The organism is Streptomyces sp. WAC 06738 (genome assembly GCF_003945505.1).
Lineage (GTDB): Bacteria > Actinomycetota > Actinomycetes > Streptomycetales > Streptomycetaceae > Streptomyces.
This window is the reverse complement of sequence record NZ_CP029618.1, coordinates 5339778-5397448: the sequence shown is the minus strand read 5'-3', so window position 1 is coordinate 5397448 and position 57671 is coordinate 5339778. Positions and strand designations below refer to the sequence as shown.

Annotated in this window: 47 protein-coding genes and 3 pseudogenes (1 of these 50 only partly in view); 22 read left to right on the top strand and 28 right to left on the bottom strand. The window is 72.8% G+C overall.

Annotation, left to right across the window (positions count from 1 at the left end; translation table 11 throughout):
• The 5 genes from DMB38_RS23970 to DMB38_RS23950 all read left to right on the top strand — a co-directional run.
• A protein-coding gene (locus DMB38_RS23970) for an ABC transporter ATP-binding protein (protein ID WP_206337733.1) crosses the window boundary here: on the top strand, positions 1-81 show its final stretch. It extends 729 nt beyond the left edge of the window; the window shows 81 of its 810 coding nt (coding positions 730-810); the start codon falls outside the window, past its left edge; it ends in the stop codon at positions 79-81.
• A 14-nt stretch (positions 82-95) separates the two neighbouring features.
• Complete coding sequence (locus tag DMB38_RS23965; RefSeq protein ID WP_125939229.1) at positions 96-2522, top strand: ABC transporter permease; 2427 nt, start codon at positions 96-98, stop codon at positions 2520-2522.
• A gap of 263 nt (positions 2523-2785) precedes the next feature.
• Complete coding sequence (locus tag DMB38_RS23960; RefSeq protein ID WP_125936894.1) at positions 2786-4381, top strand: ABC-F family ATP-binding cassette domain-containing protein; 1596 nt, start codon at positions 2786-2788, stop codon at positions 4379-4381.
• Positions 4382-4499: 118 nt separating this feature from the next.
• Positions 4500-5363, top strand: a complete 864-nt coding sequence (locus DMB38_RS23955; RefSeq protein WP_125936893.1) for a helix-turn-helix transcriptional regulator — start codon at positions 4500-4502, stop codon at positions 5361-5363.
• Positions 5360-5611 (top strand): DUF397 domain-containing protein, encoded by a 252-nt coding sequence (locus DMB38_RS23950; protein WP_125936892.1) that lies wholly within the window; start codon positions 5360-5362, stop codon positions 5609-5611. Before DMB38_RS23955 ends, DMB38_RS23950 begins: the two co-directional genes overlap by 4 nt.
• A gap of 3 nt (positions 5612-5614) precedes the next feature.
• Here DMB38_RS23950 and DMB38_RS23945 read toward each other — a convergent pair whose 3' ends face one another.
• The 12 genes and pseudogenes from DMB38_RS23945 to DMB38_RS23890 form a co-directional block, all read right to left on the bottom strand.
• Positions 5615-5905, bottom strand: coding sequence for a muconolactone Delta-isomerase family protein (locus DMB38_RS23945; RefSeq protein ID WP_018839378.1), 291 nt, complete (start codon positions 5903-5905; stop codon positions 5615-5617).
• Between the two features lie 33 nt (positions 5906-5938).
• Positions 5939-7423: an aldehyde dehydrogenase gene (locus DMB38_RS23940; protein WP_125936891.1), complete on the bottom strand. Its 1485-nt coding sequence runs from the start codon at positions 7421-7423 to the stop codon at positions 5939-5941.
• Complete coding sequence (locus DMB38_RS23935) at positions 7420-8469, bottom strand: oligopeptide/dipeptide ABC transporter ATP-binding protein (RefSeq protein ID WP_125936890.1); 1050 nt, start codon at positions 8467-8469, stop codon at positions 7420-7422. The genes DMB38_RS23940 and DMB38_RS23935 overlap by 4 nt, the downstream gene beginning before the upstream one ends.
• Positions 8466-9470 (bottom strand): ABC transporter ATP-binding protein, encoded by a 1005-nt coding sequence (locus DMB38_RS23930; RefSeq protein ID WP_125936889.1) that lies wholly within the window; start codon positions 9468-9470, stop codon positions 8466-8468. The genes DMB38_RS23935 and DMB38_RS23930 overlap by 4 nt, the downstream gene beginning before the upstream one ends.
• A 14-nt stretch (positions 9471-9484) precedes the next feature.
• The gene (locus DMB38_RS23925) at positions 9485-10432 is read right to left on the bottom strand and encodes an ABC transporter permease (RefSeq protein ID WP_125936888.1); all 948 of its coding nucleotides are present in this window, start codon (positions 10430-10432) and stop codon (positions 9485-9487) included.
• Positions 10426-11442: an ABC transporter permease gene (locus tag DMB38_RS23920; protein WP_240662438.1), complete on the bottom strand. Its 1017-nt coding sequence runs from the start codon at positions 11440-11442 to the stop codon at positions 10426-10428. Before DMB38_RS23920 ends, DMB38_RS23925 begins: the two co-directional genes overlap by 7 nt.
• 58 nt (positions 11443-11500) lie before the next feature.
• Positions 11501-13183 (bottom strand): ABC transporter substrate-binding protein, encoded by a 1683-nt coding sequence (locus tag DMB38_RS23915; protein WP_125936887.1) that lies wholly within the window; start codon positions 13181-13183, stop codon positions 11501-11503.
• Positions 13180-14811 carry an NAD(P)/FAD-dependent oxidoreductase gene (locus DMB38_RS23910; RefSeq protein WP_125936886.1) on the bottom strand — a complete coding sequence of 544 codons (1632 nt, stop codon included), beginning with the start codon at positions 14809-14811 and terminating at the stop codon, positions 13180-13182. The genes DMB38_RS23915 and DMB38_RS23910 overlap by 4 nt, the downstream gene beginning before the upstream one ends.
• 95 nt (positions 14812-14906) lie before the next feature.
• Complete coding sequence (locus tag DMB38_RS23905) at positions 14907-15890, bottom strand: membrane dipeptidase (RefSeq protein ID WP_125936885.1); 984 nt, start codon at positions 15888-15890, stop codon at positions 14907-14909.
• A 64-nt stretch (positions 15891-15954) separates the two neighbouring features.
• Positions 15955-16698, bottom strand: a complete 744-nt coding sequence (locus DMB38_RS23900; RefSeq protein ID WP_125936884.1) for an aspartate/glutamate racemase family protein — start codon at positions 16696-16698, stop codon at positions 15955-15957.
• A 117-nt stretch (positions 16699-16815) separates the two neighbouring features.
• Positions 16816-18225, bottom strand: coding sequence for an ISL3 family transposase (locus tag DMB38_RS23895; protein ID WP_206337732.1), 1410 nt, complete (start codon positions 18223-18225; stop codon positions 16816-16818).
• 61 nt (positions 18226-18286) lie between these two features.
• Positions 18287-19236, bottom strand: a pseudogene (locus DMB38_RS23890) (NmrA/HSCARG family protein).
• 288 nt (positions 19237-19524) lie between these two features.
• Between DMB38_RS23890 and DMB38_RS23885 the strand changes: the two are divergent.
• Entirely contained in the window at positions 19525-19773 is a 249-nt protein-coding gene (locus DMB38_RS23885) for a helix-turn-helix domain-containing protein (protein WP_125939228.1), read from the top strand.
• 302 nt (positions 19774-20075) lie between these two features.
• Here DMB38_RS23885 and DMB38_RS23880 read toward each other — a convergent pair whose 3' ends face one another.
• Positions 20076-20921, bottom strand: coding sequence for an IclR family transcriptional regulator (locus DMB38_RS23880; protein ID WP_125936883.1), 846 nt, complete (start codon positions 20919-20921; stop codon positions 20076-20078).
• Positions 20922-21193: 272 nt separating this feature from the next.
• Here DMB38_RS23880 and DMB38_RS37105 point away from each other — a divergent pair.
• A pseudogene (locus tag DMB38_RS37105) lies at positions 21194-21286 on the top strand (IS5/IS1182 family transposase); the annotation flags it as partial.
• 49 nt (positions 21287-21335) lie between these two features.
• Here the strand turns inward: DMB38_RS37105 and DMB38_RS23870 are convergent.
• Positions 21336-21776 carry a VOC family protein gene (locus DMB38_RS23870; RefSeq protein WP_125936882.1) on the bottom strand — a complete coding sequence of 147 codons (441 nt, stop codon included), beginning with the start codon at positions 21774-21776 and terminating at the stop codon, positions 21336-21338.
• A gap of 64 nt (positions 21777-21840) precedes the next feature.
• Positions 21841-22947 carry a hypothetical protein gene (locus DMB38_RS23865; protein ID WP_125936881.1) on the bottom strand — a complete coding sequence of 369 codons (1107 nt, stop codon included), beginning with the start codon at positions 22945-22947 and terminating at the stop codon, positions 21841-21843.
• 309 nt (positions 22948-23256) lie between these two features.
• On the opposite strand from DMB38_RS23865, the gene DMB38_RS23860 reads away from it, so the two are divergent.
• Positions 23257-23997, top strand: coding sequence for a hypothetical protein (locus DMB38_RS23860; RefSeq protein WP_125936880.1), 741 nt, complete (start codon positions 23257-23259; stop codon positions 23995-23997).
• Positions 23998-24351: 354 nt separating this feature from the next.
• On the opposite strand, the gene DMB38_RS23855 is transcribed toward DMB38_RS23860, so the two are convergent.
• Positions 24352-25014 carry a TetR/AcrR family transcriptional regulator gene (locus tag DMB38_RS23855; protein ID WP_125936879.1) on the bottom strand — a complete coding sequence of 221 codons (663 nt, stop codon included), beginning with the start codon at positions 25012-25014 and terminating at the stop codon, positions 24352-24354.
• A gap of 168 nt (positions 25015-25182) precedes the next feature.
• Here DMB38_RS23855 and DMB38_RS23850 point away from each other — a divergent pair, with 168 nt between their 5' ends.
• The 4 genes from DMB38_RS23850 to DMB38_RS23835 all read left to right on the top strand — a co-directional run bounded on the left by DMB38_RS23850 (position 25183) and on the right by DMB38_RS23835 (position 32442).
• On the top strand, positions 25183-27456 hold the full coding sequence (locus DMB38_RS23850) for an MMPL family transporter (protein WP_125936878.1): 2274 nt from the start codon (positions 25183-25185) through the stop codon (positions 27454-27456).
• Between the two features lie 131 nt (positions 27457-27587).
• On the top strand, positions 27588-29771 hold the full coding sequence (locus DMB38_RS23845) for a molybdopterin oxidoreductase family protein (protein ID WP_125936877.1): 2184 nt from the start codon (positions 27588-27590) through the stop codon (positions 29769-29771).
• A 14-nt stretch (positions 29772-29785) separates the two neighbouring features.
• Positions 29786-31237 carry an FAD-dependent oxidoreductase gene (locus tag DMB38_RS37535; protein WP_276314969.1) on the top strand — a complete coding sequence of 484 codons (1452 nt, stop codon included), beginning with the start codon at positions 29786-29788 and terminating at the stop codon, positions 31235-31237.
• The gene (locus DMB38_RS23835; protein ID WP_125936876.1) at positions 31234-32442 is read left to right on the top strand and encodes an FAD-dependent oxidoreductase; all 1209 of its coding nucleotides are present in this window, start codon (positions 31234-31236) and stop codon (positions 32440-32442) included. Before DMB38_RS37535 ends, DMB38_RS23835 begins: the two co-directional genes overlap by 4 nt.
• Here DMB38_RS23835 and DMB38_RS37090 read toward each other — a convergent pair.
• The 3 genes and pseudogenes from DMB38_RS37090 to DMB38_RS37085 all read right to left on the bottom strand — a co-directional run.
• Complete coding sequence (locus DMB38_RS37090) at positions 32435-33142, bottom strand: hypothetical protein (protein ID WP_240662437.1); 708 nt, start codon at positions 33140-33142, stop codon at positions 32435-32437. The genes DMB38_RS23835 and DMB38_RS37090 overlap by 8 nt on opposite strands.
• Positions 33143-33338: 196 nt before the next feature.
• Entirely contained in the window at positions 33339-35579 is a 2241-nt protein-coding gene (locus tag DMB38_RS23825; RefSeq protein ID WP_240662736.1) for a glycosyl hydrolase, read from the bottom strand.
• A gap of 590 nt (positions 35580-36169) precedes the next feature.
• Positions 36170-36737, bottom strand: a pseudogene (locus DMB38_RS37085) (helix-turn-helix domain-containing protein); the annotation flags it as partial.
• 88 nt (positions 36738-36825) lie between these two features.
• Here DMB38_RS37085 and DMB38_RS23815 point away from each other — a divergent pair.
• Together DMB38_RS23815 and DMB38_RS23810 are read left to right on the top strand one after the other, a co-directional pair.
• The gene (locus tag DMB38_RS23815; protein WP_125936874.1) at positions 36826-39936 is read left to right on the top strand and encodes a BTAD domain-containing putative transcriptional regulator; all 3111 of its coding nucleotides are present in this window, start codon (positions 36826-36828) and stop codon (positions 39934-39936) included.
• Between the two features lie 217 nt (positions 39937-40153).
• The gene (locus DMB38_RS23810; protein WP_125936873.1) at positions 40154-41161 is read left to right on the top strand and encodes a hypothetical protein; all 1008 of its coding nucleotides are present in this window, start codon (positions 40154-40156) and stop codon (positions 41159-41161) included.
• Positions 41162-41216: 55 nt separating this feature from the next.
• Here the strand turns inward: DMB38_RS23810 and DMB38_RS37530 are convergent, their stop codons facing one another.
• Entirely contained in the window at positions 41217-41345 is a 129-nt protein-coding gene (locus tag DMB38_RS37530) for a hypothetical protein (RefSeq protein ID WP_276314968.1), read from the bottom strand.
• A 240-nt stretch (positions 41346-41585) separates the two neighbouring features.
• Here DMB38_RS37530 and DMB38_RS23805 point away from each other — a divergent pair, with 240 nt between their 5' ends.
• The 3 genes from DMB38_RS23805 (at position 41586) to DMB38_RS23795 (ending at position 44493) form a co-directional block, all read left to right on the top strand.
• Positions 41586-42533 carry an alpha/beta hydrolase gene (locus DMB38_RS23805; protein WP_125936872.1) on the top strand — a complete coding sequence of 316 codons (948 nt, stop codon included), beginning with the start codon at positions 41586-41588 and terminating at the stop codon, positions 42531-42533.
• 146 nt (positions 42534-42679) lie between these two features.
• On the top strand, positions 42680-43834 hold the full coding sequence (locus tag DMB38_RS23800) for a histidine kinase (protein WP_125936871.1): 1155 nt from the start codon (positions 42680-42682) through the stop codon (positions 43832-43834).
• On the top strand, positions 43831-44493 hold the full coding sequence (locus DMB38_RS23795) for a response regulator transcription factor (protein WP_125936870.1): 663 nt from the start codon (positions 43831-43833) through the stop codon (positions 44491-44493). The genes DMB38_RS23800 and DMB38_RS23795 overlap by 4 nt, the downstream gene beginning before the upstream one ends.
• 36 nt (positions 44494-44529) lie before the next feature.
• Here DMB38_RS23795 and DMB38_RS23790 read toward each other — a convergent pair whose 3' ends face one another.
• The gene (locus tag DMB38_RS23790) at positions 44530-45111 is read right to left on the bottom strand and encodes a rhodanese-like domain-containing protein (protein ID WP_125936869.1); all 582 of its coding nucleotides are present in this window, start codon (positions 45109-45111) and stop codon (positions 44530-44532) included.
• A gap of 84 nt (positions 45112-45195) precedes the next feature.
• On the opposite strand from DMB38_RS23790, the gene DMB38_RS23785 reads away from it, so the two are divergent.
• Positions 45196-45483: a metal-sensitive transcriptional regulator gene (locus DMB38_RS23785; RefSeq protein ID WP_047017838.1), complete on the top strand. Its 288-nt coding sequence runs from the start codon at positions 45196-45198 to the stop codon at positions 45481-45483.
• Between the two features lie 18 nt (positions 45484-45501).
• On the opposite strand, the gene DMB38_RS23780 is transcribed toward DMB38_RS23785, so the two are convergent.
• Both DMB38_RS23780 and DMB38_RS23775 read right to left on the bottom strand, forming a co-directional pair.
• Positions 45502-46248 carry a sulfite exporter TauE/SafE family protein gene (locus DMB38_RS23780; RefSeq protein ID WP_125936868.1) on the bottom strand — a complete coding sequence of 249 codons (747 nt, stop codon included), beginning with the start codon at positions 46246-46248 and terminating at the stop codon, positions 45502-45504.
• Between the two features lie 70 nt (positions 46249-46318).
• Positions 46319-47680: an MBL fold metallo-hydrolase gene (locus DMB38_RS23775; protein WP_125939225.1), complete on the bottom strand. Its 1362-nt coding sequence runs from the start codon at positions 47678-47680 to the stop codon at positions 46319-46321.
• A gap of 150 nt (positions 47681-47830) precedes the next feature.
• On the opposite strand from DMB38_RS23775, the gene DMB38_RS23770 reads away from it, so the two are divergent.
• On the top strand, positions 47831-48235 hold the full coding sequence (locus DMB38_RS23770) for a DUF302 domain-containing protein (protein WP_125936867.1): 405 nt from the start codon (positions 47831-47833) through the stop codon (positions 48233-48235).
• Here DMB38_RS23770 and DMB38_RS23765 read toward each other — a convergent pair.
• On the bottom strand, positions 48210-49739 hold the full coding sequence (locus tag DMB38_RS23765; protein ID WP_125936866.1) for an SDR family oxidoreductase: 1530 nt from the start codon (positions 49737-49739) through the stop codon (positions 48210-48212). The two genes, DMB38_RS23770 and DMB38_RS23765, sit on opposite strands and share 26 nt — an antisense overlap.
• Positions 49740-50268: 529 nt before the next feature.
• Between DMB38_RS23765 and DMB38_RS23760 the strand changes: the two genes are divergently transcribed.
• Positions 50269-51033, top strand: coding sequence for a M23 family metallopeptidase (locus DMB38_RS23760; protein WP_125936865.1), 765 nt, complete (start codon positions 50269-50271; stop codon positions 51031-51033).
• A gap of 133 nt (positions 51034-51166) precedes the next feature.
• Entirely contained in the window at positions 51167-51547 is a 381-nt protein-coding gene (locus tag DMB38_RS23755; RefSeq protein ID WP_125936864.1) for a nuclear transport factor 2 family protein, read from the top strand.
• 15 nt (positions 51548-51562) lie between these two features.
• Here DMB38_RS23755 and DMB38_RS23750 read toward each other — a convergent pair whose 3' ends face one another.
• The 3 genes from DMB38_RS23750 to DMB38_RS23740 all read right to left on the bottom strand — a co-directional run bounded on the left by DMB38_RS23750 (position 51563) and on the right by DMB38_RS23740 (position 53378).
• A complete protein-coding gene (locus DMB38_RS23750) occupies positions 51563-51994 on the bottom strand; it encodes a DUF5959 family protein (RefSeq protein WP_125936863.1) in 432 nt (143 codons plus the stop codon).
• A gap of 140 nt (positions 51995-52134) precedes the next feature.
• On the bottom strand, positions 52135-52830 hold the full coding sequence (locus DMB38_RS23745; RefSeq protein WP_047017830.1) for a hypothetical protein: 696 nt from the start codon (positions 52828-52830) through the stop codon (positions 52135-52137).
• Complete coding sequence (locus DMB38_RS23740) at positions 52827-53378, bottom strand: sigma-70 family RNA polymerase sigma factor (RefSeq protein WP_125936862.1); 552 nt, start codon at positions 53376-53378, stop codon at positions 52827-52829. The genes DMB38_RS23745 and DMB38_RS23740 overlap by 4 nt, the downstream gene beginning before the upstream one ends.
• A 482-nt stretch (positions 53379-53860) precedes the next feature.
• On the opposite strand from DMB38_RS23740, the gene DMB38_RS23735 reads away from it, so the two are divergent.
• The gene (locus DMB38_RS23735) at positions 53861-54256 is read left to right on the top strand and encodes a hypothetical protein (RefSeq protein ID WP_125936861.1); all 396 of its coding nucleotides are present in this window, start codon (positions 53861-53863) and stop codon (positions 54254-54256) included.
• 10 nt (positions 54257-54266) lie between these two features.
• On the opposite strand, the gene DMB38_RS23730 is transcribed toward DMB38_RS23735, so the two are convergent.
• Positions 54267-57545, bottom strand: a complete 3279-nt coding sequence (locus DMB38_RS23730; RefSeq protein WP_240662436.1) for a type ISP restriction/modification enzyme — start codon at positions 57543-57545, stop codon at positions 54267-54269.
• Between the last annotated feature and the right edge of the window lie 126 nt (positions 57546-57671).

Below are 57671 nucleotides of genomic sequence, written 5' to 3'. Positions count from 1 at the left end.
GACGACGGCACAGGCAGCGGTACGGGGGCTCCGTACGGCACCTCCGCCGCGCACCGCGACTCCCCCCGGGCCGCCCGGTGAGCGCCCTGGGCCGGGTGGTGCGCGCCGGGGTGGGCCGGCGGCGCGTGCAGACCACCGTGATGGTGCTGACCACGGTGCTCACCGTCGCCGCGGCCGTGCTGGCGACCGGGCTGCTCGTCGGCTCCCGGGCGCCGTTCGACAACGCCTTCGCCCGGCAGCAGGGCGCCCACCTCACCGGGCAGTTCGACGCCGCGCAGGCCACCGCCGCGCAGGTGCGCGCCACCGCCGGGGCCGACGGCGTCACCGCGGCGGCCGGCCCGTACGGGATCACCTCGCTGCGCCTGCGCGTCACCACCGCGCCCGAGGGGGCCAAGTCGCCGCCGCTGACGGTGGCGGGGCGGAAGTCGGCGGGCGGGGAGGTGGACGACCTGGACGTCACCGAGGGCCGCTGGGTGCGGGCGCCCGGCGAGATCGTGATCGAGTCGGGCGCGCGGTCGATGGACATGGCGCTGGGTGCGCGGGTGGAGGTCGACGGGGTGCCGGACGGGCCGGTGCTCACGGTCGTCGGGATCGCCGAGTCGGTGGGCGAGAGCGCGGACGGCTGGGTCGTACCGGCGCAGCTCGGCGAACTCACCGCCGAGGGCGCCCGTCCCGACCGCCAGATGCTCTACCGGTTCACCGACGCCGACACGCGCGGCGAGGTCGCGTCGGCGCGCAAGGCGGTGGCGGCGGCCGTCCCCGCGGGGGCGCTGACGGGGTCTCAGTCGTACCTCGACGTCAAGCAGGCCGCGAACGAGGACACCGCCGCCTTCATCCCCTTCGTCACCGCCTTCGCGCTGCTGGGCCTGGCGATGTCGGTGCTGATCGTGAGCATCGTCGTCAGCGGCGCGGTGGGCGCGGCGACCCGGCGGATCGGGGTGCTGAAGTCGCTGGGCTTCACGCCGTCGCAGGTCGCGCGGGCGTACGTCGCGCAGGCGGCGATCCCGGCGGCGGCGGGGGCGGCGCTGGGCGCGGCGGCGGGCAACGCGCTGTCCGTGCCGCTGATGAACGAGGTCGCGAGTGCGTACGGCACGGGGCGGATCCTCATCCCGCTGTGGGTCTCGCTCGCGGTGCCGGCGGCGGTCCTCGCCCTGGTCGCGGCGACGGCCCTGGGCCCGGCGCTGCGCGCGGCCCGGCTGCGTACGACGGCGGCGCTCAGCGTCGGCCGCACGCCGCGGGCGGCGCGGGGGCGCCGGGTGCGGCACGCGCTGGGCCGGCTGCCGCTGCCGCGGGCGGTGGTGCTGGGCCTGGCGGGCCCGTTCGCCCGGCCGGCGCGGTCGGCGACGATGGCGGCTGCGGTGACGTTCGGGGCGCTGGCGGTGACGTTCGCGGTGGGGCTGGGGACGTCGCTGCTGGCGCTGGAGCGGGAGGGGACGCCGGACGACGCGGGGGACGTGACGGTGCACCGGATGATGCCGCCGCCGGAGGCGGGCGCGCCGCCGCCGGAGGCGGGTGCCCCGGGGGCCCCTGGCGGCACGGAAGCGGACCCGGGCTCGCCGCCCCCACCCCCGGCTCCGGCCGCCGGTCCCGCCTCCGGCGCCTCCCCCGCGGAGATCACCGCGGCGATCGACGCCCGCCCGGAGACGGCACACCACTTCGCCACCGCGCAGACCGAGGTCACCGTCTCCGGCCGCAAGGGCGCCGTACCGCTGGTCACGTACCGCGGCAAGGCCCCCGCCGACGGCTACCGCATGGCTGCGGGCCGCTGGTTCTCGGCTCCCGGGGAGGCGGTGGCCCCGGCGCGCTTCCTTGAGGCCACGAACACCGCCCTCGGCGACACCGTCATCCTCCGGGACGGCGACCGCACGGCCGAACTCCGCATCGTCGGCGAGGTCTTCGACCTGAACGACGAGGGCCTGGCCGTACGCACCGCGCACGCCTCCGTCTCCGGTCTGGTCCCCGAGTGGGAGCCGGACGAGTACGTGGTGGACCTGGCCCCGGGCACCGACCGCGGCACGTACCTCACGGCACTCAACGCGGCCCTGGAGCCGCTGGGCGCGGAGGCGATGGCCGTGGCGGAGGACGGGGACTCCCCCGTGCTCGTCGCCATGCAGGCCCTCATCGCGATGCTGACGGCGATGCTGGTGGCGGTGGCCTGCCTGGGCGTCCTCAACACCGTCGTCCTCGACACCCGCGAACGGGTCCACGACCTGGGCGTGTTCAAGGCCCTGGGCATGAGCCCGCGGCAGACGGTCGCGATGGTCCTCACCTCGGTCGCGGGCATCGGCCTGGCGGCGGGCGCGGCGGGCGTCCCGCTGGGCGTGGCACTGCACCACTACGTGGTCCCGGAGATGGGCCGCTCGGTGGGCACGAACATCCCGGACGCCCTGGTCGCCGTCTACACGCCCGCGCACCTGGTCCTGCTCGCCCTGGCGGGCATCGGGATCGCCACCGCGGGCGCCCTGCTCCCGGCCACCTGGGCCGCCGCCACCCGCACGGCAACGGCGCTGCGCTCGGAGTGAGGGGGTAATCGATTCGCCCCTGCTCGGGCCCGCCCGTACGCTGGGGGCATGTCTTTCTGTATGAAGCCCTGGTTCCGCCGCTGACGGCGGCGGAATCCGGCTGATCTCTCGCCCGCCGTCCTGGCGTTCTGCCGGGCGGCCCCCGCGTGGTGCCCGGCTCCATGACGAGCTGAGAGAACACGCATGCTTCGTACAGATTCCTCTTCTTCCTCTTCCCCTTCTCCGCCCTGTCCCGGGACCTTCCCGCCGGCGCCGCCGCACACGTGCGCGCCGAGGGGATCGCGGTCCGGCTGGGCGAGCGCACGGTCCTGTCCGGCGCCGACGTGACGGTCTCGGCCGGTTCCCGGCTGGCCGTCGTCGGCGAGAACGGACGGGGCAAGACGACCCTGCTGCACGTGCTGGCCGGCACGCTCACGCCCGACGCAGGCACGGTCTCGCGCACGGGAACCCTGGCGCTCGTCGAGCAGACGCTGCACGTCGAGGACGAGCGCACGGTGGGCGACCTGGTGAGAGAAGCGGTCGGGGACTCCCTGACCGCCCTCGACCTGCTGGACAACGCGACCGAGGCACTTGCCCAGGGCGAGCCCGGCGCGGACGACGCCTACGCCCAGGCCCTGGAAATCGCCACCGCGCTCGACGCCTGGGACGCCGAGCGGCGCGTCGACGTCGCCCTGGAGGGTCTGGGCGCCTGCACCGACCGCGACCGGCGCCTGGCGACCCTCTCGGTCGGGCAGCGCTACCGGGTGCGGCTGGCGGTCGTGCTCGGCTCGGCCACCGATCTGCTGCTGCTGGACGAGCCCACCAACCACCTGGACGCGGCAGCCCTGGGCTTCCTGGAGCGCAGCCTGCGCGAGCGCGCCGGGGGCGTGGCCGTGGTCAGCCACGACCGGGCGCTGCTCCGCGCGGTCGCCACGACGTTCCTGGACCTGGACCCGAGCCGGGACGGTCTGCCGCGCCTGTACGCGGGCGGGTACGACGGGTGGGTCGAGGGCCGCCGTCGCGAACGGGAGCGGTGGGAGCAGGAGCACGCCGCCCAACAGGCCGAACACGCCCAGCTCACCCGGGCCGCCGAGGAGGCCCGCGGGCGCCTCCAGACCGGCTGGCGCCCGGACAAGGGAACCGGAAAACACCAGCGCGCAACCCGCGCCGCCGGGGTCGTGCAGACCTTCAACCGGCGCGTGGATGACCTCGAACGGCACCGCATCACCGTCCCCGACCCGCCCCGGAGCCTGTCCTTCCCCGACCTGCGCACCCGGGCCGGACGCCCGGTCCTGCACGGGCAGGACCTCACGGTCACCGGACGGCTGCACCAGCCGGTCGAGGTGACCATCAGCGGCGGCGACCGGCTGCTGCTGACCGGCCCCAACGGGGCGGGCAAGTCCACCCTCCTGGGCGTGCTGGCCGGGCAACTACGCCCCACCGGGGGCAGCCTGCACGTCCACCACGACGCGCGGGTGGTCCTGCTCTCCCAGGAGGTCCCGGCCTGGAACCCGGAGCACACCGCGTACCGGGCGTACGAGGCACACGTGGACCGGCTCCGGTCCCGGGGGCTGAAAGGAAGTGCGCCCTCGCTGAGCGGGCCGGGCCTGCTGGACGCGACAGCACTTCGCACGCCGGTGGGCCGCATGTCCCAGGGCCAGCAGCGGCGCCTGCACCTGGCGATGTGCCTGGCCGAGCAGCCCGACCTGCTCATGCTGGACGAGTTGACCAACCACCTGTCGGCCTCGCTGGTAGACGAGCTGACCCGGGCCCTGACGACCACGCCCTGCGCGGTCGTGGTCGCCACCCACGACCGGCAGTTGCTCGCCGACCTGGCGGACTGGCCCCGCCTGGAGCTGGCCTCCGCGCCTCGGGAGTGAGGCTCCGTGCGCGTACGCTGCGCGAGCGTACGCGCACGGAGGGTGGACAGTACTCATAACTGTCCGTGAGCATAGGTGCGTTGTGAGGTACGGGGCAGGTGCGCGAGAGGTGGCCAGGATGGCCGGTGGCACGAAGGAGACGGGTGGTGGCGATGGCTGCGGGAGCGAGCCGGAGCCCTCGGACAGCATGCGGACGTTCGGCGCGGTGGTCCAAGCGCTGCGAGAACACGCGGGGTTGAACCGGGAGCAGCTCGGGGAGCGCGTGCGGTACTCGAAGCACACGGTGGCGTCGATCGAGGGCGGTCGCCGGATGCCGCCGCCGGACTTCGTGGAACGGGCGGAGCCGGTGCTGGGGAACACGGGGGCGCTGCGGAGGTCGGCACCGCACCTGGTGCGGCGACCTGGGCTGGCGCGGTGGTTCCGGGAGTGGGCGAGGCTGGAGAAGGAGGCGATCAGCCTCTATACGTACGAGTGTCGGCTGATCCCGGGCCTGTTGCAGACGGAGGCGTACGCCAGGGCGGTGTCCCTGAGCGTGCCGCCCCTGGTCGACGAGGCGAAGTTCGAAGAGCGAATTGCGGCACGGCTCGCACGCCAGGAGTTGCTGTCGACGAGCCGCCAGCCGCCGTGTGCTTTCAGCTTCATCATCGACCAGGCCGTTCTGGAGCGGGACACCGGCGGTGAGGCGGTCACGCGAGAACTGTTCGACCACCTGCTGACGGTGATCGAGCGGCACTGGAACGTGGAGGTGCAGATCATCCCGCTGCGGCAGCCGTCCCATGCGGGCCTGGACGGGCCGTTGCAACTGCTGGAGACTGCGGACAACCAGTGGTTCGGCTACTCGGAGGGGCAGAAGAACGGACGGCTCATCGTCGACCGTCAAGAGATCAGCGTGCTGCAGCAGCGGTATGCAAAACTGCGCTCGCAGGCTCTCACCCCCGAGGACTCCAAGAGCCTGCTCCGGCAGATGCGAGGAGACCTATGAACAGCATCGACCTGGCCTGGCACAAGAGCAGCCACAGCGGCTCCCAGGGCGACGACTGCGTGGAAGTCGCCGTCTCCTGGCGCAAGTCCAGCTACAGCAGCGGCAGCGAGGGCGACTGCGTCGAGGTCGCCGCCTGCCCGTCCGCCGTCCACGTCCGTGACTCCAAGGACAAGACCGGCCCCCAGCTCACCTTCTCCCCCGACGCCTGGGCCGACTTCGTCGCCTTCGCCCGCCGCCACCAGCCCTGACCCCTACACCTCCGCCGCCTTCGGGTCCACCGGGTGGACCGCCAGGGCGTGGACCGTCACGTCCATCCAGGGCCAGACCGGCAGCGACGAGATGATCGCGTGCATCTCCGTCGGGTCCGCCGCCCGCCACAGGCCCCAGTTGTCCGTGCGGCCCGGGACCCGCCACATGCGGACCAGATGGCCCGCTTCGGCGAGTTCCGCCGCGCGGCGGCGTTCGGCCTGGGAGACGGAGTCCTTGTATTCGGGGTCCATGCCCTCGGGCCAGGTGATGCGTATGTTGATGAGGAATTCCATGGGGGTTTCCTGTCGTCTCGTACGGGAATGGCCTCAGGCGCCGAACGGGTCTGCGGGCGTGCCGTATTCGGTGACCACGGACTTCGTCTGGAGGAATTCGGCGACTGCCTCCACTCCGTTCTCGCGGCCGATGCCGGACTGCTTGTAGCCGCCGAAGGGGACGCTCCAGTGCAGCAGGCGGTACGTGTTCACCCACACCACTCCTGCCTGGAGCCGGCGGGACATCCTGTGGGCGCGGGCGGCGTCCCGGGTCCAGAGGCCGGCGGCCAGGCCGTATTCGACGGAGTTGGCGATCTCGACGGCCTCGTCGTCGGTGTCGAAGGGGTGGACGGTGACGACCGGGCCGAAGACCTCCTCGCGGCAGACCGCCGCGTCGGGGGCGGTGTCGGCGAGGACGGTCGGCTCGTACCAGTAGCCCTCCTTGAACTCTGGTGACACCGGCGCCTGCCGCCCGCCCGTCACCGCGCGGGCGCCGCCGGCCAGCGCCTCGTCCACGTACCCCTCGATCCGCTCCAGTTGCGCCGCCGACGCGACCGGGCCCACGTGGGTCGCCGGGTCCGCCGGGTCGCCGACCCGCAGGCGCCGCACCGCCTCCGCATACCGGCTCAGGAACTCCTCGTACACCTCGCGCTGTACGAGGACCCGCGAGCCCGCGACGCACGTCTGGCCCGCCGCCGAGAACGCGCCCTGGCGGGCGGCGGTGACGGCGGCGTCGAGGTCGGCGTCGGCGAAGACGATGTGGGCGGACTTGCCGCCTGCCTCGCAGACGTAGCGCTTCATCCGGCTCGCCGCGCGGGCGCCGAGGGTACGGGCGACCGCGGTGCTGCCGGTGAACGTGACCATCGCGACGTCCGGGTGCTCCACCAGGCGGCCGCCCTCCTCCGCGCCGCCGATGACGACGCTGACGACGCCCGGCGGCAGCCCGGCGTCGAGGGCGAGTTCCGCCAGCCGTACGGAGGACGCGGGGGCCTGGGGCGGCGGCTTGAGGATGACGGTGTTGCCCGCGGCGAGCGCCGGGGCCAGCTTCCACGAGCCCAGCGACAGCGCGCCGTTGAACGGCGTGAAGGCCGCGACGACGCCCAGCGGCTCGTGCCGGATCAGCGCGTCGGTGGTGGCGCCGAGCGTGCGGTGGCGGTCGTCGAGGGTCTCGGCCGCGGCGGCGAAGTAGCGGTACCAGCGTGCCAGCGCCCGCACCTCGCCGCGGGTGGCCGCCAGCGGCTTGCCGTTCGCCAGGGTCTCCAGCCGGGCCAGTTCGTCGGCGTGGTCCACGATCACGTCGCCGAGCCGGTGGAGGAGGTCGGCGCGGGCGTGCGCGGGCAGCGTGCCCCACGGGCCCTCGCGGAACGCCGCGGCGGCGCCGCGCACCGCGTCGTCCACGGCGTCCGGGTCGAGCCGGGCCAGCGCCCAGACGCGGCCGTTCGCCGGGTCGGTCAGCGGTACGGACGTGCCCGCGGGCGCGCGCCGGGCGCCCTCCGTGTGGGAGGTGTACTCGGCGGCGGCCGGGGTGGCGGGGGTCATGGTGCGGGGGTCCTTTCGGCGAGGGCGGCGCGCACGGCCGGGGTGTCGTGGTGGTGGCAGGCCACAAGGTGGCCGGTGTCCGAGACGGCGGCGGGCGGCGGGGAGTCGCCTTCCCGGCACTCGGCGGTGGCGAAGGGGCAGGACGCCTGGAAGCGGCAGCCGGGCGGTGGGGCCGACGGGTCCGGCGGTTCGGCCCGCGGGGCGTCGGCGGGTGCGCCGCCGTCGTCCCGTACGCCCGCCGCCCGCGGGTCCGGCACCGGCACCGCCCGCAGCAGCGCCCGGGTGTACGGATGCCGCGGCGCCGCGAAGAGTTCGTCGCACGGCGCGCTCTCCATCACCTTCCCGCCGTACATCACGACGACGTGGTCGGAGAGGTGCCGGACCACCCCCATGTCGTGCGAGATGAAGAGGAAGCTCACGTCCCGCTCCCGGCGCAGGTCCTGGATGAGGTTGAGGATCTGACCCTGGATGCTCACGTCGAGCGCCGAGACGATCTCGTCGCACACGATGAACCGCGGCTCCACCGCCAGCGCCCGCGCGATCGCCGCCCGCTGCCGCTGCCCGCCGGACAGCTCGTGCGGGTAACGGCCGGCCAACTGCTTGCGGAGGCCCACCTGGTCGAGGAGTTCGGCGACCCGGGCGGAGACGCCGTCCGGGTCCACCGTGCGGTGCACGGTGAGGACTTCGCGGAGCATGGTGCGCAGCGTCATCCGCGGGTTGAGGCTCGCGTACGGGTCCTGGTAGACGATCTGCGCCACCCGCGGCAGCGTCCGGTCGCGGCGCAGCTCGCCCAGCTCCCGGCCGTGCAGCCGCACGCTGCCGGAGGTGACGGGCGACAGGCCGAGCAGCGCGCGGCCCGTGGTCGTCTTGCCGCTGCCGGACTCGCCGACAAGGCTGACGATGCTGCGCGCCGGGACGGTGAAGGAGACGCCGGCGACGGCGTGGGTCGTGCCGGTGACGCGCCGCAGCAGCCCGGTGCGTACGGGGAAGTCCACCCGCAGGTCCGTCACGACGGCGGCGGGCGGCGCGGTGTCCGAGGCGGTCATGTGCCGGCTCCTCCGGTCGGTACGGGGACGTTGACGGGGCAGCGCACGAGGTGCCCGGCGTGTGCCGGCTCCGGCTGCGCCAGTACTGGGACACCGTCCCCGCACTCCGCCCGCGCCAGCGTGCAGCGCGGCTGGAAGGCGCATCCCGGCGGCGGCGCCGACGGATGAGGCGGCAGTCCGGGGATGGCGGGGAGCCGGTCGCCGGGCTTCCGGTCCATCCGCGGTACGGACTGCATCAGGGCCCGCGTGTACGGGTGTCCCGGCGCGTCGAACAGCTCGGCGGTCGACGCCGTTTCGACGATCATCCCCCCGTACATCACGGCGATCCGGTCCGTGACCCCGGCGACGACGCCCAGGTCGTGGGTGATGAGCACCAGCGCCATGTCCAGCTCCCGGCGCAGCCGGTCGATGAGCCGCAGCACCTGGGACTGGATGGACACGTCGAGCGCGGTGGTCGGCTCGTCGGCGATGAGCAGCTTCGGTTCACGGCTGATCGCCATGGCGATCAGCACGCGCTGCCGCATGCCGCCGGAGAGCTGGTGCGGGTACGCGCGCAGCCGTTCGCGGGCCGCGGGGATGCCGACGAGCTGGAGCAGTTCGGTGCACCGGTCGGCGGCGGACCTGCGGTTGTGGCCGTCGTAGCGGATCAGCGGCTCGGCCATCTGCTTGCCGATGGTCATGGCGGGGTTGAGCGCGGACAGGGCGTCCTGCGAGACGAGCCCGATGCCGGAGCCGCGGACCGCGCGCAACTGCTTCTGGCTGAGCGCGGTGAGGTCCGTGCCGTCGAACTCCACCCGGCCCGAGACCCGGGCGCCGCCCCGCCCCAGCATGCCCAGGACCGCAAGCATCGTCTGGCTCTTGCCGCTCCCGGACTCGCCGACGACGCCCAGCGACTCGCCGGCGGCGACACGGAAGGAGACGTCGCGGACGGTGGTGAGGGACGAGTCGTGGTCGTGGCCCGGGTGGGTGACTTCGAGATGCGCTACGTCCAGCACGTTCACGGTGGTGCCTCCCGCTACGCGAGCTTGATCTTGGGGTTGAAGTACGCCTGTACCACGTCGACCAGCAGGTTGATGAGCACGAAGGCGACGGCGATGACGAGGATTCCGCCCTGGACCAGGGGGATGTCGCGGGACGAGATGGCCTGCTGGAGCGCGAGGCCGACGCCCGGCCAGGAGAACACCGTCTCGGTGAGCACCGCCCCGCTGAGCAGGAACCCGGCCTGGAGCCCGATCACGGTGACCACCGACGGCATGGCGTTCGGCAGCACGTGCCGGACGATGACGTGGAACTCGCCGATGCCGCGCGAACGGGCCGTCTGCACGTAGTCGTTGTCGATGACCTCCAGTACCGCGGAGCGCGTCATGCGGGCGATGACCGCGAGCGACCAGGCGGCCAGGGTGATGACGGGCAGCACCATGTGCGCGGCCGTGTCGACGGCGCCGCCGCCGGCGATGGAGGTCATGCCGGTGGCCGGGAGGATCCGCAGTTGCAGCGAGAAGACGACGATCAGGACCAGGCCGAGCCAGAACGACGGCACCGAGTTGAGGAACAGCACGCCGACGGTGAGCCCCCGGTCGCGTACGGAACCGGGCTTCTGCGCGGCCCACGTGCCGATCGCCACGCCCAGCACCGCGGCGACGACGATGGCCGTGCCGGAGAGCAGCAGGGTGTTGAGCAGCCGCTCGGAGAGCACCTCGGAGACCGGGCGGCCGAAGGAGAGCGAGCGGCCGAGGTCGCCGCTGAAGAGGTTGCCGAGGTAGGTGAAGTAGCGGGAGATCGCGGGCTCGTCGAGGCCGAGGTCGGCGCGGAGCGCCGCGCGGTCCTCCTCGGAGGAGGTCGGGCCGAGGAGCGCGGTGGCCTGGTCGCCGGGGATGATCTGGCCGAGGCCGAAGGTGGCGACGGTCACCCCGAGGAGTACGGGGATCATCTGCAGCCCGCGGCGCAGGATGAAGGTCAGCATGGAGCGTCTCCCGTCTTGCCGGACCGGGCGGCCTGACCGGCCGCCACCGCGCCGTCCGCCCCCTCGTCCGCCCCGGCGTCGTCGTCCGCCTTCGCCGCCCGCGACCGCCGCGAGCGCGGGTCGAGCCGGTCCCGTACGCCGTCGCCGAGGAGGTTGAAGCCCACCGCGAGGACGACCACCGCCAGCCCCGGGAGGGTGGCGACGTGCGGCGAGGTCACCAGCAGCGCCCGGCCGCCGCTGAGCATCTGGCCCCAGTCGGGCGTGGGCGGCTGGGCGCCGAGGCCGAGGAAGGCGAGGCTGGCGCTGAGGATGACGTTGCGGCCGGTCTGCAGGGTGGCGAAGACGACCACGCCGCCCAGCAGGTTCGGGGCGATGTGGCGGAACGCGATCCGCCGGTGCCCGTAGCCGAGGGCCGAGGCCGCCTCCACGTACTGCTCCTGCCGCAGCGAGACGACGTTGCCGCGGACGATCCGGCCGAACTCGGGGATCGTCACGACCACCACCGCCACGATCAGCGACGTGGTGCTGGGCCCCAGCGCGACGCCGATGCCCAGCGCGAGCAGGATGCCGGGGAAGGAGAACATCACGTCGAAGACGCGCATCAGCACGCTGTCGACCCAGCCGCCGACGTAGCCGGAGAAGAGGCCGATGCAGCCGCCGACCGCCAGCGCCAGGACCGTCGGCAGGATCGCGACGAGCAGCGCCATCCGGGCCCCGTACATGAGCCTGCTGAGGATGTCGCGGCCCACCTCGTCGGTGCCCAGCAGGTGCCCGTCGCTGAAGAGGCCGAGGCCGATGGCCGCGGGATCGGTGTCCAGCGGGTCGTACGGGGCGAGGAGGGGCGCCAGGAGCGCGACGAGGACGGTGGCGGCGACGATGCCGCCGCCGAGGTACGCGGTGGCGTTGCCGGCGGAGAGCCGGGCGAGCCGGCCGCGCGTGCGCGTCCGTGCCGGCGGGCGGGCGGCGGGCGCGCCCGCGGCACCCGGGGGTGCTGCCGCGGTGGCCTTCATGGCTGTTCTCCCCTCACTTCTCTCGGCACCTGTCTCACTTCTCTCGTTCTCGCCGGCCTCACCGGCGGCGGATGGTGGTGTAGTCGACGTAGACGGAGGCGGCGGGGGCGACGCCGCGGACCTTGTCACCGAGGAGGCGGGGCAGCCGGTCCTGGTAGAGGAAGACCCAGGGGGCGTCGGCGGCGATCTCGTCGGCGGCCTGCCGGTAGAGCCCCATGCGGCTCGCGGTGTCCGGCTCGCCCCTGGCCCGGTCGAAGAGGGCGTCGACGTCGTCGTTCGCGTACCAGCCGCGGTTGACGCCCTCGGGCGGGTGCGCCTGGCCGCTGAACATCCGCTCCAGGAAGTCCGCGGCGTCGGCGCCGGTGGTCCAGCCGTTGAACGAGCCGTGGGTGCGGTCGTCGTAGCCGCCCCCCTCCTCGGCGACCAGCGACGCGAACTCCATGTAACGCACCTTCAGCGACACCCCGACCGCCTTCAGGTCCTGCTCCAGCAGCGCCATGATCTCGGTCGCCTGGGAGAAGCCGGGGCCGCTGTCGGGGGCGAGGAGCGTGATGCGCACGGGCGTCTCGACGCCGCTCTCGCGGATGAGCTGCCGGGCGCGCTCCGGGTCGTACGTGTAGGGGGAACTGCCCGCGCCGTCCGTCTCGGCGGCCGCGCCATCCGTCTCGGCTGCCGCCTCGTCATACGCCTCGTTGCCGCGCGGCAGCGGGCCGGTGGAGGGCGCGACCTGGCCCTGGGTGAGGGTCGCGATCGCCTTCCGGTCGACGGCGTAGTTGAGCGCCTGCCGGAACGCCGGGTCGTCGGTGGGGGCGATGCGGGCGTTGAGCCGCAGGAAGTACTGGTTCGCCGCGTCCGGGTACTGCACGCTCATCGCGTCGTCGTGGGTGAGCTGGTGCACCTGCTGGGCGCCCGCGCTCAGGATGGCGTCCACCTCGCCGGTCTCGGCGGCGATGGCGAGCGTGGTCGGGTCGGTGACGGACTCGACGACGATGGTCGGCGTCCGCGGCTTGCCGCCCCAGTAGCCGGTGTTGCGCTCCAGGGTGATGCGCCGGCCGTGGTCGGCGGCGCCCTGCGTGAAAGGCCCGGTGCCGACCGGGTGCAGGCCGATGTCGTCGGGCTTGCCCGCGGTCAGCGACTCGGGGCTGATGATCGACATGCGCCGGTCGGTGAGCAGCCGCGGGAGTCCCGCGTACGGCTCGGAGAGGCGCAGCGTCAGCTCGTACGCTCCCGTGACCTCGACGCGCTCGATCCAGCGGGTGAGGAACGTCATGTTCCCGGCGGCGGTGGCGTCGTGGACCGGCGAGTCCTCGTCCATGATCCGGTCGAAGTTGAGCTTGACGGCCTCGGCGTCGAGGCGCGCGCCGTCGGCGAAGGTGACGCCCTCGCGCAGCTCCAGGGTGTAACTGCGGGCGTCGGGCGCGGACTTCCAGGACTCGGCGAGCCCGGGGCGCAGCGCGGGGGCGCGGTCCGTACGGGCGCTCAGGTCCTCGCGGATGAGGGGGTCGTAGAGGGCGTCGACGATGCGCAGGCCGACCGTGCCGGACATGCGGTGCGGGTCGAGGGGCGGGATCTCGCCCTCGGCGCCGATGACCAGGGTGCCGGAGTCGCGGCCGAAGGACGGGTTGGCGCTGCACCCGGCGAGCAGGAGGGCGGCGGCCAGGGCGCAGCCGGCGGCGGCGCGGAGCCCCCTGCGGCGCGCGGGGCGCGGACGGGGCGGACGGGGACGGTGCGTGAACCTCATGCCGGTCGCCTTCGGTCGTCGTCGGTCGGATGGAGGGCCGGGTCGCGCAGGTCGCTGAGGACGGCGCGGGCCGCGTTGCGGCCGGGGGTGCCGGTGACGTAGCCGCCGGGCCAGACGCCGGCGCCGGAGAGGTAGAAGCCGCGCAGCGGGGTGCGGTAGCCGGCGACGGCGGGGTGCGGGCGGGCGCCGAAGAGTCCGGCGGGGAGCATGTCGCCGTGGGTGATGTTGCTCTCCACCAGGCCGAGTTCGCGTTCGATCTCGACGGGGCCCATGAAGCGGTGGTCGGTGATCCGGTCCGCGAGGCCGGGCATCAGCTCCTCCAGCACCGCGACGCAGCGCCGCCCGAACGCCTCGGTGCGCGCCCCGTCCCAGCCGCCTTCCTCCGGTGCGTACGGCGCGTGCCAGGCGTTGACGCTGATGAGGTGGGTGTCCCCGGGGGTGAGGCCCGGGGAGGTGAGGGTGGGGATGAGGCCCCACATCAGCGGGCGTTGCGAGGTCCGGCCGGCGAGGGCGGCGGTGACGGACTCCTCGATGTGGCCGAGCGAGTCGCCGAAGCGGAACTGGCAGGCGCGCGCGGAGTCCGGGTCCGTGTCCCCGGGCAGACCGGCGTACGCGGGCAGCGAGTCGACCTCCAGCACCAGCTTGAACGCCGAGCCGCGCATCCGCTGCCCCGTCACGTCCGCGCGGACGTCCGCGCCCAGCGCGCCGTCGTCGAGGAGGTCGCGGAAGAGGTGGACGGGGTTGACCGCGGCGACGACGCGGTCGGCGGTCAGCTCCTCGCCGGCCGCCGTGACCACGCCGCGGGCCCCCTGCTCGTCGTAGAGGATGCGGGAGACGGGTGTACCGGTGCGGAACTCGACGCCGTGGGCGCGGCCGTCCGCTTCGAGGGCGGCGACGATGGCGCTCATCGAGCCGACCGGCAGGCCGGTGGAGCCGCGCAGCGCGACGCGCTCGGCGTCGCCGGGGCCGCGGAGTCCCGCCGCCGACGCCCGGGCGAAGGGGCGCATCATCAGCCCGATCGCCGTGCCCGGCGCCGACGGCGGGACGAGCTGGGCGTTGAGCGCCAGCATTCCGAGCAGTCCCCCGACCTGCTCGGAGTGGAGCCGCTCTGCCAGCAGTCCGCGGAGGCTGCCGTCGAAGACGGCGGTGAAGAGCTTCAGGTCGTCCGGGTCCGTCAGCCGGCCGCGCAACTCGTCCAGCTCCGGTGGCGGTTCGTCCAGCGAGACGCCGAGGGCGGCGCCGAGGCGGTCGAGTCCCGCGATCAGCTCGCGGTAGCGGGCGGACTCGCCGGCGGCGAGGGCGTCGAGCTGCCGGTCGACGCGGGCCTGGTCGCGCCAGCCGACGAAGCTGCGGTCGGCGAAGCGGTGCACGACGGTGGGATCGGCCCGTACGAACCGCAGGCCGTGGTCCGCGAGGCGCAGCTCGCGGACCACCGCGGGGTTGAGCGAGCCGGGCGAGTTGGTGAACGACAGGGTGCGTCCCGGCAGGAACTCGTATGGGCCGCACGGCCCGCCGAGGCGGTCGCGCGCCTCGACCACCACGACGCGCAGCCCCGCCCGGCCCAGGTAGGCCGCGGCCACCAGGCCGTTGTGGCCGCCGCCCACGACGACCGCGTCAAAGCGCCTCATTGCGCACCACGTCCCCTCGCCGTCCCGTCGTCCTGCTGTCGCCTGCTGTCGTGCTGCTCACGTGCCGCTGTCGAGCCGCCGCCCGCGCGGCCGGGTCAGCCCTGCGGTCCCGGCCGGAAGCCCTCGTCGAAGACCCGGACCCAGTTGCCGCCCGAGATCAGCTCGATCTCCCGCTCGCCGAACCCGCGGCGGCGCAGTTCCGCGAGCACGTCGGCGTAGCCGCTGCCCGCGGCGAACCACTCGGGGAAGTCGACCTGGCCGGAGATCGGCACCATGGGCTTGCGGCTCCACCGGCCCTGGCGCCACCAGTGCAGCTCCTCGTCGCCCTGGCCCGCGTAATAGTCGGAGGCGAGGCCGACGTGCTCGACGCCGATCAGCTCCGCGGTGTACGCGACCATGTCGCAGAAGTCGGCGACGGTGCACGCCTGCCCGTTCGGCGCCAGCCGCGGGTACATGCTCAGCCCGACGACGCCGCCCTGCTGCGCCGACTCCTTCAGCACGGTGTCGGACTTGTTGCGGAAGGCGAGTTCGACGTCCTCGCCGACGAACGCGCGCGGGTTGGCGTGCGTGATCATGACGGGCCGCTCGGAGGTCTCGATCGCCTCCAGGGAGGTCCGCTCGTTGCAGTGCGAGATGTCGACGAGCATCCCGACCCGGTTCATCTCCCGGATGAGGTTCACGCCGTACGTGCGCGAGAGCCCGGCGTTGTCCGCCTCCCAGCAGCCGGCCCCGGCGGAGTTCTGGGTGTTGTACGTGAGCTGGGCGATCCGCACGCCGGCCTGGTGGAACGCGCCGACGAGGTCGAGGTCGTCCTCGAACGGGCTGCTGTTCTGGAAGCCGAGCACGACCGCCGTGCGGCCGTCGCGGTCCGCGGCGCGGATGTCGTCGGCGGTGCGGCCCTCGCAGAGCAGGTCGGCGTGCTCGGCGAGATGGCGCTGCCAGCGGCCGACCTCCCGCATGGTCTCGGTGGAGTCCTCCCAGATCGCCACGGTGACGTGCACGGCGGTGAGCCCGGCGGCGCGCCACTCCTCGAAGCGTTCACGGGCGGGCTTGTTGAACTGCAGTGCGTCTACGAGCACGGTCCTGTTCCTCTGCGGTGCGGTGGGGTGTGGTTCGACGGGCCGGCAGGCCCGCGGGGTGCGCTCAGCCGGGGAGGCCGGAGAGGTCCGGGATGCCGCCGAGCCGGCCGAGGGCCGGCAGCTCGTCCCGTAGCCCCAGGTGGCGCAGGGCCCGCCAGAGGGAGGACTGATTGCTCGTCACGACCGGGATCCCGGTGTCGAGTTCGAGGTACGGCAGCACCTCGAAGGTCCGGAACGTGCCGCAGGAGATGAGGAGCGCGTCCGCGTCGGGCGCCGCCTTGTGCAGTCGGCGGCCGAGCCGGTAGGCGCTGTCGGCGTCGTGCACGCTGGCCTCGTACGGGTCGGTGAGCTGGAGGCCCTCCATCGCCGCCACCTCGAAGCCGAGGGCGGTGAGGTAGGTGCGCAGGGACTCGTTGACCTCGTCGGTGTAGATGGTGCCGACGGCGACCTTGGTCGCGCCGAGGGCGCGGAGGGCATCGTTGGCCGCCTGCTGCATGGTGATCGCCGGTACGCCGGTGGCGGCGGTGATCTCGCCGGTGACCTTCTCGTCGGTGCCCGGGCCGGGGATGAAGGTGCCGGGGGCGCCGCACTGCACGATCAGGTCCACCTTGGCGGTGGCCAACTGCCGCGACGCCTCGACGACCTGGCTCATCATCTCCCGCAGCCCGGCGGCATCGACGCGCGGGACGATGGTCCGGGCGTCGGCGAACGCCACGCCCGTAGGCGCTACTTCACGCCACTCCTCCGCTCCCTCGATCGCCGTCGCGGGCCGTATCTGCCCGATTCGTGCGCGCCAGCCGAGCAACATCAGGGGCTCACCTCAAGTTCTGGGACACTGTACCAAGACCGATTGGGACACCGTACCTTCAGCTTTTGGGCAGGTCAATGGGGTGGAAGCAGAAGGATGCGGGCGCAAAAAAGCCGGTCAGACGCCTGCTGGGCGCCGGACCGGCCGGAAATCGCGGTTGGTACGGGGGTACTGGGCTCTTCCTACTTCAGGTGAGGGCTGGTGAGTCCGCCTCCGATGAGCAGCATGCGTAGTCGGTAGTGATCGCGGTTGCGGAAGCCTCGTGCGATGCGGCGTTGGAGTTCGATGAGTCCGTTGATGGCCTCTGTGCCGCCGTTGTTTGGCGCGGCCGGTGTCGAAGTGGGCGAGGAAGGCTTCGCGCCATTGCTGCAGCGTCTTGCCGAGTCGCTTGATCTCCTTGATCGGGCACGTCGGGAAGGTAGCGAGGACCTTCTCGGCGATCTTGCGTCCCTCGGCGGGACTGTCGGCCTGGTAGGCGGCTCGCAGTTGCTGGGCGCAGAGCCAGGCGACGAGAACCTCGTCGTCGCGTTCGTCAACGGCGATCGCGATGTCGAGTCGCGCTCGTTGTCGGTCGGTGAGTTTCTCGACCCCGCAGCGCAAGATGGTGCGGATGCCGTAGAGCAGGTCGCCCTTCCTGCCCCGGTGGCCATGGATCTGTTGCTGGACGCGACGACGGACCTCGTCGACGGCCGCGGAACCGAGCTTGACGACGTGGAACGCATCCAGGACCGCAGTCGCATCCTCGAGCTTGTCATCGATGGCGTTCTTGTAGCCGCGGAACGGGTCCAAGGTCGCTTCCTTGATCCCGTCACGGAAGCCGGGTCCGCGTTCTTCGAGCCAGTCGGCGTAGGCCTGCCCGGACCGGCCCGCGACGAGGTCGAGCAGCCGGGCTCGTGTCCTTCCCTTCGCGTCGGTGGTCAGGTTGACCATCCCGGTCAGCATCTTCGGCCCGCGACCCCCTTGGTCGATGGGTCGTTCGCTGACATGGTGCCGGACATGCTCATCGACCCCGAGCCGGGTGACCCCGTCGAACCGCGTGTCGTCATCGGCCATCGCCTTGAGCAGGGGACGGATCGAGGTCCACACCGTGTTCCATGTCGTGCCGAGCTGGCGGGCGATCCCGCGCACGGAGGCGTGCTCACGCCGCAATTGTCGGATCGCCCACCAGCACGCCCGCACGGTGAGCAGCGCCCGCGGCTCGGCCACCGTATGGTTCTGCTCGGTGAACGTGCCGACCGGGCAGGCCGGTTCGACACAGCGCCAGGTCCGCTTGCGCCACACGATCTTCACGGGCCGGTCGAAGCAAGGTGCGTCGATTAGGACCGCCTCGCGTCGACCGTGGGAGTGAGCGATCGCGCCGCAGGTCCGGCAGCCCATCACCATCCGCGCCGACTCGACCCGAACAGTCAATCGGTCGCCATCACCCCGGTCGACGTCAATCACGTGGAGATCGTCGAGACCGACGAGCAGGTCGCAGTTCACGCAGTAGGTGTTGGCGTGATGGCAGCGCGCAGCGGCACGCGCCACGGGCTCAGACAACGTCGAGGCCTTCCCGAATGGCGCGTGTCTGATCTCGTCGGCGATGGGTCTAGTGACCAAAGGTGACCGGCTGGCCATGCCAGTCGGTCTTGCGGAGGAACTGTTCCCAGCTCAGCGTGTGGGGATCGATGCGCCGGCTCCACGTCGTGTCGCGGTCGTCTCGGAAGTATCCGAGGTCGACCGCGTACTGGGCCATGCCGAGGGTCTCGTCGACCACCAGAGGGTTCTCTCCCAGCGCGGGGAAGTAGGTCAGCAGGTCTTCGCGAGAGTAGGCGCTGCGGTATTCGGCTTTGAGTCCGGTGACGCGGGAGAACTCCTCGACCATCTCGGCTGGGGAGATGACGTCCCCCACGACCGGCAGACAGGCGCCGCGGTAGGTGTCGGGGTTGGAGAACACCTCGAGGGCGGCCGGCCCGGTCGCGGTGAGTGGGTCCACGAACGGGGCACGGAAGTCTTCGGGGAGGTAGAAAGGCATGAGCACCGTGTCACCATCGATGCGCGGGGGGTAGTACTCCAGCGCGTTGGTGTAGAAGAACGAGAGCATGATGAAGGTGTGCGCGATCGGCAGAGTCCGGATGTACTCGGCGATGAGCGCCTTGTCGGTGAAGTGCGGGGCGTACTTGGTGCCCGAGGACCGCTCGTCGACGTTCTCGAGAGCACTGAAGACGACGTGTATCACTCCGGCCTCGACCGCTGCATCGGCAAGTTGGCGCCCGAGAAGGAACTCCTCGGTGGAGGGAGGCATGGGCGGGGTCATCAGGAAGGCCCCTCGGCCGATCTGAACGCGTCGACGAGCTCGCGCTGGTGACCCAGCGCGAGAGGAACCTCGGCGATCTCCGCTCCCAGTCCTGCCAGGCTCCGGGCCTGGGCAGAGCCGGCGTCTCGGGTCAGGGCTCGCACTCGGAACCTGCCGCTCTCAAGCAAGGAGGTGGCGACGCTCCTTCCCTGCTTGCTAGTGGCACCCGCGACGACGATCAACGGCTTGCTGCTCTCAGACATCGTGTACTTCCTCTTGTGTGTCCCCGGTGTTCGCGGCGGACGGCAGTTGCGCGGCAGATACCGGAGGGGCGTGAACGCAACTACCATATCGTGATATCGCGATGTGTCAATGTGTGGCTGGGGGCGAACTCGGTTCGTCACATCGAGATACGATGGTGTGTGAGAGGCGAGGAGGCGACCGTGGCGACGTCACAGGCAGCGAACTCAGGAGGCGACGCGGAGAACGAGCCCCCTCTGGCTGCGGTCGAGGCCTTGAAGGCGCTGGCGAACCCTGCACGGCTGCAAATCATGGACTGGCTGCGGGACCCTCACCGCGAGTTCGCTCAGTGGGAGCCAATAGCCGACCGGGACGAGGTCGGAGTCTGCGTCAGCCATCTGCAGGCCAAGTCGGGGCTGGCGCAATCGACAGTCTCCTCATACATGGCAACCCTCGAGCGGGCAGGCCTGGTACAGGCCACACGGGTCGGCAAGTGGATCCACTACAAACGCAACGAGGCCACGCTGTCGCGACTCGCGGAGATGCTCCGCGGCACATAGCGACGATCACGAAAGGGCGCCACGAGGCGACCAACGGCGCACGGCACACCAGACTCCTCGCGACATCGCGGGCGTGACTGAGGCAGGAACCAATCCCTGCCTCCGCGATCCTCGAAGCCTCGCTTTCCACGCAAGCCGCGATCATTCCCCCAGGCATCGACCAGGGCGGCCTGTTCCACCAGATCGATCAAGCACTTGGCGACCGTTGCCCCCACCTGAAGTAGGAAGAGCCGGGTAGTGGGACGGGGTGGCCCGGGGCCGGGGGGTGCGCCGGGGCGGGGGGTGCGCCGGGGCGGGTGCCGCTACGCGGGCTGGCGCCAGCGGAGGGCGATCTCCGCCGCCGCCTTCTGCAGCGCCGGCACCAGCTCCGCCATGCGCTCGTCGGTGAGCCGGGCCTCGGGCCCGTAGATGCTGAGGGCGGCGACGAGGCTGCCCTGCACGCCGATGGGCACGGCCACCCCGCAGCCGCCGGCGATCCACTCGCTGCGGCTCAGCGCGTAGCCGTTCCGGCGGACCTCGGCGACCTGTCCCAGAATCCGGTCCGCGGCCGTCTCATCAGGACCGTCGGCCACGTGCCCGTCCACCAGCCGGCGGAGCTCGTCCGCGGGCAGCAGGGACATGAGGACCCGGCCGGTGGCGCCGGAGAAGAGCGAGTAGGGCCGGCCCACGCCGGTGATGAGCCGCAGGGGCTGGGAGCTCTCGGCCTCGTGCACGGTGACGCGGCGGCCGTCGACGATGGTGGAGATGCAGGCGGTCTCGCCGGTCACCGCGGCGATCCGCGCGGTGGTGCCGGTGGCGGCGCTGACCAGGTCGCTGTTGTCCGCGTGCTTCCAGGCGAGGGTGAGCGCGGCGGGCCCGACGACGTACTTCCGGGTCGCCTCGTCCGCGACGGCCAGGCCGACCCGCTCCAGGGAGGCGAGGATGCGCTGCGTGGAACTCTTGCTGATCGCGAGGTCGCGGCTCAGCTCCCGCACGCCGCGCGGGCGGTCGGCTTCCGCGATGGCCTTGAGCACCATGAGCGCGTGGTCCACGATCTGCACGGTCCCGGACCCCTGCGCGCCCTGCGCACTCCGTCCCGCACCGGCGGCGGCCTCCGCGCCGCCCTGCCCGGCCGGGGCCGCCGGCTCCGACGCCTCTCCGGTCGCCATCGAGCCCGGTCCTCTCCCTCGCGGGCGCTCTCTGCACCGCCAGGAAGTATCACACAGGGCCCCATGAGCAGTCACTTCACGGTCCCGGCGGCCCCGGTGAGGCAGGCTGAGACTCGGAATGCGCGCCGACCAGCGGCAGCACGGTGCTACGGCTGACGGACACCCCGAAGACCCGGGCCATCCGTATGCCGGCCCGGCCGCACCGGCTGTACGGGCTCTTCCGCCGGTGGCAGCGAAACGGCACCTGGGCCGGGTTACTGACCGGGCCGCAGAGCCGGGCCGATGCGGCCGGGCTGATCACGTGGGAGGTGAACGTCGACTCCACGATCTGCCGGGCCCATGCCGCGGGTGCCCGTCGCAAAGGACGGGCCCAGAAGGAGCCCCTGGGTGAATGGCTGTAACGCATGCAGACACTCAGCCGCCCAAAGCGATCAGCGCGCCGCGGGCGTCAAACTGCACACCCGGCGCCCATGCGATCTCCCAGCGATTGCCTTCCGGGTCAGCGATGTACGCCGACCGGCCGCCCCACGAACGGTCTGCCGGCTCCCCCACCGCGGTGGCGTCAGCCGCCACCGCGGACGCGAAAGCCGAATCCACCTGCTCACGATGGTCCACGTTGCAGATGAGTGTGATCCCCGACCACCCGGTACGGCTTGGAGCACCATCCGCCGCCTCCGCCGCCAGCTCATCGACCGGATACAGAGCGAGCAAAACCCCGCCGAGCAGGAAGCCTGCCCAGTTGTCGTCACTGGATGGGAGTTCCTCCCATCCCAGACCGCGGTAGAAGCGGCGCAACCCCGACATATTCCGGACCCCGAGCGTCACGGCAGACAAACGAGAGGGCAATTCAGACATGTCGAGATCATGCAGTCAAAGTGGGCACCCATCAAGCAAGCTGGTATCACTTTCGGTACGCGCTCTAGAAGAGGTCGGCCCGCGTACCCCGGGTGACGTTCTCAAGGATCGTGCGCAGCCACGGGCTGCGCACGGCCGGCAGCCGGACCAGGGCATGCTGGAACGTTCCCCGGTCGACCCGGAAGCGGTAGTTGGGGAGCAGCGGGAGCGGATCGTCGCGGAGGACGTCCTGGGGTATGCGGCCTGACGCGGGGACCGGCACGTACGGCTGGGGCGAGACCAGCCACAGCCACACCCCCAGCGGCAGGGGTACCCGGTATACCGGCCTGGCCCGCCTGGCGGGGGTCCAGGTCTGGCCTGTCTGGGGATGGACCGGTACGAGGAGGATGTCGACGTCCGCGTCCGGGGAAGGCTGTCGCGGTCCGGCCAGGACGGCGCGCCGCTTCGGGGGGCCCGCAGGCAGCAGGGCGTCGAGAGCGCGCTGGAACACGTCCGCGGTCAGACCACCCGGGACCGTCACGGGCTGCCCTCGGGAGGCAACGAGCAGGTGGGCGAGTGCCAGGCCGGCTGCCGCCTCCCACCGCGGGCTCCACGACCAGTGGTGGTGCGACCCCGACCGTCCTCCCCACGTGGCAATCGGCTCGAACGGGGGCGTTTTCTCCCCCTTCTCCGCCAGCTCCGCCCAGGACAGGGGCGCAGCGTGGACACCGTCAACGGGAACGCGGCGCACGGTGTCCGAACTGAGCCGCACTGCCTGCCAGAGCGAGCAGTCGTCGACCCGGGTCGCCACGGGGAGGTCGCATGCCTCGCAGGCCATGTTGGGCCCGTCGGCTCCGTCGAGGCCGCAGCAGGCACCGCCGCGCTTCTCCGGAATCAGCCGGGTTCCACGGATATCACCGGGCGCGATGACACTCGCCCCGGGCGTGCTGTCGGACAGGGCGCAGACCGGCGCGTAGACGCCGCGTGCCTCCGCCTCGCCCGGATCGATCTCGTCCCACATCCGCCACGGCCCTCCCCAGGGGTCCGGGTCCACGGCGAACGTCCCGGACTCCATCAGCACCGGAAGCTGGGCCCCGTTCCCGTACTTCTGACGGGCGTGGACCGGCAGTGAGACCTGGGACAGCGGCGTGGTCAACTCGGCGCCGCATCCCGCACAGAAGAAAACGAACAAATGTCCTCCGTCTGGGAAACACACGCATCGTCGCAACTCGCCGGCAGCCGGCCGACTTATTTGCTCACCCGTTGCGGTAACGACACCTGTCCCCGGTGCGCTGGGGCACCTCCCGAAGCGGTGAACACCTGCTGCCCGGTTCGGCATGCGGGCGATCAAGGAGAGCCGAGTACACACCCGGTGATTGCCTGCATCCGGCAGGGATGCGCCGCGCTGACCTGCCAGCACCCCTCATGACGTTGCAGGTTCCCGACAGGGGAGGATAAGCCGACAGGCCGGGGCGCCGACCTGCGAGGGGTGGAGTGCGCGATGACCGGTCTGCGAGAAGTGACGGCCTTCCGGGCCGGAGTGACCCGGGCCCTGGGGCTGCTGATGATCGTGGTGTCCGTGGCCCTGGCGGCGGGCTGCGTCCTCGCGTTCACCAACTGGCTGCCCGCCAACGTCGCGCGATACGAGGAATACCGCGCAGCCGAACACTGCCCGGCCTCCCCCACGCCAGATGCGTGGCGGGAGGACTGCCTGCGGGAGATCGACCTCACCATCGTGGACACGGTGGTCCGCGGAGGCAAGGGCAGCGAGTACCGGGCGACCGTGGACAGCAAGCGGTTCCACGGCAAGCTGGACTTCGGCGACCCCGGACCCCTGCTGGACACGCTCCAGGAGGGCGACAAAGCCGTCGGCACCCTCTGGCGCGGCGACATCGTCGCACTCACCAAGGGCAGGATCCGGCAGAAGACCTCCGACGAGCCGCGCGACGAGCCCCAGATGATCGCCGCCGCAGGCGCGGGCCTCGGCCTGCTCGCGGTGCCCGGCCTCGCCTTCGGCGCGGCACGCCTCGTCGCGCCGCGCCGCCCCGGCCCCTTCACCTGGAGCAGGTCCGGCAAGAGGCTGTTCTTCACCAACCTGGCAGCCACCTTCGGCGTGGGGCTACCCGCAGTGTGGCTCGGCGTTCCCTGGCAGCTCGTGACGCCGGCGATCGTGGCGGTCGTACTGGGGGTGGGCTTCTTCCTCCGGGGCATCCGGAGATCCGCCGAGGCAGGCGCGCACTGAACGACCGGTGGACTACGGCCGATGGACTACGGCCGACACGTCCTCCCCGAGCCCACGCTCTCTCCTCACCTGGCTGCCCTGCCCCCTGGCACTCATGCCAGGGGGCGTGGGACTGGCCCGGCACCCGGCGCTTCAAGCACGACGACGGACCAGATCACCTGAAACCACAAGGTAATCGGACCAGAGTGCCTGAGACGTGGACCAGATCCCCGGAGACGGGACACGGCACTCAGACCGTTTGGCCCTGACCCCCGAGATCTGTCTCAACGAATCAAGTCCTCGCGTCTCACCCACTGCAGTCCACACAGGTCAGCGCAAGGGTGGACGACCAACTTCGTTGAGACAGGACAGGGGCTACGGCTCCGTGAGCGCGGCGACCTCCGCCGCGTACAGCTCCGCGGGGTCGAAGCCCATGTTCCTGAAGTGCCCCGCCAGTTCCAGCGACAGCACGCCGTGCAGCCGGGTCCAGGCGGTCAGCGCCCGGTGCAGGACGGCGGGCGGTGCGGGGTGGCCGCGGGCCCAGTCGCCGTGGGTCGCCAGGTGCCCGGCGAAGGGCGTCTCCGCGGGCTCGTACGGCATCGCGGCACAGGCGTCGAGGACCGTGCCCATGATCTCGGCGGAGATGGCGGTGATGTCGTCGGGGGCGTGGTAGCCGGGGATGGGCGTGCCGTAGATGAGCAGGTAGCGCTGCGGGTCGGTCAGCGCCCACGTGCGCAGGGAGGCCGCCAGCGCGGGGAGGTCAGGGGTGCCGTCAGGGGCGCGAGCCGCGGTGGTGCGCATCGTCTCGGCGAGGCTCTGGTACGCGTCCCTGATCAGCTCGGTGATCAGCTCGTCGCGGTTGGCGAAGTAGCGGTAGAGCGCGGGGCCGCTCATCCCCATCAGCTTGGCGATCGCGTTGAGCGAGAGCGCGGAGGCGCCCGCCGTGCCGATCTGGTCCCACGCGTGCTCCTTGATCTCCGCGCGCACCTGGGCGCGATAGCGCTCGCGGGGAGTCGTCGAGTCCGTCTTCCCGGCCATGGCCTGCGCTCACCCCTTACAGCTTCGAGGTCTTGTGAGAAGGTATCACTCATCCCGTTGACTCCACCCTTTCGCGAGCGTTATAACTTCTCACCAAAGGAACGGCCTATACGAATCGGGAGATCGCCATGTCAGTCCTCACCCACCTCACCGAGGGGCGGTAGCCCGATGCTGTCGCGCATTGCCGAGCTGGCCATCCGCCGCGCCCGCCCCCTGCTCCTCCTCGCCGCGCTCGCGGTCGCCGTCATGGCCGTCGCCGGCTTCGGCGCCTTCGGCAAGCTCAGCGGCGGCGGGTTCAGCGACCCGAACGCCCCCTCCAGCCGCGCCGAGCGGGTCATCGACCAGGAGTTCGGCGGGGACACGAACCTCGTCCTGCTCGTCGACGCCGAACGCGGCGGCCCCGGCTCCCCCGCCGCCGCGGAGCGCGGCCGGCAGCTCGCCGACGGGCTGCGCGCCGAGGAGACCGTCTCCCACGTCGTGTCGTACTGGGACCGCGACGACGCCGCCCTGAAGTCCCGCGACGGCGACCAGGCCCTCGTCCTCGCCCACGTCGAGGGCGGCGACCGGCACGAGGGCGAGAACGCCGAAGCGCTGATGGCGAAGTACACCGGCGAGCGCGACGGCGTCTCCGTTCGCGCCGGCGGCTCCGCCGCCGTGAACAGCGACATGGCGACGCAGGTCGCGGAAGACCTCGCCCTCGCCGAGGCCGTCGCCATCCCGGTCACCCTCGTCCTGCTGCTGCTCGCCTTCGGCAGCCTGGTCGCGGCCCTGCTGCCGCTCGTCATCGGCCTGATCGCGATCCTCGGCACCCTCGCCGAGCTGTACGTGCTCGGCAGCGTCACCGACGTCTCCGTCCTCTCCGTCAACCTCACCACCGCGCTCGGCCTCGGCCTCAGCATCGACTACGGCCTGCTCCTCGTCTCGCGCTTCCGCGAGCAGTTGGCGGCCGGCGACTCCGTACCCGACGCCGTCCGCCGCACCGTCACCACCGCGGGACGCACCATCGCCTTCTCCTCCGCGGCCGTGATCGCCGCGCTGGCCGCGATGCTGGTGTTCCCGCTGGTCTCGCTCCGCTCGTTCGCGTACGCCGGGATCGGCGTGGTGGCGATCGCCGCGGTCAGCTCGCTGCTCGTCATCCCCGCGCTGCTCGCCGTGCTGGGCCACCGGGTCAACAAGGGCCGCATCCCCGGCACCCTCGCCGCCCACCGCGCCGACTCCCCGCTGTGGGGCCGTATCGCGGGCGCCGTGATGCGCCGGCCGGTGCTGGCCTCCCTGCCGGTGCTCGCCGTGCTGCTGCTCGCCGCGAGCCCGCTGCTGGGCGTCGGCTTCGGCACCCCCGACGAGCGGGTGCTGCCCGAGAGCGCGCAGAGCCGCCAGGTCACCGCGGAGCTGCGGGCCGGGTTCGCGGCCGGCGACGAGGACGCGGTGCAGATCGTCACCACCGGACCGGTCGGGGACGGCGCGCTCGGTGCGTACGCGAGCGACCTCTCCCGGCTCGAAGGCGTGCGCCAGGTCGACGCCGCCACCGGCAGCTACACCGACGGCCGGCACGCCGCACCGGGACCGGCCGCCGGAGCCCTCGCCGCCCCGGACGCCCGGCGGCTCACCCTCGTACACGACCTCGCCCCGGCCTCGGGCGCCGCGCAGGACCTCGTGCGCGACATCCGCGCCGTCGATCCGCCCGCGGGCGCGGAGGCGCTCGTCGGCGGCAGCGACGCCCGGCTGGTGGACTCCAAGGACGCCATCGCCGACGCGCTGCCCGTGGCCCTCGCCTGGGTCCTCGGCACCACGTTCGTGCTGCTCTTCCTCTTCACCGGCAGCGTGATCCAGCCGCTCCGCGCCCTCGTCCTCAACGCGGTCAGCCTCATGGCCACCATGGGCGCGCTGGTCTGGATCTTCCAGGACGGCCACCTCAGCGGCCTGCTGGACTTCACCGCCCAGCCGATGGAGACGGGCACGGTGGTGCTGATGTTCTGCGTCGTCTTCGGCCTCTCCATGGACTACGAGGTCTTCCTCACCAGCCGCATCAAGGAACTGCACGACGCCGGGGCGGCCCCCGCCGAGGCGGTCGCGAAGGGGCTCGCGGGCACCGGCCGGATCGTCACGATGGCCGCGGGGCTGCTGGCCGTCAGCTTCTTCGCCTTCGTCATCAGCGGCGTCAGCTTCATCCAGATGTTCGGTCTCGGCAGCGGGCTGGCGATCCTCGTCGACGCGGTGGTGGTGCGGGGCGTGCTCGTACCGGCGGCGATGCGGCTGCTCGGCCGGTCCGCCTGGTACGCGCCGGCGGCGCTGCGCAGGCTGCACGCGAAGGTCGGGCTGAGCGAGGGCCCGCGAGCCGCGGCGGCGGGGGGCACGGAGTCCACCGGGGCTCCGGCGTCCGTCGAGGTTCCCGGATCCCCGCAGGTCCACGACGTGGAGAAGCGGGAACCGGCGGGCGCGTAGCGCCCGGAATGCCCGACCTCACGCGGCGGGTGCGGGAGTTGACAGCAATCTGCCAATTCCCGCCCCGCCCCCGGCGGGCGATGATGCCCGTACGGCTCCGAAGTCGGTGACGCCTGAAGTGGGGTATCCGGATGAGCAGTGGCTCCTCGCGCGCACCGTACTCGCCGACCCCGCTCCCGCCGCCCCGATCCGCGGTGCACACGCACTGCCCGTACTGCGCCCTCCAGTGCGGCACCCGCCTGCGGCCCGGCGCCACCCCCGCGGAACCGCTGAGCGTGGAGCCCGACGCCGACTTCCCCGTCAACCAGGGCGGCCTGTGCCAGAAGGGCTGGACCGCCCCCGCCGTCCTCCGGGCCCAGGACCGGCTGCGCACCCCGCTCGTCCGCGACCGCACCGGCCGCCTCGCTCCCGCAGGCTGGGGCGCCGCCCTGGACACGGTCGCCGCCCGGCTGGCGGAGATACGCGCCGCGCACGGCCCCGACTCCGTCGCCGTCTTCGGCGGCGGCGGGCTGACGAACGAGAAGGCGTACCTGCTCGGCAAGTTCGCCCGCGTGGCCCTCGGCACCCGGATGATCGACTACAACGGCCGGTTCTGCATGTCGTCCGCCGCGGCGGCGGGCATCGCCGCCTTCGGCCTGGACCGCGGGCTGCCGTTCCCCGTCACCGACCTCGGCGAGGCCGACACCGTGCTCCTCGCCGGCGCCAACCCCGCCGAGACGATGCCCCCGTTGATGCGCCACCTCAACAAGGCCGGGGCCCTCATCGTCATCGACCCGCGCCGCACCGCCACCGCCGAGCGCGCCGCGCTCCACCTGGCCCCCGCCCCCGGCACCGACCTCGCGCTCGCGCTCGGGCTGCTGCACATCGCGGTCACCGAGGGGCGGCACGACGAGGAGTACGTCCGGGCCCGTACCGTCGGCTTCCGCGCCGCGTGGCGGCGGGCGGCGGGCTGGTGGCCGGAGCGCGTGGAGCTGGTGACCGGCGTGCCGGCCGACGCGCAGCGGGAGGCGGTGCGGCTGCTGAGCGAGGCGCGGCGCGCGTACGTCCTCAGCGGGCGCGGCGCCGAGCAGCACAGCAAGGGCACGGACACGGTGGCGGCGTTCGTCAACTTCGCGCTGGCGCTGGGGCTGCCGGGGCGGCCGGGCTCCGGGTACGGGTGCCTGACCGGGCAGGGCAACGGGCAGGGGGGCCGCGAACACGGTCAGAAGGCCGACCAGTTGCCCGGCTACCGGCACATCACGGACCCCGGGGCGCGGGCGCACGTCGCCGGGGTGTGGGGCGTGCCGCCGGAGAGCCTGCCGGGTCCCGGGCTGAGCGCGGCGGAGCTGCTGAACGCCCTGGGCACGGCGGACGGGCCGCGGGCGCTGCTGGTCTTCGGCTCGAACCCGGTGGTCTCGGCGCCGGACGCCGACCGGGTCCAGCGCCGGCTGGCGGAGCTGGACCTGCTGGTCGTCGCGGACTTCGTACCGTCGGAGACCGCGGCGATGGCGGACGTCGTCCTGCCGGTGACCCAGTGGGCCGAGGAGGAGGGCACGCTCACCAGCCTGGAGGGCCGCGTCCTGCGGCGCCACCGCGCCCTGACGCCGCCGCCGGGCGTACGCACCGACCTGGCCGTGCTCCACGAACTCGCCGTCCGCCTCGGCGAACCGCCCGACCGCTTCCCGGCGGAACCGCGCCGCGTCTTCGACGAGCTGCGCCGCGCGTCCAGCGGCGGCACGGCCGACTACGGCGGCGTCAGCTACGACCGCCTCGACGCGGGCGAAGCGCTGCACTGGCCCTGCCCCGCCACCCCCGAGGGCTCCCCGCCGCACCCCGGCACCCCGCGGCTCTTCCTCGACCGCTTCGCCCACCCGGACGGCAAGGCGCGCTTCCAGGACGTCGACCACCGCGAGCCGGCCGACGCGCGCGACGACCGGTTCCCGCTGTGGGCGACGACGGGGCGGCAGCTCGCGCACTACCAGTCGGGCGCGCAGACCCGCCGGGTGCCCGAGCTGGTACGGGCCGCGCCGGAGGCGATCGTGGAGATCCACCCGGACACGGCGGCGCGGGCCGGTCTCGCGGAGGGCGAGCTGGCGCGGGTGCGCTCGCCGCGCGGCGCGGTGCTGGCGCGGGTGCGGCTGGTGGCGACGCTGCGGACGGACACGGTGTTCCTGCCGTTCCACTTCCCGGGCCACGGGCGGGCGAACCTGCTGACGGGGACGGCGCTCGACCCGCGCAGCCGGATGCCGGAGTTCAAGGTGAGCGCGGTGAGCGTGGAGCCGGTGGGGCTGCCGGAGCGGGTGCGGGAGCCGGCGGTGCGGGGCGCGACGGGATGAGGCGTACGGGCACGGTGCGGCAAAGGCGCCGGGCGCGGGCCGGGCAACCCGCTGCCGCGGCGGGCGGGTTCGGGCCCCGCGAGACCCCACCGGCCTCCCGCATCGTGATCGTCGGCGGCGGCCCCGTGGGCCACCGTGTCGCCGAACGCCTGCGCCACCACGGCCACGACGGACCCGTCACCCTCCTCGACGCCGAACCCGGCCCGGCGTACCACCGCGTCCTCCTCCCCGCCGTCCTCGACGGCAGCCTCACCCCCGCCGACCTCCGGCTGCCCGACCTCCCGGACGTCACCCTCCGCCACGGCGTCTCCGCGGCCGGCATCGACCGCCGGCTGCGGCAGGTGCGTACGACGGAACACGACCGGATTCCGTACGACACCCTCGTGCTGGCCACCGGCGCCCGCCCGCACCTCCCGCCCGTCCCGGGCCTGCGGCACGCCTCGGGCTGGCTGATCGACGGCGTCACCGGGCTGCGTTCGCGCACCGACTGCGCCCGCGTGCGCGGCGACGAGATCGTCGTCCTCGGCGGCGGCCCGCTCGGCGTGGAGACCGCGGCGGCGCTGCGCCGCGCGGGCCGCCGGGTCACGCTGGTGCACCCGGGCCCGTACCCGCTGGACGCCCGCCTCGACGCCGAGGCGGGCGAGGTGCTGACCCGGCATCTGGACGGGCTGGGCGTCGGGTTGGAACTGGGCCGGGTGGCCGCGGAGGTGCAGCCGGGGAAGGTCGTGCTCGCCGACGAGTCGCCGCTGGCCTGGGACACCCTCCTGTGCTGCACGGGCGTCCGCCCCCGCACGAGGCTGGCGGAGGCGGCGGGCCTGGCGGTACGGACCGGGGTGCTGGTCGACGCCGCGGGCCGCACGAGCGACCCGGCGATCCGCGCGGTCGGCGACTGCACGGAGCCCGGGGGTTCGCTGCACACGGGCTGGGAGCAGGCGGAGGCGGTGGCGCGGTCGCTGACGGGCAAGGGCGCGCCGCGGGGACTCGCCGCCGGGCGGCGCCCGGTGTTCCGGCTGCGGGTGCCGGGGCTGACGCTGGGGGTGCTGGGCGACGGGCGGGGCGACGCGGGGGACGAGATCGTCACGTACCGCGACCCGGCCCGCGGCCGCTACGCCCGGCTCTCGCTCGACGCCGCGGGCCGCCTGCGAGCGGCCGTCCTGACCGGCCTCCCCCAGGCTCTGGCCACCCTCACCCAGCTCTACACCACGGACACCCCCCTCCCGGAAAGCCGCCTGGCGCTCCTCCTCGGCCGCCCCGCCCCGCGCACGGGCCCCCTGCCGGAACTGCCGCCGGAGGCGGTGGTGTGCCGGTGCAACAACGTGACGAAGGGGGCGCTGGCCCAGGCGTGGGAAGGGGGCGCGCAGACGGCGGAGGCGCTGGCGAAGGCGACGAGGGCGACGACGGGGTGTGGTTCGTGCGTGGAGGAAGTCCGGGAGATGTGCGCGGAGTTCGCGGGCAGCACGTCATGAAGCGCCTGCTGGTGATCGGCTACGGAATGACGGCGCACCGCCTGGTGGCGGAGGTGCGCGCCCGGGACGGCGGGGACCGGTGGCAGATCACGGTGCTGGGCGAGGAGAGGCACGGGGCGTACAACCGCATAGGGCTGACGGACAGATTGCGGGGCGTAGAGGATGCGGACCTGAAGCTGGAAACCCAGGAGGACCAGGGACTGCGCATCCTCACCCGTACAAGAGCGGCGGAAATAGACAGGCCGGCACGCCAAGTGGTGACGGCAGAGGGGGAACGCCTGCCGTACGACGCGCTGGTGCTGGCGACGGGGGCTGTCCCCGCCCGACCGCCGCTGCCGGGGGCGGAGCTGCGGGGGTGTTACGTCTACCGGACGCTGGACGACGTCAACGCGATCCGCAGGGCGGCGGAGACCGCACCGGGGAAGAGGGCGGTCATCGTGGGCGGGGGCTTGCTGGGCCTGGAAACGGCGGAGGCACTCGGCCGCCACCTGGGCGTACGCCCGCACGTGGTGGAGGCGGCCCCGCACCTGATGCCGGCGCAACTGGACCCGACGGCGGCGGAGTTACTGGCGGCGGGCCTGAGCAGAAGAGGCATCGATCTCCACCCAGGACGGGCACTCCAGTCCATCGACGCGGGACGGGACGGGACCGTGTCAGGGGTGACCCTGACGGACGAAACCCGCGTCAGGGCAGACCTGGTGATCTTCACCGCGGGCACCCGCCCCCGCGACGACCTGGCGGCGACGGCGGACCTGCCCAGGGGCGAGAGGGGCGGCTACCTGGTGGACGAGGACTGCCGCACCCCGGACCCGGCGATCTGGGCGATAGGGGACTGCGCGGCGATCAACGGCCGCCGCACGGGAACGGTGGCCCCCGGCTACCACATGGCAACCACAGTCGCCGGCCACCTCACCGACAACCCCACCCCGCCACCTCCGCTCTCCCCGGCGGAACCGTCAACGGTGCTGAAACTCCCGGGCGTAGACGTCGCCAGCATGGGCAACCCCCACGCCACGGGGGAGGCCACGGTAGAACTCACCTACACCCACACCGCCCCGGCTCCCCGCTACGCCAAACTCATCCTGGACCCGGAAGCGAACACCCTCCAGGCAGCCATCCTCCTGGGCCACCCGACGGCCTACCCCCGCCTCCACGCCCTGATAGGCCAGGAACTCCCAGCCCCCGCAGAACAACTCCTCACCTGACCCGCTGCTCCTGCGCCTCGGCCAGCCGCTCGACCTGCTTTTTGATCAAGTCCACCGGAAAGGGCGTGGTGCGCCCCAGGTCGTACCTGCTGAAGGTCGCGATGACGTCACCGACCCGCACCACGGTGAAGTGCTCCACCCGCTCTCGCGGATCATCAGGATGATCCGACGGAATGATCTCCAGAAAGGTCAGGGACTCGTCACCGAACTCGGCGGTCGATCTTTCTTCGATCCTTGCCCGGAAATCTCCGGCGTAGCTCTCACCCTCGTATGGTTCGCAACGGTCAAGCGCCTCCCGGAGGCTATCGAACTCGCTCTCCGCCCGCCCCGCTGGGTAAGCGGCGATAATCGAATCACCGGGGAAGATGCTGTCCTTCCAGTTGAATATCTGAGACACTCCGGCAGATGAATTATTGCCGCCGCGGACGTCAACAACGAATTGACAGTAAGGATCCGATACGGGCGGAAATTTACGCTCCCATTCCTCCGCCGCAAACTCCGTTACCTCCATACCCCCCTCGCGCGCCTGCAGCACCTCGCCATCCTTGAAGGTAAGCGCTTTGAGCTCCGCCCCCGTCAGAGGTTCCGGCGCGGACTCCACCACCTTGCTCGCCCGCGGTTTCTTTTCCTCCGATTCGGCATCCTGCTGGGCCGAACAGCCGGACAGAAAAGCGAGGCCGGCGATCAGCGCGCCGGCCACGGGTACCAGGTACCGCATACAGAAGCCCCACCCCTGTGACAACGAACGTAACGTTGCATCAACCTAGCGTTACCGACACCTCTGGACTAGACCTTCCCGGACAGATAATCCCGATAGTTACGGACAAGGTGCGCCCCGCGCCGCCCCGCGGGGTCGGGGTTCAGGGCGGCGCGGGGCACGGGTGGGGGCCGGTGGGTCAGCCGGTTTCGGTGGTGGAGGAACGGGGCGGGACCCTCAGGGTTTTGCCGTCGGAGAAGGTCACCGTCTGGTCCGTCGCGCCGTAGTTGTGTGCCGCGTACGTCCTCGTGCCGCCCGTCGCGAAGACCGCCGCCGTCGGGCTGTCCGCCGTCACCGTGGGGTCCGGGGCGCCCGTCGCCGCCAGGGTGTGGATCCAGTGGTAGACGTGCGCCCACGACTCGCCGGCTTCCGGCGCGTACGTGCCGCCGCCGCCCGCCGCGTACGCCGCGCGCGCCGCGGCCGGGTCGCTCAGGGCCTGGAACTCCCAGAGGAGTTCGCGCCATTCGACCGCCGGGCCGCCGTTCTCGCGCTCCATCTCCGCGAGGTTCCGGTCGATCGCCGCCTTGTCGCGGGCCAGGTGCAGCGAGGCGCCGGTGACCGGGAGGACGTTGATGCCGTGGATCTCCTCCGGGTTGCCCGTCCACCACGTGGCGTGCGCGCCGCCCGCGCTCCACACCATCCCCAGCGTGTTGTGCTGGAAGTCCGCCGGGAAGGCGTCCTCGTCGGCGTCGAACCAGTAGTTGCGTACGGCCTCCGACTCCGTCGTCAGCAGGTACACGCCGAGGTCGCGCAGTTCGGTGTCGCCCGTTGCGGCGCCGAACATGATGAGGCCGGCGCTGAGGTTGACCGACTCCGACGACGCCTCCTGGTTGTTGCCCGCCGCGAAACCCGCGTGGCCCGCGGCCCAACTGTGGCCGGCGTAGACGTCGAAGCCGCGCAGGAACGGGTAGCGGTCGCCGTCGCGGGCCGGGTTGGCGGCGTCGGCGATCAGTTCGCGGACCATGCCGCCCCAGGCGGAGTCCGCGGCCCAGGCGGGGTCGTACTGGGCGACGACGGCGGCGGCCATGACGTAGTAGCCGTAGTGGAAGTGGTGGTCGTTCAGCTCCGTGTCGCTGCCGTACGAGGCCGGGTAGCCGGTGAGCGTCTTCCACACCGTGTCGTACGAGAACTCCGTCTCGCCGCCCGCCGTGAACCACTCCTCCAGCCGCGCCTTCATCACCCCGAGGATCTTGTCCCGCGCCTGGGCCGCGCCCACCTGGTCGGCGAGCGGCACGACCTGCGCGAGGCGGCCGAGGGCCTTGCCCGTCCAGTACGTGTCGGCGCGGCCGACGGCGGCGGTGTCGGCGACCTCGTTGACGAAGGCGGTCAGCCGCCCCTGGTCCACCCCGCCCGACTTCGGCAGCGCCGGCAGGACGCCGGTGACGTCCTGGGAGGTGGTGAAGGAGGCGCCCTCGCGGACCTTCATCGTGCCGCGCGGCGAGACGTACTCGTACGCCGTGAGCTGGTCGGAGGTGTGCTTCCACTGGTGCGGGTAGAGCGCCTGGAGGGTGCCGGTCTCGGTGCCTTCGCGGGCTTCCGTCTGCAGGGTGTACGTGGCGTTCATGCGGCCCTGGTCCTGCGCGTAGTCCCAGTCGACGCGGGAGCCGGTGACGAAGCTGAAGGCGTAGCGGCTGAAGGTCTCGAAGGCGCCGGGGTCCGGCAGCACGGCGACGGAGTAGTAGTCCTTGCCGCCGAGGTCGGCGCTGAGGGTGCTGCCGGAGACGGTCCAGTCGCTGCCGGTGGGGGCGAAGAGCGCGTAGTGCTTGCCGCCGACGGTGATGCCGAGGGCGTTGCCGTCGTCGGCGAAGACCTGGGGCGCGGCGGCGGCGGTGATCTGCGCGGCGCCGCCGGTGGCCTCGGCGTAGACGTACGGGCTGCCGTGGCCGATGGTGGCGCGCAGGGTGCGGCCGCCGCCGGACCAGTACGGGCTGACGGTCCAGTCGGACCAGCCGTCCGCCCGGGCGTCGGGCGCGTTGAGGCCGGCGACGCCGAGGGTGAGGTCGGCCTTGTGCTGGAACTCGTACTGCACGCCGCCCCCGACGACGACGTGCTCGGTGGCGTACCCGACCTCGAGGCCGCCGGCCACGGCGCGGTAGCTGAGGGGGTGGCCGAACATGGGCAGGGAGTACGGGTTGTCGGCGGCCCGCTGGAAGGCGAGCGACGACCACCAGTCGTTGGTCGGTACGGGCCGGTCCGCGACCCGCTCGGTCACCTTCGGCGTCACCGGCTGCCCGGCGTTGTCGACGGGCCCCGAGGTGCCGGGCGGCCGGGTGTCGGAGTAACTCCCCCGCCCCACCGGTATCTCGGCGGCGGCCGCCGGCCCGGCGGGCAGCGCGGCCCCGGCGGCGACGGTGGCGGCGGCGGTGAGGGCCAGGAGGATGCGTCTGTGCTTCGGATGTGGTCCCACGAGCTGCGTACCTCGCAATGAGTGGGGGACAAAGGAGGGTGAGAGCGCTCTCAGAGGGGCGTGGCAGAAACTAGAGCCGCCCGAAACCGCTGTCAACACCTCTCGTCAGGACTCAACCCGACGTCCACTCATCCGCGTTCAGTTTCTGAACGCACCCGGGGCCCCCGCTACGGGACGAAGCCGGCCCCGGCCGTACGGGACCGGACGACCCCGCACGGCGGACCCGGCGGTGGCCGCCGGGTCGGGGTCGGTGTCGGGGCGCTGACCGGGGGGTTTGCGGTGGAGGTCAAAGGGGTCGTCCGCGGAGGGCCCGGCGGGTGATCGTGGTGTCCGCAACGCGGAGGGCCGGGTGGACACGGCCCGGCCCTTCCGTTGCACCCCGTGCAGGCACGCACGGGGAGTGCAAGAGGGGGGATTCGTGCTGACCACTCCGGCTCCGCCCGCAGCCGCACCGGATCCGCACCGCGTCCGGCCGCCGGGCCGGGCCCCGGGCCGTACCCCGGCCCGCGGTCCGGTCGGAGGCCCGGCCACGCGGTCCGGTCGGAGGCCCGGTCCGCGGTCCGGTCCCCGGCCCGCCGGGCCGCCGCCGCGCCCGCCCCGCCCGCCCCGCCTGCCTCGCCGGACGCGCGCAGCACCGCCGCGCCCGCCGGGGTGAGGGTGTGCAGCACCGAGCCGCCGTCGCGGACCGTGGTGATCAGGCCCGCGCCGCGCAGCGTGCCCGCGTGGCGGCTGGCCGCGGAGGCGGAGACACCGGTGGCGCGGGCGAGTTCACCCGTCGTCGCGCCGTGCGCGGTGGCGTGCGGGACGGCCGCCCGGGCCCGGCCGAGGAGCGCGGCGAGCCGCTGCTCCGGGGGACGGCCGGGACCGGGGGGTACGGGGGCCCGCCGGTGGTCGACCGGGTACCAGAGGACGGGCGGGAGTCCGGGGTCCGCGAGGCTCACGGGGGCGTCGGCTGCGAAGTACGACGGCACGAGCGTCAGGCCCCGCCCGTCCAGCCGGAGGTCCCGGTCCACCCCGGCGGGGCAGCGCACCTCCAGCACCGGCCTCGCGCCAGCGCATCGCCGGCGCGAGGCCGGCGAGCATCCCCTCCGAGCCACCGTGCGGCAACTCGCGGACCCGGGCGGCCCGCTCGCGGAACGCACCCGGCACGGACCTTGCAGGAACCTGGCATCCGCAGGCAGAGCCGCCCGGCGGGCGGCCAGGCAGACGAAGGACGCGCATGGAGTTTCACCTGCTCGGCCCGATCGACGCCGTGGCAGCCGATGGCCGTCCCGTCGATCTCGGGCCCGCGCGGCAGCGGAGCGTCCTCGCCACGCTGCTGCTCGACGCGGGCCGCGCGGTGCCCACGGCGCAGCTCGTCCACCGGGTGTGGGGGCACGCGGCGCCGCAACGGGCCACGGAGACGCTGTACAGCTACCTGTCCCGCCTGCGCCGCACCCTGGCCGGCTCGCAGGCAAGCCTCAACCGCAGCCCCGACGGCTACGAACTGGCCGTAGGACCCGCCGGCTCGGTGGACGTCCACCGCTTCCGCCTGCTCCTCACCCGCGCCCGCGCCGCGACGACGACCGCCGACGCCGCGGCCGCCGGGCTCTTCCGCGAGGCACTCGCGCTCTGGCGCGGCCTGCCGTTCCCCGGCGTCGACACGCCGTGGTTCAACGGCGTACGCGAAGCCCTCGCCAAGGAGTTGTTCGCCGCGGAGCTGGACAGCGCCGACGTGCGGCTGCGCCTCGGCGACCACGCCGCGCTGCTGACCGGACTCGCCGCCCGCAGCGCCGCCCACCCGCTCGACGAGCGGCTGGCCGCCCAGTACATGACCGCCCTCTACCGCTGCGGCCGCCCGGCCGACGCGCTCGACCACTACCGGCGCATCCGCCGCCTGCTCGCCGAGGAACTGGGCATCGACCCGGGCCGGCCGCTCCAGCAGGTGCACCAGGCCGTCCTGGGCGGCGACCCGGAGCTGAGCGTGCCGGAGCCCGCCGGGGCCACCCCGGTGCGGCGGCCGGAGTCCGCCCCGCCCGCGTGGCTGGCGCAGTGCCAACTGCCGCCCGCCGTACGCGGCTTCGCCGGCCGCACCGATCTCGTCGCCCGCCTCGCGGAACTGCTGGAGTCACCCGACGCCGCGCCCGTCGTCGTCTCCGGCTCGCCGGGGGTCGGCAAGTCGGCGCTGGCCGTCCACCTCGGCCACCGGCTGCGGCGGGCGTTCCCCGACGGCCAGTGGTACGTACGGCTCCAGGGCACCCGCGAACGCCCCCGGGACCCCGCCGACGTCCTCGCCGCCCTGCTCCGCGCCTCCGGCGAGGACGCCGCCGCCGTCCCCGAGTCGCTGGAGGACCGTGCCGGGGCGTTCCGCGGCCGGGTCGCCGACCGCCGCGTGCTGCTGGTGCTCGACGACGCCGCGGACGCCGAGCAGGTACGCCCCCTGCTGCCCGGCACGGCGGGCGTCGCTGTGCTCGTCACCAGCCGCTCCGACCTGCGGGGCCTGACGGCCAGCCACGCGGCGCACCCCGTACCGCTGGACGTGCTGCGCCCCGGCGAGGCCGGCGACCTGCTCGCCGGCATCCTCGGCGAGCGGCGCGTCGCCGCCGAGCCCGCGGCGACGGCGCGGCTGGCGGAGCTGTGCGCCCGGCTGCCGCTGGCGCTGCGGATCGCCGCGGCCAACCTGGCGGCGCGGCCGGGGCGTTCCCTGGAGGCGTACGCGGACGAGCTGGCCGGCGACGGGCGGCTGGCGAAGCTCTCCATCGCAGGCGACCGCGAGGCCGCGGTCCGTACCGCCTTCGACCACTCCTACGCCGCCCTGGAGCCGGCCGCCGCCCGGCTCTTCGGCCTGCTCGGGCTCCACCCGGGGCCCGACTTCACGGCGGCGTCGGCCGCCGCGCTGCTCGGCTGCCCGCCCGCGGCGGCCGAGGAACCGCTGGACCGGCTGGCGACGGCGGGGCTGGTGCAGCACACGGGCGCCGACCGGTTCCAGTTCCACGACCTGCTGCGGCTCTACGCCGCCGAGCGGGCGGCGGCGGACCCGGGGCACGAGGCCGCGTGGCGGCGGCTCTGCGACTGGTACCTGACCTCCACGGACGCCGCCACGGCCGTCGACTTCCCGGGCCTGGCCCAGCTTCCCCGCCCCCGTCAGCCCTCCGGCCGGTTCCGCGCCGGACCGCAGGCGCTCACCTGGCTCGACGCGGAACGGGCCAACCTCGTCGCCGTCGTCAGCCGCGCCGCCACGGCAGGGCCGTACGCGATCGCCTGGCAACTGGCCGACCAGTTGCGGATGTTCTTCTTCTACCGCCGTCACCAGCCCGAGTGGCGGGCGACGGTCACGGCCGCGCTGCGCGCGGCGGAAGAGCACGGCGACGTGCTGGCGCGCGGGGCGATGTACCACAGCCTGGGGCTGCTGCGGCAGAGCACCGGCGACTCCGGCGCCGCGCTCGCAGCCCTGCACCGCGCGCTGGACGACTACCGTGCCACCGGCCACAAGCACGGCGAGGCGGCGATCCTCAGCAACCTGGCCGTCCACGCGGGCCAGCACGGCGAGATGCGCCGGGCGCTGCACTGGCAGGAGCAGAGCATGGAGGTGCTGCGCTCCCTGGACATGCCGGTGCAACTGGCCAACTCGCTCAACACCCTGGGGCTGATCCACGTCTACCTCGGGCAGCTCGACAGCGGACTCGCGTGCACCACCGAGTCGATCAAGGTCTGCCTGCACCACCGGCAGCCCTCGCGGGCCATCAGCCCGCTGATCAACCGTTCCCTCGTCCACCACCACCTGGGACGGTACGAGGAGGCCCTGGCGGACGCCACCGAGGCCCTGCGGCTCTGCCGGGAGCACCGCGAACGCCACAACAAGGCCGACGCCTACGAGGCCGTCGCCCGCGCCCACCTCGGCAGGCGCCGCCCCGACCTCGCCGGGCCCCACGCGGAACGGGCCCTCAGGACCGCCCGCGAGGGCGGCGACCCCACGGAGGAGGCGGACGCCCTGATCACCCTCGCACGCCTGCACCGCATGCGCGGCGACCTCACCCGTGCCGCGGACCACCTCACGGCGGCCCTGGCCCTCACCCGCCGCTGCGCCTTCCGCCACCAGGAGGCCGAGGCCCACGCCGCCCTGGCCCTCCTCCGTCTCGACACCGGCGACCCGGCCACGGCCACGGACCACGCCGAACTCGCCCTGGCCACGGCCCGCGAACTCGGCCTCCCCCTCACCGCCCACCACGCCCTGACGGCCCTCGCGGCGATCGCCCACGCGACGCACACCCCCGGCAAGGCCGCCCGCCACACGGCAGAGGCCCACCGCATCGAAAAGAGAACGGGCTACCACCCACCCCCGAACCCCTGACCCGGGACGGGCGGTTCAGCGGTCCCCGTACGGGGCGGGGGTGATTACCCGTGATTAGCTTGCGGGTTGCCTTGACGGCCTTCGGAGGGTGGCGGCACAGTCCCGGTAATACGCATTAGCCGCCGCCCCTTCCGGGTCCCGCTCCCCCGCTCATGCGTATGAGCACGTCGCGTCGCGCGCAGCCGCCCCACCCCCCGCAGCCGACAGAGGAGCCCCCATGACACTCGACCGCCGCCGCTTCCTGCGCACCGCCTCCGCCGCGTCCGCCGTCACCGCCGGCGGTGGCCTGATCGCCCTCGGCGGGGCCGGTGCCGCCCCGGCGGCCGCCGCGCCCGGGGGGTTTCCCGACTACCGGTACGTGCGCACGCTGCTGGTCCCCGGGCAGCTCTCGTACAACCCCAGCGGCGAGATCATCTTCCCCTGCGTCCGCGGCGTCTACGACCGCCTCTCCGCCCCGCTCGGCCGCTACTACCTCTACTACGCCCCCCACGAGAACCCCGGCGGCATCTGCCTCGCCCACGGCGACTCCCTGGAGGGGCCGTTCACCGAGTACCCGCGCAACCCGGTCGTCAAGAACGTCTGGTCCCCGCACTACAGCGTCAGCCACGTCTCCTCCCCCCACGTCATGTGGCACGCCGGGAGCCGCGAGCTGTGGCTCTACTTCCACGGCGAGAACAACACCACCCGCCTCGCCCGCTCCAAGGACGGCATCGCCTTCACGTACGACAAGACCGTCCTCACCACCGCGATGCTCCCCGCCGGCACCACCGAGACGTCGTACGCCCGCGTCTTCCCGTACGAACTCCCGGGCCGCGGCGCCCACTACGTCATGCTCTTCATGCGCAACGACCGCACCAACCACCGCGACATCGGCTGGGGCTGGTCGGCCGACGCCCGCACCTGGACGTTCGACCCCGCGCCGCTCATCGACCACGCCGCCGTCGGCGCCTCGGACGTCTCCGGCGCGCACCTGCTGGAGCGGGGCGGCAGCGCGTACGTCGTCTACCACACCGACAAGGGCAGCGGCGGGAACATCCTCATCACCGAGGTCGGCGCCGACTTCTCCCGCCGCAACCACCTCGGCGTCTTCTACGACTCCCGCACCACGGGCCCCGAGAACGGCCGCGCCGCGGCCCCGGCGTTCGGCACCGACCGCGGCGTGCCGTACATGATCTACGAGGCCGGCGAGCGCCTCTCCGGCGTCATCGCCATGGCCCGCGGCTGACGCGCCGCGTGCGCCGTCCCCGCGTGCGGGGACGGCGCACCGCGACGGCGGCCGGCTACCGCAGCACCCGCACCGGGTCCCCGTCGCCGTCCACCGCCGTCGCCTCGTACGCGGTCGACCCGCTGTCGATCCCGTACTCCTCCAGGTCGACGGTGAGATACGCGAGCGCAGCCGTACGCGCCATCCGCCCGCGGGCGATGGGCCGTACCCGCCCGCCGCCACCCGAAACCGGCGGCGCACCGGCCGCTGTCCCCCGCGCGAGCTACGCGCAGGTGTCCTCCCTGCGGTGACGATTCCGGGGCCGCCGGGTCCCTAGCGTTCTGGGCAACCGGAGTGCGGCCGGCCGACCACCGGCCGCCCCGGCCGAACCGGCCGACCGGGCCGACCCGGCCGGCACCGCCGACTCCGCCCGGATTCCCGCTCATTGGAGGACATCGTGTTCCGCAGCATCCGCAGCAACGGCACCGCGACGGCACTGGTCTGGCTGTGCTGTACGGCGGCCGGCGCAGGGCTCGTCGGCTGCTCGGACTCCTCGGACGACGACGGCACCGACGCGGCCGGCGGCGGCGCGTCCGCCGCCGCCCAGGAGCGTACGGCCGACGAGAACCTGCTCACCGGCATCGAGAAGATCGACGTCGGCGGGCAGTCTGTCAACGTCTCCTGCTCCGGCAGCCCCGCCGAGGGCCGGCCGGTGATCGTCCTGCTCTCCGGGGGCGGCGACGACCTGACGAAGCTGGCCGGCATCCAGAAGACGCTGAGCGCCGGGGACCGCGTCTGCTCGTACGACCGGCTGGGCCAGGGCGCCAGCGACAAGCCCGAGGGGCCGCAGACGATCGAGAGCACGGGGAAGGTGCTGACCGGGGTGATCGAGCAGGTCGCGGGCGACCGGCCGGTGGTGCTGGCGGGGCACTCGCTGGGCGGGCTGATCTCCGCGCGGTACGCGCCCGACCACACCGACCGGGTCAAGGGGCTGGTCCTCATGGACGCCACCTCGCCGACCCAGAACGCCGACCTGGCCCGCGAGATCCCCGACTCCGCCACCGGCCCGGCGGTCGAACTCCGCGACGAGACCCTCGCGATCCTCGGCGGGAAGGGGCCGGAGAAGCTGACGGTGACGGACGGGGAGGTGCGGTCCGCGGGGGACATCCCGGTCGAGGTGATCCGGCACGGGAAGGAGTACCTGGCGACGGTGCCGGAGTACGGGCCGGGGCTGGAGCGGGCGTGGCTCGGGGGGCAGCGCAAGTGGCTGGCGCTGTCGGAGCGGAGCGAGCTGAGCACGGCGGAGAACAGCGAGCACTACATCTACGCGGACGAGCCGGAGGTGGCCGTACGGGCGATCCGGAAGGTCGCGGACCAGGCCGCCCGGGGCTAGACGCGGGTACGGGGCGGCGCGGGCACGGGCAGGGGGGGCGGACGGTGCGGGTCATGCCGGGAACACGGGGCGGCGGCTCCCCCACCGGCCCGCCCCCCACCGGCCCGTCCCCCGGCGGCCCCTCCCGCCGCCGCTACACTCCACCGGTGACGCGTCTTCGGCAACTCCCGGAGCGGTGGCGCCGGTTCGACGTCACGGTACGGGACCTCCCCCTCGGGCTCCTCATCCTCTTCGCCGCCCTCCTCCCGGCGTCCCACACCCACGGCACCCAGCTCGGCGGCCTCCCCGGACGCGACTTCGACGCCCTCGCCGTCGCCGCGGTCGCGTTCCAGTGCCTGCCCCTCGCCCTCCGCCGCCGGTGGCCGCTGCTCTGCCTCACCCTGGTCACGGCCGGCTTCGCCGTCGACCAGCTCCGCGGCTACCACTCCCTCGCCGGCACCGCCCAGGCCATCGCCCTGATGAGCGCGGGCGCCCACCTGGAGCGCCACCGCCGCCCCCTCGCCCTGCTCTTCTCCGCCGTGTACGTCGCGCTGGCGATCGCGCTCGTCGGGGTGGGCGGAACCGAGGGCCCGAGCGAGTTCGTCATGTACTACCTGGCGATGGCCCTGGTGTGGGGCACGGGGTCGTGGCTGCGCTCGACCCGGGCGGCGGAGGCCGCGCACCGGCGCCGGGTCGCCGAGGACACCCGTACCGCGGAACGTACGCGCATCGCCAGGGAGTTGCACGACGTCGTGACCCACCACGTGACGGCGATGGTCGTGCAGGCCGAGGCCGCCCGCTATCTGACCGCCGCGCCCGACCGACTCGACGTGACCCTGGCCGCCGTGACCGACACCGGCCGGCGCGCCCTCACGGACCTGCGGCACCTGCTCGACGTGCTCGACCCCGGCTACGACGGCGAGGCCGGCATCCCGGCGGCGGGCAGGCTGCTGACGCTGGTGGAGCAGACGCGGCAGGCGGGGCAGCCGGTGGAGTTCACGGAGAAGGGCACGCCGCCGGAGTCGACGGGCAGCGCCGACCTCGTGGCGTACCGCGTCGTGCAGGAGGCGCTGACGAACGCGCTGAAGCACGCGCGCGGCAGCGCCACGTCCGTCGAAGTGCACCACGGGGCGGGCGAGATCACGGTGGAGGTGAGCACGGCGGGCGCCGCCTCGCCGGCCGCCTCGCCCGGCGGCAGCGGCCGGGGGCTCGCGGGGCTGCGGGAGCGGGTGGACGTGCTGGGCGGCGAGTTCAGCGCGGGCGGGGAGACGGGCGGCGGCTTCGTCGTACGGGCCCGGATCCCGGCGGGCAGTGCCTCGTGACCGCGCCGATCCGCGTCCTGATCTGCGACGACCAGGTCCTGGTCCGTACCGGCCTGGTGACCATCATCGGCGCCCAGGAGGACCTGGAGGTGGCGGGCGAGTGCGGCGACGGCGAGGCCGCCGTCGAACTCGCGGGCCGGCTGCGCCCGGACGTCGTGCTGATGGACGTGCGCATGCCGGTGCTCGACGGCATCGAGGCCACCCGCCGGCTGGCCGGCGCCCGGGTGCCGCGCCCCGCGAAGGTGCTCGTGCTGACGACGTTCAACCTGGACAAGTACGTGTACGAGGCCCTGCGCGCCGGGGCCGCGGGCTTCCTCCTCAAGGACGCGCCGCCGGCCCAGCTCCTGCACGGCATCCGCACCGTGGCCACCGGCGCGGCCCTGCTGGACCCCGAGGTGACGCGCAAGCTCGTCGGCCGCTACGCCGCCCGCATCCGCCCCGCCGACGGCGGCACCCCGCCCGGCATCCCGCTGACGCCGCGCGAACTCGAAGTCCTCCGCCTCATCGCCGACGGCCTGTCCAACGGCGAGATCGCCGCTGCGCTGCAGCTCAGCCACGAGACGGTCAAGACGTTCGTGTCCCGCATCCTCACCAAGCTCGATCTACGGGACCGGGTGCAGGCCGTCGTCTACGCGTACCGGCAGGGCCTGGTGACCTGACGCCCCGGCGGGCGCGCTGGTCGACGCGCGCGGTGCTCAGTGGCCGCGGAGTTCGGCGCGGGCGGCGTCGAGGTCGGCGGTGCGCGGGCGGTTGTGCGGGAGCTTGCCGAGGACGACCGCCATGCCGCAGGTGTTCGTCAGCGCGGAGAACACCAGGCCACCGGCGATGCCGGCCGAGATGAGCAGCAGCGCCGGGTGGACGAGGACGCCCAGGAGGAGGCCGAGGAGCACCAGGCTGCCCGCGGTGAAGCGCACCTGGCGCTCCATGCTCCAGCCGGCCCGGGTGTCGCAGGCCGCCGGGGTGTGCAGGTCGTGCCCGGCGGCGGCCCAGGCGCCGGTGCCGCCGGCGAGGGTGGCGGCCTCGATGCCCTGCTCGGCGAGGAGCTTGCAGGCGCTCTCGGAGCGGGCTCCGGAGGCGCAGACGACGAGGAGGTCGCGGCGCCCGGCGGCGTGGCGTATGTCGTCCAGCGCGGTGCGCAGGTGGTCGAGCGGGATGTTCACGGCGCCGGGCAGGTGGCCGGAGGCGTACTCGGCGGGGGTGCGCACGTCGACGACGGCGAGTTCGCCGAGGCGGGTGCGGGCCTGGTCCGTGGCGAGGGTGGTGGGCATGCGGGTCATGGCAGGTGGTGTCCTTACTGTTCGACGTCGTCCCGGGCCGGGACGTACGATACCCATAGGGGTATTTTTTTCCGAGGAGTGAGCGTGGAACTGGAGCTGGAGGGCGCGGACCTCAAGGCCGTGCTGAACCGTCTGCGCCGGGCCCAGGGCCAGATCTCCGGGGTGATCCGGATGATCGAGGAGGGGCGCGACTGCGAGGACGTCGTCACGCAACTCGCCGCGGCCTCCCGGGCGCTGGACCGGGCCGGGTTCGCGATCATCGCGACCGGACTGCAGCAGTGCGTGACCGACATGGAGTCCGGCCGCAAGAACGGGGAGGACCCCGAGGCGATGCGCGCCCGCCTGGAGAAGCTCTTCCTGTCGCTGGCATGATCACTCCGCACGGCCGGCTCACGCCACCGCGTCGATGAGCATGAACGCGGCCACCGCGAGCAGCGCGACGGCGAAGACCCCCCGCAGGGTGTCCCCGGAGACCCGGGCGGCGAGCCGCTTGCCGCCGGCCGCGGCGAGGACCGCGCCGCCGGTGAAGGGGCCGACGACCGCCCAGTCGAGGTCCGCGACGGTGCCCGCGCGGGTGGCGAGCGCGGCGAGCGCGTTGACGGTGATGACGAGCAGGCTGGTGCCGACCGCCGCCTTCATCCGCATGCCGAGCACCCCGATGAGCGCCGGTACGGCGAGGAAGCCGCCGCCGACGCCGACGAACCCCGTCACCCCGCCGAGCCCGGCCCCGGCCGCGGCGGCCCGCCCGGGGCGTACCGCGGGAGTGGCCTCCGCGCGGCGCCGGCAGCGCAGCATGCACACCGCGGCGGCTCCCGCGACCACGGCGAAGGCCGCGGTCAGCACCGCACCGGGCACATGGCCCGCGAGCGCCCCGCCGAGCATCGCGGGGCCGGCTCCGGCCGCCGCGAAGAGCAGGCCCGTACGCCACCGCACGTGGCCCTCGCGGGCGTGGGCGGCGAGCGCCGTGGCCGAGGTGAGGGCGACGATGACCAGGGCGGCGGAGGTCGCGGCCACGGGGCCGAAGCCGAGCAGGTAGATCAGCGCGGGCACGGCCAGCGCACTGCCGCCGCCGCCGAGCGCGCCGAGGGCGACGCCGATGAGCGCGCCGGCGGCGAGGGCGAGTATGAGGGCGGTCACGGGACGGCGCCGGTGGGACGGGGCCCGTACGGCGGAGGGCCACCGGGGCGTATCGCCCGCCGGCGGGCGGTCACCGGGCGGTCCGTACGGGAAGCCCCGCCTCGGCGGCGGAGTCGAAGGAGTCGTCGACGGCGACGACCTCGCGGCCCGCGGCGTCCAGCAGGGAGGCGGCGATGGCGGCGCGCATGCCGCCGGCGCAGTGCACCCACACCTCACCGGCGGGGATCTCGGCCAGCCGTTCGGGCAGGGTGTGGATGGGGATGTGGACGGAGCCCTCGACGTGTCCGGCGGCGCGGCGCTCCGCGTCGCGGCGTACGTCCAGGACGACGGCGCCGGCCGCCTTCCCCGCGAGATCGGCGAAGGTGGCGCGGGGGAAGGAGGCCGGGGTCTCCCCGTCGCGTACCCAGTCGGCGGGCATGCCGGTGGCCGCGGCGGCGGGGCGGTCGATGCCGACCCGTACCAGCTCGCGCTGGGCGTCGGCGAGCTGCCCGGCGGACTCGGCGAGCAGCGTGACGGGCTTGCCCCAGGGGATGAGCCAGGCGAGATACGTGGCGAGCTGCCCGGCGGCCTCGAAGTTGAGCGAGCCGGAGACGTGCCCCTCGGCGAAGGCGACGCGGTGGCGCAGGTCGACGACCCACTCCCCCGCGGCGAGCCGGGCGGCGATCTCCTCGGCCGCGGCGGGGGCGGGCGGGGTGAGGTCGACGGGGGCGGGGCCCGCGGTGTTGGCGGGGCTCATGTGGACGTAGTACGCGGGGGTGTCGTCGAGCCCGGCGAGCAGGTCGGCGACGAAGGTGTCGACGTCGCGGGTGAGGGCGTCGTTGACGGCCTTCTCGCGTCCGATGGTGGTGTCGCTGCCGCTCGCCTGCCCGGAGGAGCAGAAGCTGCCGAACCCGTGGGTGGGCAGCACGGCGGTCTCCTCGGGCAGCTCGTCGGCGAGCCGGCGCGCGGAGGCGTGCTGCGCCCGCGCCAGCCCCTCGGTGAGCCGCGGCTCAACCAGGTCGGGCCGCCCGACGGTGCCGATGAGCAGCGATCCCCCGGTGAACACGGCGACGGCGGCGCCGTCCTCCTCCAGCACGTACGACGTGTGGTGGGGGGTGTGCCCGGGGGTGGCCAGGGCCCGCAGCGCGAGGGGGCCGTCGATCTCCGTACGGTCCCCGTCGCGCACGGGTACGCGCCGGAAGGCGACGCGGGCGCCGGCGGGCACGAGGTACGCGGCCCCGGTGACCCGGGCCAGCTCCAGGCCCCCGGTGACGTAGTCGTTGTGCACGTGCGTCTCGGCGACGTGCGAGATCCGCACCCCGCGCCGCGCGGCGGCGGCGATCACGCGGTCGATGTCGCGCGGCGGGTCGACGGCGACGGCGGTGTGCTCACCGCCGGCGAGATAGCTGCGGTTGCCGAGCCCCGGCACCTCGATCGTGTCGACGAAGAACACGACGTACTCCCTTCCGTGTCTCATTACCCCGGGGGTATACGAGCGACCGTAGCACAATTACCCGGGGGGGTATTTTGGGAAGGGGGGGGAACACCCCGGGGATCCGCCTGACGCCCCACGCACCGACCACCGGAAGGGCAGCCGACCGCCATGCGCTACGACCGCACCGTGCACCTCGACACCGACTTCACCACCGCCGTCGCCCGCACCCGCGACGCCCTCGCGGCGCAGGGCTTCGGCATCCTCACCGAGATCGACGTCACCGCGACCCTCAAGGCCAAGCTCGACCACGACATGGAGGACTACGTCATCCTCGGCGCGTGCAACCCGCCCCTCGCCCGCCGCGCCCTGGACGCCGACCGCTCGATCGGCCTGCTGCTCCCCTGCAACGTCGTCGTCCGGCGCGACGGCGACCGCACCGCCGTGCAGGCCCTCGACCCCGGCACGATGGTCGCCCTCACCGGACTCGACGCGCTGCGCCCGGTCGCCGGGGAGGCGACCGAACGCCTCGACGCGGCGCTCGCCGCACTCACCGCGGCCGGCCGGAAGGACTGACGCCCGCGTCCCTGGCGGCGGCCCGGGTGATGTTGCGGGCCATGCCGCCGAAGACGACGCGGTGGAAGGGGAAGACCGACCACCAGTAGGCGTGCCCGGGAAGGCCGCGGGGGTGGAACAGGGCGCGCTGCCGGTACCGGGTACGGCCCGCGGCATCCTGCTCGGCGTACATCTCCAGCCACGCCAGCCCCGGCATCCGCATCTCCGCGCGGAGCCGCAGCAGGCGCCCGGGCTCGATCTCCTCGACGCGCCAGAAGTCCAGCGAGTCGCCGGCCCGCAGGTGCGCGGCATCGCGCCGCCCGCGGCGCAGGCCGACGCCGCCGGCGAAGCGGTCGAGCCACCCTCTGACCGCCCAGGCGAGCGGGAAGGAGTACCAGCCGTTGTCCCCGCCGATGGACTCGATCACCTTCCAGAGCACGTCCGGGGGTACGTCGACGGAGAGCTGCCGTTCGTCCTCGTAGAGGCTGCCGCCCGCCCAGTCCGGGTCGGTGGGCAGCGGGTCGCTGGGTGCGCCGGGCGCGGCGGCGGACGACCACCGGGTCGCCACCCGCGCCTCGCCGACGCGGCGCAGCGCCAGGGCCAGCGCCTCGTCGAACGGCAGCGGGCGCCCCGGCAGGTCGGGCACGTACCGGGCGATGTCGTGCTCGCGGCAGACGACCTCGTGGCGCAGCGACTCCGTGAGGGGCCGGGCGATGGCGGCGGGCACGGGGGTGACGAGCCCGATCCACTGGCTGGACAGCCCGGGGGTGAGGACCGGCACGGGCAGGATGAGCCGCTTGCGCAGCCCCGCCGTGGCGGCGTACCCGCGCATCATCTCCCGGTACGTCAGGACGTCGGGCCCGCCGATGTCGAAGGTCCGGTCGACGTCAGGCGGCATGGCGGCGGAGCCGACGAGGTAGCGGAGCACGTCGCGGACGCCGATCGGCTGGGTGCGCGTGTCCACCCACCGGGGGGTGACCATGACCGGCAACCGCTCGGTCAGATAGCGCAGCATCTCGAACGAAGCCGACCCCGAACCGATCACGACCGCGGCACGCAGCACCGTGGCGGGCACCGCTCCGTCCAGAAAGATCCGCCCGACCTCGGCCCGGGACCGCAGGTGCGGGGAGAGGGACGTCTCCGGCACCCCCCGCGGCGTAAGACCGCCCAGGTACACGATCCGCCGCACCCCGGCGGCCTCCGCCTGCCGGGCGAAGACGCGGGCCGCCCGCCGGTCGGTCTCCTCGAACCCGCCACCGGAGGCGAGGGCGTGCACCAGGTAGTACGCGACGTCCGTCCCGCGCAGGGCGCCACCCACGGACTCCTCGTCCGTGACGTCCCCGCGCACGACCTCGACGTCCCCGGCCCAGGGGTGGTCGCGGAGCTTCCCGGGCGTACGGGCCAGGCACCGCACGCGGTACCCGGCCGCCAGCAGCTCCGGCACCAGCCGCCCGCCGATATACCCGGACGCCCCGGTGACCAGGCACGTCAGCGGCTCGGGCGCAGGCTGGCCATCGGTGTCCATGATCGGCTCCTCCGGACGGACGGGCGGTCGTCACCGCGAAGCGGGCAAGACGACTCCATGATCACGTCAGCGGGGGCAGGACGCGCGGCGGCATGCCCACGCACACCAATCCGGGCACTCGGCGCATCACCACTCGCCGCGCCCTTTGTCACGGGTCAGGGGGCAAATGAGCGCTTGCCCGGGTCTGGCGGCTGCATGAGGTCAACTCGCCGCGACGCGGAGTCAATTATTCCGCTGGAATGCGCGACAGCCTTGCCGTCGAACACATGATCCCCCTAGCGTGGCTGCCCGTTCGAAAGGCGAACACCCGCTGCGCGCCGGACCGCCGAATCCTGCCCCCGGCGCCGCGGTACCTGCCGATCAGCTCGCACCGCCGGGCAGGAGCGGGGGACCCACGGGTCCGGCCCCCGCCGGACCGCGCCGTCCCTGCGACGGCTAGGGGTGAGGCCCGCCGAAGCCGGCGGCCGGGCAGCTCCAGCCCGAACCCGACAGCTCACCCCGCAGGCGTCCGGAGAAAGAGGCCCGTACGATGTCATCCCCTCACGGCCGCCACCGCGCCGCGCGCCGTCCCGGCAGCGCCCGCACACTCGCCACCCGCGCCTCCGCGGCGGGCGCCACCCTCGCCCTCCCGGTCATCGGCGCGTCCACCGCCTTCGCCGAGGAGGACACCACGTACACCGTCGCCTCCGGCGACACCCTCTCCGTCATCGCGGCGGAGCAGGACGTCGACGGCGGCTGGCAGACGCTGTACGAGAACAACAGATCCGTCATCGGCGAGGACCCGAACCTGATCGCCCCCGGGATGGAACTCTCCCTGGACGGCCCCGCCGACGGCACGGGCACCAACGCCGACAACGCCTCCTACGGCACCGACACCGCGGCGGCCGAGCCCACGGCCGTCATGCCCGTCGACGGCAGCACCCCCACGGCGGGCTACGAGGCGTCGGGCGCGAACTGGCAGAACGGCCACACCGGCCAGGACTGGTCCGTCCCCGTGGGCACGACGGTCAAGGCCGCGGCCAAGGGCACCGTCGTGGAAGCAGGCTGGGACGACTCCTTCGGCTACCAGATCGTCATCAGACACGGCGACGGCGACTACACCCACTACGCCCACCTCTCGCAGACAGACGTCTCCGCGGGCGACACGGTCGGCATGGGGGACCGCATCGCCCAGTCCGGCGCCACGGGCAACGTCACGGGCCCGCACCTGCACTTCGAGGTCCGCACGACCCCGGAATACGGATCGGCGAAGGACCCGATCACCTGGCTGGCCAACCACGGCGTGACGACCTGACACACCCCGGGGCGGTTGGGGCGGGCCTCCAGGGGCCCGCCTCATCTCGCCGCCGCTACGAGAGGCACCCGGCGGATCTGCCATCAGCAGAAGGGGAGACCGCTCCGGCGCCCGAGCCCGTCATGCTGGGCGGATGTCGAACGACGATCACACCGAAAGCCTCCGCGCGGCCGAACGGCGCCTTCAGGCCGCCCAGCTCGCCTCCGACGTCGCCGCACTGGGCGAACTGCTCGACGACGCGGGACGGTTCACCGGGCCCGACGGACGCCTCTACTCGAAGGACGACGACCTGGACGCCCACCGGACCGGCCACCAGGTGCTGACGGGCCTCAAGGAAGAGGACCTCCGGGTGTTCGCCACCGCGCACACCGGTGTCACCTGGTTCCTCGGCACACTGGAGGGCTCCGTCGGCGGGCAGCCGTTGCGCGCACGGATGCGCTACACCCGGACCTGGACCCGCGACCGGGCGGGCTGGAAGATCATCGCGGCGCACGCCACCTTCGTCACCGAATGATCCGGCCGGCGGGCCTCAGTCCTCGTCCAGGGGCCAGGTCTCCCAGACCTCGTCCAGGCGCCGGTACGCGTCGTCGAACCAGGCGTCGGCCAAGGGGACGGTGACCGTCACCGTCGTCAGGGAGTCGGAGGAGTCCTTGATCGTGACCTGGCACCGATCGTCGTCCTCGTCCAGCTCGACGAAGAACCACGGATCCCGCGTTCCCTCGCGCCAGGCGATGTCCTGGCCCGCGTCGAGCGCGTCCAGGGCCTGCTGCCACTCCCCCAGACCCTCGGGGCCGACCCAGGTCTTGAGGGTGCCGCGGACGAACGGCGTCTCGACCACGAACTCCCCGACCAGGACATCCGCCTCGTCAGGCCCCTTCCGCTCCTCCTTCCCGTCGATCCGGAGAACGACGGTGTTCCCCTCCCCCTCCAGGCGGATCAGGTCGATCGGTTCCTCAGCCATGACTGCCCCTCCCGGCTCGCACACGTCGCCGAAGACTAGCGGCCACCACTGACACCCCGTCGGTTGAGGGAGCGTCAGCCCGCGCCCTCGCCCGTACGAGGACGGGCACGTGAGCCGGGGAGCGGCACACCCTTCTTCCGTCAGTGCTGCTCGCAGTAGCGCTGGAAGCGGTCGGCGATCTCGCTCTCCGGCCGGCAGACCAGCGCGTCGCGGACGTCTTCGCGGGAAGCCAGACGCTGTATTTCCCGGTGCATGTGCGGTTCCCAGCCGGGTTCGCAGTTGCGGTCGACGTAGTCGGCGAAGAGGCTCACGCCGGATATGAACTCGTCGTCCGGTCCCCCGTCCTCCTGCAGTTGCGTGCGCCAGTGGCCGGCCTCGGCGGGCTCGCCCAGGCCGAGGTGGTGCAGGTGCAGGCAGTAGGCGGCGGCGCGGCTGCCGGCGCCGGCGGCCAACTGCCACCAGAACTGCGCGCTTTCCCGGTGATCCGCCTGGTACAGCATGCAGGCGAAGACCTGCATGCCGCGGATCGCCCCGTCTATGTCGGGCACCTCCAGCCACGCCTCGTGGCACTGCGGCCCGTGGTCGCTGAGCAGACTGGCCAGCCGGCCGACGAACCCCCTCGCCCCGGCCCGGTTGACGGTCCAGCGCACCAGGACCGACAACTCGTCCCGCGCCTGCACCACGGGAGAGGCGTCCGTGCCCGGGCCCGTATACCCGGCCGGCCCCTCCCGCAGCCGCCGGAGACCGGCCGCCACATCGAACCGCCGCCGGCCCGCCAGCATCATCTCCCCGGCCCCCGCCAGGAGTTGTTCGACTGCCGCGCTCTGCTCGCTCACTTCGTGTCCCCGTCCTTCTTCAGCAACTGCGCGAGATCCCGCTCCAGGCGCTTCGTGGCGCGACGGCAGTGGTAGTCGACGGTGCTGGCCGTGACACCCAGGTACCAGGCGATCCGCTCGGTGGGGAACTTGCACAGGTAACGCAGGACCACCACGTCGAACTGCCGCGGCGAGAGCTTCGCTATCGCCTCGTAGAGCCCGACGCCCGCGTTCTGCTGCTCCAGGAGTTCCTGGTACACGGCCAGCACGTGCGCGATCTCGCGCCGCACCGCCGACTCCTCGACGTACGAGGCGACCACCCGGCGCAGGATCGCCCACGCCTGCTGCCGCAGATCGCCGTGCCGGCCCAGCTCCTCCCAGCGGTTGCGGATCTGATGGAACGCCAGGTGGATCGCCTCTTCCGCGGTCTCGTCGTCGAGCCAGTGCTGGGCGTAGGTGAAGTAGGCGTCCGCGTTGGCGAGGTACAGCGCCTCGCACACGGGCGGGACGTGCAGCATGGCGTGCGTCACCGGGCTGCTGTGATCCTCTGCGGGGACTTCCTCGGTCATAGGTCCTCTTCGAGCGGGCCGGATATGGAGAATCGGGTGACTCCCTCGTCACCCGGTGAACGTGCTGCACCCAGCCAACCCGACCACATGAGCGAACACGCATGAGCAGCGCGTCGATTTCGCCCCGCGATCATGGATTCCGCGCCACGCACAACTCCTTAACCCGCGGTAACGCCCCGGCGAACTGCACGTTCGGGAATCCGGCAGAACCGCGGTCTACACCTTTCCGGCAAGGTGATGTGCCTCACAGTGCGAGCTATGCCCTGAGCCCTGAAATTGCAGCCACGAATCAACGATCAAACCAGACCGCCTTGCGCCGACCATTGCGCACTGCTCGACCGGAATCGGAAGGCAGACGAATACTCCGGGCCGACCGAAGCGCGGGAAAGGTGGCCCTCGGGCAGAGCTTCCCGCAGAGCGCCGGCCGGCGGTGGCAGGCACAGGGCGAGTAGGTCATGCCACCCGTGTGCTAGGCATGGCGCATGTCCGTCCCCCATGTCTCCCTGACGGCTTCACAGCACCGGCTGCTCGCCGAGCTGGCGCAGGCCGCGCTCCCCTCACCGAGCCGCGAACCCGCATACGCAGCGGCCCGCGGACTCGACCCGCAGCGGGTGGCCGCCGACGTGCCGGACCTTCTGTGGATGAAGCTGGTCTCGGATACGGACGGGCTTCTCTCGCTGACGCTGCTCGGGGCCGCCGTCTTCCATCGAGCTGCCCAGGAGGAGGCCGAAAGACGGCTGGCCGACGTGTCAGCCTTCGCCGCCGCCCTGGAGTCCAGACCGGCGCCGGCCGGCGGTCCGGATCGCGCTCCGTACGCCCTGCGAAAGCTGGCTCAGGGGGAGTTCTCCCTGGACGAGGCGCTCTCCTGCCTATCCTGACCCGCCCCCGCTATCCCGCATCCGGATCTGCGAACAGTCCGTCGGCAAGCCGTCGCCGGGCCTTGCGGGCGGTCTCGCGGACGGGCAGCACGCCGGCGTTCTTCAAGTCCTGCTCGGTCACCACCGGACCTGCGAGAACCGCGGCCAGCAGCTCCCGCTGGACCGGGATCAGTTCGTTCAGCCGGCGGAGAACCGACAGCAGCTCGATCAGCTCGGTTGTCCATGCCTCCGGCCAGCGGTCGGTGTGGATGTCGTCGAGCGGGCTCGTTTTCTTGCTGTTCGGCGACGCCTTCCGGTAACCGAACCACTTGCGCACGACGCGCATTCCTCCGACATCGAACTCCCACACGCTCGGCGTGACAGGGCCGAAGGCGCCGTGGCCGAGATGGAGCGTCTGAGCACTGCTGTCGTAGCGAAGGGTTTCCGGCACGGCTTCGCCGACGTGGCTGAGGTAGCGAATGCGACGGGGGTCGTCCTCCCCGAACTCGACGCCGACGGACGTACACCCATACATGCCGTACGTCATGATCCACAGGACTTCGGCACCGAGTTCGACGGCCCTCTGCCAGGTCTCCGGGTTCCTGGTGAGCGGCAGCCGGACACCGGGGGTGAGAAGTTCCTCGGTGAACTGCTCGGTGAAGAGTGTGTGCCCGGCGACGGCGACGGTGTAGGCGGCCAGATCATGGACGGTCACCGGCTCTGTGCCGAGAGAACCGGTGAGGTGCGGGAGCAGCCCGGCTGGAACGTTCGCCGAACCGTCCGGGTGCAGGAGCGGCAGGACCCTGCCACCACGCCCGTTGAAGTGGTGGGTGTCAGGGATGAGCGCGGTCGCCATCACCGCCGGGCCGGTCTCGATCTCGTGGGAGGACTGCTGATTGAGGTAGATCTGACCTGGTAGCCGCGCCTCCCACAGCTCGGGGCGCGCCCGGTCGAGCACTCGGTGGTCAGCAATCAGCCACTGCCTGTCGAAGCTGCGCAGGGCTACGGGCACCAGATCAGGCACCATAGCGACTTCATCTGCAAGGGATTGCGCGTGGCACGGCAGACCCGGCAGTGGATCGCGCCTCAGGCCGAGGGCGCGGGTGTCTGTCTCCTTGAAGAGTCGGGCCTTTTCCTCTCTGTCCTGCTCGCGGATCAACCGCGCCCAGCGACGACGCAGGATCTCGGGCGACGGAGAAGTCACCCACGAGCGGTTCGCCTTCACCCCAGGACTCCCCCAGGGGAACAAGTCGTTCAACTCCGGGAAGTCGTCCCAGCCGGACTGCGAGGCGGGGGTGAACGGCCGGGTCGCTTCCTCGTGGACGTCGCGCCAGCCGTCGTCGTCAAGGCGGATCTCGTTGAGCTGGCGGAACTTCTCCGCCTGTCTGCCGTGGACGGATCGGTAGTGGATACGGGCCATGCGCCCCGGGTCGGCGTCCGCCCGCCGCAGGAAGATGCAGATGGCCAAGGGTTGCGCGACCTTCGGGAAGATCCGCGTACCTACATCGGCGCGTTGTCCCTCGGGAGAGAGATTGATGATCCAGCCCTCGTCGCACGTGCGCCGTAGATAGTCGCGCATGCCGCGACCGCCCGGGCCGGTGGCGAAGCCCGACGGAGTGATGAAGGAGACGACGCCGTGCCGGTCCTCGTCGTGGGCGTCGAAGACCTTCCAGGTGGCCCAGCGCCAGAAGTAGATGTACATGTTCTTCAGCACATGCTCGTATCTGCCGTTCCCCGGTAACCGGAACTCGTCCAGCAGCGGCTTCTCCTTCGCCACGGGCCTCTTCTCCACCCAGCCGCCGCGGTTCTCCGCCTTGTCGTCGTAGGGCGGGTTCGCGATCACGACGGTGACCGGGACGGTGCCCTTCACCAGGTTGGCGCGTCTGCGGGAGTCGGAGAGGACGCCGTACGTCGAGGCCAGTTCCTCTTCCTCGACATAGGGGTTGTCCAGGGTGTCCGTGACGAAGAGGTTGAGGCCGCGCTCGGGCAGCGGAGCCTCGTACCGCTTCAGCAGGTCAGAGGTGCGCAGTTCCGCGACGGCGTACGGCCCCATCTGCACCTCGAACCCGAAGAGACGCCGGGCCAGTCGCTCGATCGCGTCCTGTCTCATCGCCGGGCCGTGCTGTGCGGACGCCCGTTCGGCGACCCTCTCGATGATCGAGTGGAGGTAGGTCCCTGTGCCCATCGACGGGTCGACGATGCGCACATCGTCCTGGCCGTAGCCCTCTGCTTTGCTCAGCCGGCTGCGCAGCACATCCTCGGTGAGGCGGACCATGTCGTCGACCACATCGCGCGGTGTGTAGTACGAACCGCTGCGCTGCCGGAGTTCGGGGTCGTAGACCGTGAGGAACTTCTCATACAGGTGCATGTACGCGTCGCGGTTGCCTCTGCGGATGACGGGCCAGTCGACCCTGTTGATGGTGCTGGTCAGCAGGTCGAGAGTCACCGAGAACCGCTCGTTCACGTTGTCGGTGAGCAGTTGCAGGGCCTTGCCCATCAGCGCGTGCCCGGCATCCAGCCGCCGGCCGACCTCATGGAGGCCGCCCGTGGTGAGGGGGATGTTCTCCGTCCGGGCCAGTAGAAGCGCAAATGTCACTGTTTGCGCGTATCCGTCGGCGAAGGTGGCGTCGTCGGCGGAGGGGAAGAGCAGCCTGCGCCAGTCGCTCTTGAGCCCGGTGAACGGGCGGGTCCGGGCATCGTCCTCTGGTGCGGTGGACCGGGACTCGGCGGCCAGTTGTTCCCGCACTGCGGCCCTCAGCAGCCGGCAGAGTGGTGCGATGTGCTGGACGAGCCGGCTGACGTGGCCGATGCCGGGCGGGCCCCAACCCACGAACGTCCGCAGCAGCGCGTCGAGCGCCGCGGGGTCTGCGGGCGCGAGTCGTCCACCTGCCTTCCGTAACTCACCGGTGAGCCGAACCGTCTCGCCGAACTGGACCCCGTCGCGAAAGATCCGCCACTCGGTGCCGTTGGTGTAAGCGAGGTTGGGGATGTCGCGGAGCCGGTGCCACTGCCTTTTGTTGTGGCCGGTGAAGGTCTCCGGGTCGACGGAGAGTCCGGGCTTTTTGACCTCCAGATAACCGATGGTGGCTCCGCGTTGCCGCAGGGCGTAGTCGGGACGTACCCCGAGATCCGGGATACGCACTTCGTCGTGCCAGGTGAGCTCACCGAGATCATGGTGTTCCGCAACCGCCTTGAGCAGCGTCTCCAGCGGTCCGCGGATGGCAGCCTCGGCACTTCCTCCGCCCCCGGTGAGCTTCGCCTTGCACGAGCTGCCGAACTCCGCAACGGCTTCGTGTAACCAGTCGTACATCCCGTCCGGCATAAACCCCCCAGCCCCATAGAGGGCCACCAGGTTGATGCCTGCAAGAGCACTTCGTCATACGCACAACTGCGTATCCCACCGGCTATCGGCCCCAGCAGGATCAGCAACCACTGA

Bases quoted from the DNA above. Each gene is read 5' to 3' on its own strand.
- DMB38_RS23955 (WP_125936893.1), top strand. From the start codon at position 4,500: ATGGCCGGTGGCACGAAGGAGACGGGTGGTGGCGATGGCTGCGGGAGC.
- DMB38_RS23755 (WP_125936864.1), top strand. From the start codon at position 51,167: ATGTCGAACGACGATCACACCGAAAGCCTCCGCGCGGCCGAACGGCGC.
- DMB38_RS23940 (WP_125936891.1), bottom strand. From the start codon at position 7,423: ATGACCCCCGCCACCCCGGCCGCCGCCGAGTACACCTCCCACACGGAG.
- DMB38_RS23880 (WP_125936883.1), bottom strand. From the start codon at position 20,921: ATGGCGACCGGAGAGGCGTCGGAGCCGGCGGCCCCGGCCGGGCAGGGC.
- DMB38_RS37530 (WP_276314968.1), bottom strand. From the start codon at position 41,345: ATGGCGCGTACGGCTGCGCTCGCGTATCTCACCGTCGACCTGGAGGAG.
- DMB38_RS23730 (WP_240662436.1), bottom strand. From the start codon at position 57,545: ATGTACGACTGGTTACACGAAGCCGTTGCGGAGTTCGGCAGCTCGTGC.
- DMB38_RS23760 (WP_125936865.1), top strand. From the start codon at position 50,269: ATGTCATCCCCTCACGGCCGCCACCGCGCCGCGCGCCGTCCCGGCAGC.
- DMB38_RS23910 (WP_125936886.1), bottom strand. From the start codon at position 14,811: ATGAGGCGCTTTGACGCGGTCGTCGTGGGCGGCGGCCACAACGGCCTG.
- DMB38_RS23920 (WP_240662438.1), bottom strand. From the start codon at position 11,442: ATGAAGGCCACCGCGGCAGCACCCCCGGGTGCCGCGGGCGCGCCCGCC.
- DMB38_RS23900 (WP_125936884.1), bottom strand. From the start codon at position 16,698: ATGTTGCTCGGCTGGCGCGCACGAATCGGGCAGATACGGCCCGCGACG.
- DMB38_RS23925 (WP_125936888.1), bottom strand. From the start codon at position 10,432: ATGCTGACCTTCATCCTGCGCCGCGGGCTGCAGATGATCCCCGTACTC.
- DMB38_RS23750 (WP_125936863.1), bottom strand. From the start codon at position 51,994: ATGGCTGAGGAACCGATCGACCTGATCCGCCTGGAGGGGGAGGGGAAC.
- DMB38_RS23855 (WP_125936879.1), bottom strand. From the start codon at position 25,014: ATGGCCGGGAAGACGGACTCGACGACTCCCCGCGAGCGCTATCGCGCC.
- DMB38_RS23765 (WP_125936866.1), bottom strand. From the start codon at position 49,739: ATGGACACCGATGGCCAGCCTGCGCCCGAGCCGCTGACGTGCCTGGTC.
- DMB38_RS23770 (WP_125936867.1), top strand. From the start codon at position 47,831: ATGCGCTACGACCGCACCGTGCACCTCGACACCGACTTCACCACCGCC.
- DMB38_RS23860 (WP_125936880.1), top strand. From the start codon at position 23,257: ATGACCGGTCTGCGAGAAGTGACGGCCTTCCGGGCCGGAGTGACCCGG.
- DMB38_RS23945 (WP_018839378.1), bottom strand. From the start codon at position 5,905: ATGGAATTCCTCATCAACATACGCATCACCTGGCCCGAGGGCATGGAC.
- DMB38_RS23845 (WP_125936877.1), top strand. From the start codon at position 27,588: ATGAGCAGTGGCTCCTCGCGCGCACCGTACTCGCCGACCCCGCTCCCG.
- DMB38_RS23870 (WP_125936882.1), bottom strand. From the start codon at position 21,776: ATGTCTGAATTGCCCTCTCGTTTGTCTGCCGTGACGCTCGGGGTCCGG.
- DMB38_RS23850 (WP_125936878.1), top strand. From the start codon at position 25,183: ATGCTGTCGCGCATTGCCGAGCTGGCCATCCGCCGCGCCCGCCCCCTG.
- DMB38_RS23735 (WP_125936861.1), top strand. From the start codon at position 53,861: ATGTCCGTCCCCCATGTCTCCCTGACGGCTTCACAGCACCGGCTGCTC.
- DMB38_RS23810 (WP_125936873.1), top strand. From the start codon at position 40,154: ATGACACTCGACCGCCGCCGCTTCCTGCGCACCGCCTCCGCCGCGTCC.
- DMB38_RS23815 (WP_125936874.1), top strand. From the start codon at position 36,826: ATGGAGTTTCACCTGCTCGGCCCGATCGACGCCGTGGCAGCCGATGGC.
- DMB38_RS23740 (WP_125936862.1), bottom strand. From the start codon at position 53,378: ATGACCGAGGAAGTCCCCGCAGAGGATCACAGCAGCCCGGTGACGCAC.
- DMB38_RS23835 (WP_125936876.1), top strand. From the start codon at position 31,234: ATGAAGCGCCTGCTGGTGATCGGCTACGGAATGACGGCGCACCGCCTG.
- DMB38_RS23950 (WP_125936892.1), top strand. From the start codon at position 5,360: ATGAACAGCATCGACCTGGCCTGGCACAAGAGCAGCCACAGCGGCTCC.
- DMB38_RS23935 (WP_125936890.1), bottom strand. From the start codon at position 8,469: ATGACCGCCTCGGACACCGCGCCGCCCGCCGCCGTCGTGACGGACCTG.
- DMB38_RS23885 (WP_125939228.1), top strand. From the start codon at position 19,525: ATGGACTGGCTGCGGGACCCTCACCGCGAGTTCGCTCAGTGGGAGCCA.
- DMB38_RS23915 (WP_125936887.1), bottom strand. From the start codon at position 13,183: ATGAGGTTCACGCACCGTCCCCGTCCGCCCCGTCCGCGCCCCGCGCGC.
- DMB38_RS23790 (WP_125936869.1), bottom strand. From the start codon at position 45,111: ATGACCCGCATGCCCACCACCCTCGCCACGGACCAGGCCCGCACCCGC.